Genomic DNA, 57,671 nt, shown 5'->3' on the forward strand with positions numbered 1-57,671 from the left:
GGCGCCGACTTCATCGAGGTTGGTGGTGAAGCGCAGTTTCCCGCCGGTGACGTGTTTGCGGATCAGCTCAGGCAGTCCGGGTTCGTGGAAGGGGAGGTCTCCTGCGGAGAGGGAGGTGATCTTCTCGGGGTCGATATCGACCCCGACCACGTTGAACCCTAGTTCGGCCATGCACGCGGCATGGGTCGCTCCGAGGTACCCGGTACCAATAACACTGATATTCTCCACAGTCGCACTCACAGTGGCCATCCTAAGCGGGATGCGTCACGAACAGTGCGGCCGGTCGTCGATGGTTCAGTGGTCGAGGTCTTTCAACCCATGATCAGCATCCGGATTCGCCCGCACCATTTCTGTCAGCTGGTGGGCAGCAGCCACGACGACACCGGCGAACTTTCTGCCCGGTTGTCGGGAGAGGCGTTCGATAGGCCCTGAGATGGAGACCGCGGCGATCACTCGGCCAGAGGGGCCGCGCACCGGCGCGGAGACGGAGGCGACACCGGGCTCACGCTCACCCAGAGACTCGCCCCATCCGCGGCGGCGTACACCCGCCAGCACGGTCGGAGTGAACCGAGCTCTCCGAAGGCCTTCGACCAAACGTTCATGGTCCTCCCAGGCCAGCAGTACCTGGGCGGCGGAGCCTGCCTTCATGGACAGCTGAGTGCCCACAGGAATGGAGTCGCGCAAACCGATCGGCCGTTCAGCCGAGGCCACGCACACCCGCGCGTCACCCTGGCGGCGAAAGATCTGGGTGGACTCACCGGTGACATCGCGCAGCTTCAGCAGGATCGGTCCCGCCGCAGACACCAGCTGGTCGTCTCCCGCGGCCGCCGCAAGCTCCGCCAACCGTGAGCCGATCACGTACCGGCCGCGCACGTCCCGGGAGAGGAACCGGTGGTGGACCAGTGCGGACGCCAGGCGGTGCACCGTCGGGCGAGCCAACCCCGTGCATTCCACCAACTGCGCCAACGTAGCTGGACCGGCCTCCAAGGCATCCATGATCATCACGGACTTATCGATCACGCCGATCCCCGAGGGTGCGTGCAGGGGTCGGGACGAGTTGGTGCTGGCGCCGGCGGAGGACGCAGATTTCTCGGCCATTGTCCCAGTCTAGCGCGGGTCTCACATATTGAGACCTGGTTTGGCCGCTCTAGAGGCTCCCAGGCAACAGTGGTTCCCTAGAAGAGCGAAGCCCTACCGGGCCGGCGTCGTCGTCCTTCACCACCCTGATACCCGACGACGGCGCCCACAGATTTCTGGAGGAACTCATGGTGGAGATTGCCAGCGACAAGCCGCTGACTCTGGCCGAGAAGGTCTGGCGCGACCACGTGGTGGTCCGAGGGAAGGACAATGACGGGCAGCGCGCACCTGACCTGCTCTACATTGACCTGCATCTGGTCCACGAAGTCACCAGCCCCCAGGCGTTTGAAGGTCTACGGCTGGCCGGTCGGCCAGTGCGTCGCCCCGACCTCACCATCGCCACCGAGGACCACAACACCCCAACACTGGAGATCGACAAACCGATCGCTGATCCGATCAGCCGTATACAGGTCGACACCCTGCGCGCCAACTGCGAAGAGTTCGGCATCCGGCTGCACTCACTCGGCGACGCCAACCAAGGAATCGTGCACGTGGTGGGCCCGCAACTGGGTCTGACTCAGCCAGGAATGACCGTGGTCTGCGGCGACTCCCACACCTCCACCCACGGAGCCTTCGGCTCCCTGGCCATGGGCATCGGCACCAGCGAGGTCGAACATGTCCTGGCCACGCAGACACTGTCGCTGAAGCCGTTCAAGACCATGGCCGTTACCGTCAATGGGACGCTGAAGCCGGGAGTCAGCTCAAAGGACATCATTCTGGCGGTGATCGCTGAGATCGGCACCGGCGGCGGCCAAGGATACGTTCTCGAATACCGCGGGACCGCGATCGAGCAGCTCTCCATGGAAGCGCGGATGACCATCTGCAACATGAGCATCGAAGCCGGAGCGCGCGCCGGGATGGTAGGACCCGATGAAACCACCTTCGACTACGTCCAGGGACGTCCGCACGCGCCCACCGGTGAGGAATGGGACACGGCGGTTGAGTACTGGCGTTCGCTGCGCACCGACGAGGGCGCCGAGTTCGACGCTGAAGTAGTGATCGACGCCGACCAGCTGGAACCGTTCGTGACCTGGGGCACCAACCCTGGTCACGGCGTCTCGCTGAACGATGCTGTGCCGCAGCCCACTGACTTCGACGATCCCGTAGACCGCGAATCCGCGGAGCGGGCCCTGGAGTACATGGATCTTGAGCCCGGCACCCGCATGAAAGATATCCGTGTGGACACGGTCTTCCTCGGGTCCTGCACCAACTCCCGGTTGGAGGATCTGCGCAAAGCCGCGGAGATCATACGGGGCAGGCACAAGGACCCCCAGGTGCGCATGATTGTGGTCCCCGGATCGGCGCAGGTTAGGTTGGAAGCCGAGGCCGAGGGCCTGGATCAGGTCTTCAAGGATTTCGGCGCCGAATGGCGGTTCGCGGGTTGCTCGATGTGTTTGGGCATGAATCCCGACCAACTGGCCCCGGGAGAACGTTGCGCCTCCACATCGAACCGCAATTTCGAGGGCCGTCAGGGCAAAGGTGGACGCACTCACCTGGTGTCCCCAGTTGTCGCCGCCGCCACCGCTATCCGCGGTACGCTCTCCGCACCATCCGATGTCCTACTGCCTGAACCGACACCTGCGTAGCTTGAACTAGCACAGGAGCATTCCTATGGAACCCATCACCACGCATACTGGCACCGGCGTCCCGCTGCGACAGTCCAATGTGGACACTGACCAGATCATTCCCGCGGTCTTTCTGAAGCGCATCACCAAGACCGGGTTCGAAGACGCACTGTTCTACGCCTGGCGGAAGAACCCTGACTTTGTGCTCAACCAGGAGGCCTATAAGAACGGCACCGTCCTGGTGGCCGGACCGGACTTCGGCACCGGGTCCTCCAGGGAGCACGCAGTCTGGGCGCTGCGGGACTACGGCTTCAAAGTCGTCATCTCTTCCCGCTTCGCCGACATCTTCTACAGCAACTCGGCCAAACAAGGGCTGCTCGCGGCAAAGGTTGCCCAGCCCGACGTCGAACTCATGTGGAAAGAGCTGGAGAAGGACCCTGCTACGGAGATCACCGTGGATCTGGAGTCCAGAACGTTGCGCTGCGGGACTGTGGACACCACCTTCGAGATCGACAACTACACTCGCTGGCGGCTCATGGAGGGCCTGGACGATATCTCCCTGACTCTGCGTCAGGACGCGGCCATCGGAGCATATGAATCTACCCGCCCCAGCTTGAAGCCCACCACCCTGCCCGTCAAGGTCTAGGAAACCCGGGTCTGCTCAGACTCTCGGGACTCCCAACCTTGATCGGGTACAGTGGCATGGCTGAGAATCCGTTGCCTGATCCGAAGGGACCCCTCGACTTTATGGCAAAGCTGCTCACCATCCAAGGTGGTAAGCCCCTCCAGGGCGAAGTGCACGTTAGGGGCGCTAAGAACCTGGTTCCAAAATCAATGGTCGCCTCCCTCCTGGGCAGTGAACCCTCCGAACTGCACAACGTCCCGGAGATCAAGGACGTGGACATCGTCACCAATCTGTTGACGATCCACGGCGTGAAGGTGGACCGGGACGCCGCGTCCGGGGTTATGACGCTGGACCCGCGGGAGACCTACTCGGCTGAACACTCCGCGATCGACACCCACGCCGGGGACTCCCGGATTCCCATCCTGTTCTGTGGACCTCTGATGCACAAGAACGGGGAAGCGTTCATACCCGATCTCGGGGGATGCCGCATCGGTGACCGGCCGATCAACTATCACCTGGAGGTGCTGCGGAACTTCGGGGCCGTGGTGGACAAGCGTGCCACCGGAATCCACATTTCGGCGCCCAAGGGTCTGCGCGGAGCGAAGCTGGAGCTTCCCTTCCCCTCCGTGGGCGCCACCGAGCAGGTGTTGCTGACCGCGGTGCTCGCTGAAGGCATCACCGAGCTGAAGAACTCAGCAGTCGAACCGGAGATCCACGATCTGATCGCCATCCTCCAGCAGATGGGCGCGATCATCACCGTCTACACTGACCGGACCATCCGCATCGAAGGCGTTTCCCGGCTCTCCGGGTTCAGGCATCGCTCCATTCCCGACCGCAACGAGACCGCATCCTGGGCTTCGGCGGCGCTGGTCACGGAGGGTGATATCTACGTTCGCGGCGCAGCCCAACGCGACCTCACCGCCTTCCTCAACACTTACCGCAAGATCGGCGGAGAGTTCGAGGTGGATGAGGAAGGCATGCGCTTCTGGCACGCCGGGGAGCCGCTGAAGCCCCTGGTGCTGGAGACTGACGTGCACCCCGGTTTCATGACGGACTGGCAGCAGCCCATGGTGGTCGCGCTGACTCAGGCCAACGGGGTCTCCATTGTGCACGAGACGGTCTATGAGAATCGGTTCGGCTTCACTCAGGCGCTGACCCGGATGGGAGCCTCCATCCAGCTGCACAGAGAGTGCCTGGGCTCCAACCCGTGCCGCTTCGGTCAGCGTAACTTCCTGCACTCGGCTGTCATTTCCGGGCCCTCCAAGCTCACTGGGGCCGATATCGACATTCCCGATCTGCGCGGTGGCTTCTCCCACCTGATTGCCGCCCTGGCCGCCAAGGGGACCTCGAACGTGACTGGCATTGAGATCATCTCTCGCGGTTACGAGTACTTCATCGACAAGATCGCAGGACTGGGCGCCGACATCTCGATCTCCGAACGCTGACCCCACCTGCCCGGTAGGGTCTAGAGATATGACACAACGACGCCGCATCCCGCTGGGGATCCGCGCCACAGCCAACCTGTTTCGACCAATGATGAGGGTGGCGATAAGCAAAGAGTGGCGGGGACTCGATACCCTGCCTGAGCGTGGATTCATTGCGGTGACCAACCACGTCAGCGAACTCGACCCCTTCGCCGTGGGTCTGGCCGTGGTCAGCTCCGGCACCACCCCGCACTTCCTGGCCAAGGACTCTCTGTTCCGCATACCGGTGGTGGGGGCAGCCCTGAGTCGGCTTCAGCAGGTGCCGGTAGCCAGGTCTGACCGACAAGCTGCCAACCAGTCACTTGAAGTGGCCCAGAGCGCCCTTGATCGGGGAGGGGCAATCCTGATCTACCCTGAAGGGACGCTCACCAGAGATCCTGAGCTGTGGCCCATGCGGGCCAAGACGGGAGCGGCCCGGCTGGCTCTTACCACCGGAGCGCCGCTGATCCCGTTCGTCCACTGGGGAGTCCAAGACGTGTTGGCCCCCTACGCCAAGTTGCCCAAACTGCTGCCGCGGAAGAAGTACATCCTCCAGGTGGGAGAACCCATAGATATCTCTGACCTGCGCAGCATGCCACTGACCAGAACTGTGCTCGCCGAGGCCACCCAACGTATTGAAGCAGCACTGACTGAAGGAGTGGCCCAGCTGCGCGGTGAGCAGCCTCCAGAGCACATTTGGGACCGTGCCCTGAATCAGCGGGTGCCTCGCAACCAAATTCGGGCCCGCGGCGGAGACGAGGTCTCACCATGATTGTGAATCCTCGCCAGACGAAGATCGCTGTACTTGGAGCCGGGTCCTGGGGGACTACTTTTGCCAAGGTGCTCGCTGATGCCACAACCGGTGAGGCTGAGGGCGGGCACGAGCACATCGTACTTTGGGCCCGACGCCGCGAGATTGCCGAGGAGATCACTCACCGCCACACGAACACCACCTACCTCGGCGAGATCTCCATACCTGAGCGAATCAGCGCTACTGACCAGCTCTCTGAGGCAGTCAGTGGGGCCGGCGTCGTCGTTCTGGCGCTGCCAGCTCAGAGTCTCCGCGACCATCTCGCCCAGGTCCGGCAGGCCCTCGTGCCAGACGCCGTGGTGGTTTCGCTGATCAAAGGGCTGGAGCGGGGGACTCACCTGCGTATGTCTGAGGTGATAGCCGCCGAACTGAATATCCCCGCTGACCGCATCGCGGTGGTCTCAGGGCCGAACTTGGCTATGGAGATCGCCCGCGAGGAGCCCACCGCTTCAGTGGTGGCCTGCTGTGATGAGGCGGTGGCCGAGCAGATCGCCACCTTGTGCAGCGCTCCATACTTCCGGCCCTACACCAACAGTGACGTCACCGGGGTGGAGATCGCCGGAATCGTCAAGAACGTGATTGCGCTGGCCGTGGGCATGTGTGACGGTCAGCAGCTTGGAGACAATTCCAAAGCTTCGGTCATCACCCGGGGTCTTGCCGAGACCACACGACTTGCCGCCGCACTGGGAGGCCGCCTTGAGACACTGTCCGGTTTGGCAGGGCTCGGCGATGTGGTGGCGACCTGTGCCTCGCCGCTCTCCCGAAACCGCAGCGCTGGCCGTCTCCTGGGTCAGGGATACAGCCCGGAGGAGACCGCGCAGCAGCTGACCCAGACTGCCGAGGGCATCAAATCTGCCGGGGCCGTCCTGGAGCTGGCCCACCAGCATCAGGTGGAGATGCCGATCGCAGAGGCTGTAGTAGCGGTCCTGACCGGCAAACTCGCCGTGGAGAACATCGCTACTCTGCTGCTGGCCAGAGAGCTGAAGGCCGAGCGGGAAGGACTGACTCATGACCACCGATAAACCGCGCATACTCTTCCTGTACGGAGGCCAGTCCTCCGAACACGCCGTCTCCTGCGTCACCGCAGCCGGGGTCCTCAACGCTATCGACACCACGAGGTTCGAGGTAGTCGAGGTGGGTATCACCGCGGAGGGCCAATGGACCAAACCTGTGGTCGATCCGCGAACTCACGCCTTCGGATTGGAGGAACTTCCCCGCGTGCTGCCCACTGAGTCAAGTGTGCAGCTGATCCCAGGAGCTTCCGGTTCCACAGCCCGCACCGCTGAGTTGGTGGAGGTCGGACCGGACCTGCAGGCGACTTCGCTGGGCTGGGTGGATGTGGTGATGCCGCTGCTCCACGGACCTTTCGGTGAGGACGGGACTCTGCAGGGGATGTTGGAGATGGCGGGAGTGCCCTATGTGGGCGCCGGCGTGCTCACCAGCGCGGTCGGTATGGACAAACATTTCATGAAGCTGGCCTTCCAGGCTGCCGGACTGAATGTCGGGCCGTGGGAGACTATCACCGCACGCCAGTGGGCCTTGGACGGCCAGGGCGCCCTGGACAGGGTGCGGCGGCTGCAGCTTCCCGTGTTCGTCAAACCGGCCCGTGCCGGGTCGTCCACCGGCATCACCAGGGTCGACAATTTCGATGAGCTCGACCAGGCGCTGCAGACGGCCCGTAAGTTCGACCCCAAAGTGATCGTTGAGCAGGGTATCGACGGGCGTGAGATCGAATGCGGCGTGCTGGGAAGCCGCATCGGCTCCCACGCGCGGACCTCACTATTGGGGGAGATCGTGGTCGGCGACGGCGCCGAGACCCACCAGTTCTACGACTTCAACGCTAAGTACACCGACGCCGCAGCGGCCCAACTGTCCTGCCCTGCCGAGCTTCCCCACGAGGTCAGTGATGAGATCCGACGGCAGGCGGCGGTCGCCTTCGACTCCATCGATGCTGAAGGTATCTCCCGGGTGGACTTCTTCTACGGCAGAGACGGCTCCATCATTATTAACGAGGTCAACACCATGCCGGGCTTCACTCCCATCAGCATGTACCCGCAGATGTGGAATGCCACTGGCATAGGTTACACCGAGCTCATCACCGAGCTGATTGAGCTGGCCCTGGAGAGGCCAGTTGGCCTCCGCTAAAATGGCCGCATGATGTCCTTCACCGACGACCAGACCCGGATGCACACCACCGATCCAGCTGCGACACCTGGCGGCGCTGCCACGATCGAGCGTGAACGCGTCGAGCAGCCCGCGGAACCGGGTGATCACGAGCGTTTCTCCCACTATGTGAAGAAAGACAAGATCATGGAGTCCGCTCTGGAGGGCGGCGCGGTGGTTGCCCTGTGCGGCAAAGTCTGGACTCCCTCGCGGGACCCCAAGAAGTTCCCAGTCTGCCCCGAATGCAAAGAGATCTATGAGGGAATAAGCGGCGGGGACGACCAAGGATCCGGAAAAGGTCGCGGGTTCTTCGGTTTCGGTAAGAACTGAGGCGTGACCGAACCTACACTGTTCGACGTCGGCACTGACGTCGGCTCACAGCTTCCACCTGCCTACCCGCACCGCGCTGCTCACGGCACCGCCGGAACGCTGCGTCAGTGGCAGCAAGAAGCACTCGACCTGTATATCCAGCGGCGGCCCAGGGATTTCATGGCCGTTGCCACCCCGGGTGCCGGAAAGACCACCTTCGCTCTGCGTGTGGCTAAACTTCTGGTGGAATCCGGAGAGGTCAACCGCATCTACTTGGTGGTGCCCACAGAGCACCTCAAACGGCAGTGGGCCGACGCCGCAGCACGGGTAGGCCTGGCCGTGGACCCGAACTTCAAGAACAGCGACGGCCGGCACGGTTCTCAGTTTCTGGGGGTGGCAGTGACCTATGCTCAGGTGGCCAATAAGCCTGCCCTGCACAGGAACAAGACGGAGGCCGCACGCACGCTGGTGATTTTCGATGAGATACACCACGCCGGTGATTCGCTGAGCTGGGGTGACGGTGTACGGGAGGCCTTCCACCCTGCCGTGCGCCGACTGGCGCTCACGGGCACACCCTTCCGCTCCGACACCTCACCGATTCCCTTCGTCACCTACGCTGAAGGACCCGACGGGGTGCCTCGGTCCCGGGCCGATTACTCCTACGGCTACGGCCCAGCGCTGAAGGATTTGGTGGTCCGGCCCGTGGTATTCATGGCGTACTCAGGGAACATGCGATGGCGCACCGCCTCAGGGGAGGAGATGGAAGCTCAGCTCGGCGGAGCCGCTACCAAAGACATCACCCATCACGCTTGGCGGACCGCGCTCAACCCAGAAGGGGAGTGGATCCCAGCGGTGCTGCGGGCGGCCCATCAGCGTCTGATGAAGGTGCGGGACCGCATCCACGACGCTGGCGGGCTGGTGATCGCCACCGACCATGAGTCGGCGCGCGCCTACGCCGCGCAGCTGGATCAACTCACGGGGCAGGTGACCACCGTGGTGCTCTCTGATGAGAAGGAAGCTTCCCGCAAGATCGAACAGTTCAGTGAGGATCCGTCCAAGTACTGGATGGTCGCGGTCCGTATGGTTTCTGAGGGTGTGGACGTGCCCCGACTCTGCGTGGGCGTCTATGCCACCTCCACCTCGACTCCGCTGTTCTTTGCCCAGGCGGTGGGTCGCTTTGTGCGGTTACGGAAGAAGGCAGAGGTAGCCAGTGTCTTCCTGCCCTCCGTTCCGGTGCTGACCGATCTGGCCAACGCCATGGAGGCCGAGCGTGACCACGCTTTGGCCGCCCCGGAGTCTGCGTACCCGGAGGACGGTGATATTCCGGAGGCCGACCTGTTGGAACAGGCAGAGAAGGAGGAGCGGGCCAGCGACGAACTCGCCAAGGGTGAGTTTGCCGCGTTGGGCTCCAGCGCCGCTTTCGACAGGGTGATGTTCGACGGCGAGGAGTACGGCCTCGGCGGGGCGATCGGCTCAGAGGATGAGATGGACTTTCTTGGCATCCCTGGACTGTTGGAGCCGGAGCAAGTATCCCAGCTGCTGCGTCGGCAACAGGCTGAACAGCTCAAACGCCGGCCGCAAAGCGCAGAGCCCGCTGGCGACGTCGTCGACCACCGGCAGCTCAAAGCACTGCGGAGTAAGCTCAACAAATCCGTCTCCGCATACTCCTCCAAGACAGGTATGCACCAGGGGAGCATCCACACCAAGCTCCGCGATAAGTGCGGGGGACCACCGGTGGGTCAGGCCACGCAGACTCAACTGGAAGCCCGGCTGAAGCAGCTCCAACTCTGGTTCGTCAGCAAGTAGCTTCAGCAGCGGAGGCACTCCAGGTGGCGGCGGGCGAACGCTCCCGAAGGGCCGAACCCTCAGACTGCCTGCAGCTCTTCGCGGGTGAGGAGCTCGATATCGGCGTCGCGGAACTCTTGGTAGGCCTCAGCGATCTTCTCCGGGCTCACACCGACGGTAAGATCGGTGAGGACGCGCACCGCGTAGTCATTCTCCGCGGCATCCAGCGCTGTGGCCCGCACACAGTGGTCTGTAGGGATGCCTACGATCACTACCGAATCGATCCCCCGCTCCTGCAGCCAGGAATCTAGGTCCGGGGCGTCCGGTGAAATCACATCCTCAGGCTCCACCTTGATGCCCTTTTCGCCCTCAAGGATGCCTACCCGTTCTGGGTCGCCCAGGCGGCTCTCGAAACCGGAGTAACCGTCGTCATAAAGGCCTTTGAGGAACCGAGCCTCCACGTAGTCAGTGTCCAAGTCCTCGTGCAGCTCCGCCCCCGGGGATCCGGCCAGGCAGTGCACCGGCCACGTGTGGTCGAAGTCGGGGTCCTTGGAGAAGTGCCCGCCTGGGTCCATGTGCCAGTCCTGTGTGGTCACCACAGCATCGAACTCAGCATGGTGGTCCTCGAGGAAGTCGCTGAGCTCAGCGGCGAGACGCGCACCGCCTTCGACCGCAAGTGCACCACCTTCGCAGAAATCGTGCTGAACATCCACGATGATCAGTGCTTGAGCCATGATCCTCTCCTCCGCAATGGGGCCGGCAGTGTAGTTGCTTCAACGGTACTACTCGTCCGGCCTCAGCGGTACAGCAGCGGGCATAGGATTGAGCCGTGACATTTTCCTCCGCACTACTGACCGACCAGTACGAGCTGACTATGCTGCAAGCTTCACTGCGTTCGGGAGCAGCTCATCGCACGTGCACCTTCGAGGTCTTCGCCCGCAGGCTGCCCCCCGGGCGCCGGTTCGGCGTGGTGGCCGGCACTGGGCGGCTCCTGGAGCGCCTGGAGGCATTTCGGTTCGGCCGCAACGAGTTGGACTTCCTTGCCCAGCGCGGAATAGGCGACGACGCCACACTCGACTTTCTCTCCCGCTACCGCTTCGGCGGCGACATCACCGGTTACGCCGAAGGTGAGGTGTATGTACCTAACTCACCGGTGCTTCAGGTGACCAGCACCTTCGCCGAAGCCTGCCTGTTGGAAACATTCGTATTGTCGGTGCTCAACCACGACTCAGCAATAGCCTCGGCAGGGGCCCGCATGGTGATGGCTGCCGGGGGAGACCCGGATGCGGGTGGCCGACCCTGCGTGGAGATGGGTTCTCGCCGGACTCACGAGTTCGCGGCCACCGCGGCTGCCCGTGCGGCCGCGGTGGTGGGCTTCGCCGCGACCTCCAATCTGGAGGCAGGCCGGAGCTGGGACGTTCCCACGTTGGGGACCGCTGCCCACGCGTTCACCCTCCTGCACGACACTGAAGAGGAAGCGTTCGCCGCCCAGGTCGACACTTTTGGGCCTGGCACCACGCTGCTGGTGGATACCTATGACGTGGAAGCGGCCGTCCGCAAGGCGGTCGAGATCGCCGGACCCGCACTGGGTGCGGTCCGTCTCGACTCCGGTGACCTGGTGGTCCAAGCACACGAGGTCAGGAAGCTGTTGGACTCATTGGGCAACACGTCCACTCGGATCATCGTCTCCTCAGACCTCGACGAGTACGCCATTGCCGGTCTCGCCGCTGCGCCGGTGGACGCCTACGGGGTCGGCACGCGTTTGGTCACCGGATCCGGTGCGCCCACAGCCTCCATGGTGTACAAGCTGGTCCAGCGCCAGGACGGTACCGGTGCGCCGGTGCCGGTGGAGAAGGCCTCGCAGAATAAGGCCAGCGCGGGCGGTCGAAAGCAGGCGGTACGAGGTCTCGACCATGACGGTCGCGCGGAGGCGGAGATCGTCGCTGCGGAGACCACCGTGGTTGAAGCAGGATACACGGGTCGCGAACTGCAGATCCCTCTGGTCATAGGCGGCAGCGTCCAACCAGGCACCACCGGTCCTGAGGGAGTGCAGCACGCCGCTCAGCGGCATCGAGCCTCGGTGGAGGAGCTGCCGCCAGCAGCGCACCGGCTCTCCGAGGGTGAGCCGGTCATTCCCACGGTCTTTGTCTGATGCACTCTGTTCTGGTTCGTAGAATAGGTCTATGATTTCTGCTGCAGGCTCGACGCTGACCCAGGCAGGCACTGACCTCGACCTGCACCGCAGCGTGCTGCACAGCCGTCCCTATCAGGTGGTGGTCTGGAATGATCCGGTCAATCTGATGTCATATGTGGCGTGGGTCTTCCGAAGCTACTTCGGCTACTCCCGGGAGAAGGCACATCGGCTCATGCTCCAGGTCCACCGTGAGGGCCGATCAGTCGTGGCAGCCGGACCGCGGGAGAAGGCTGAACGGGATGTGACCGCCATGCATGGGTACGGACTGCAGGCTACCCTCGAGGAAGCGGAGTAGGTCCGCATGGCCCGTGCTTTCCGCGCCACCACCCGCGGCTATAGAGCTGACATGGAAGCCCATGAGCGGCGGCTGCTGTCCCAACTCTGTGCCGATGTCATCTCCATGTTGGAGGCCCGTGGTGAGGCATGGAGCGACGACGCCGCAGCGCCGGATGACAGTTTCGCCCACTTCCGTCGAGAGCTGGCTGGACTGGGTGACGACCTGGAGGGAGAATCGGGGGGTGCTGGGCCGGAACCTCCGGAGGATGCGGCTCTGGCGCGTCTGCTGCCAGATGCCTCGGACGACCCGCAGGAGGCTGCGCAGTTCCGACGGCTCTCCGAGGCGTCGCTGCGTGAGTCGAAAATCGCTGACCTGCGGGCAGCGCGCATGGCACTTGAGTCTGACCCGGTGGCGCTGTCCGAGGCGCAGGCCCCGGTGTTCGGGCGTGCACTCAATGATGTGCGCCTGACCCTCGCGGCACGTCTTGAGATCGAGGATGAGGAGGACGCCGAGCGGGTCCATCGGATGGCCGGAGGGGGTAAAGCGTCCACCACAGATGAGTTCATGGCCGAGCTCTACGGGTTCACCACTTGGCTGCAGGAGACGCTGTTCACGGCGATGCTCGATGTGATGCCGGACGATCAGTGACGTTATGCTGAACGACATATGAAACTGACCATCATTGGGTGCAGCGGCTCCTTCCCGGGACCGCATTCCTCTGCCAGCTGTTACCTGGTCAGCCAGGAGTATCAGGGCCGCACCTGGCGCATTGCTCTCGACCTCGGCAGCGGGGCTCTGGGGCCGCTGCAGCGGCACATTGCCCTTGAGGACCTGGATGCGGTGTGCCTGAGCCACCTGCATCCGGACCACTACATGGATCTGACCGGTTTGCACATTGCGGTGAAGTGGCGCCCCGGCGGCTGGCCTGCAGCACGTATCCCGGTGCACGGCCCGGCCGGAACTGATGTGCGAATCGCAGCTGCGCATGGGATCGATCCCATCCCCGGGATGCACCCAGAGTTCGAATTCCATGACTGGACACCAGAGCGCCCGACGACAATCGGGCCCTTCACCGTCACCCCGATCACCGTTCGGCACCCGGTGGAGGAGCCGTACGCTCTGCGCATTGAAGCCCCAGCAGAGCAAGGTGGCACGCGCGTGCTGACCTACTCGGGAGACACCGACAGCTGCCCGGGCCTGGTGGAGGCCGCCCGAGGATCCGATGTCTTTCTCTGCGAAGCGGCCTACCAGGACGGCCGCGACGACGAGATCGAAGGCATCCACCTCAATGGGGACCGGGCAGGCGCCGCGGCAGCCGAAGCAGATGTAGGCCGGCTGCTGCTGACCCACCTGCCCGCGTGGACTGACGCCCAAGTGGTGCGGGAACACGCAGCCCGCCGCTACTCAGGAAACATTGCAGTGGCCGCCGACGGGGTCACCTATCAGATCTGAAACATGCCACAGGAGGGTATATGACGAAGACGTTTGCGCGTGCTGATGGCCGCGCTGTGGACCAGCTCCGCGAAGTGACCATCACTCGTGAATGGTCAGCGCATGCGGAGGGAAGCGCGCTCATCGAGTTCGGAGACACCAAGGTGCTGTGCACCGCGAGCGTAGAGTCAGACCTCCCGCGCTGGCTCCGCGGGAAGGGCCGAGGGTGGGTCACCGCCGAATACGCCATGCTTCCGCGCGCGACCAACACCCGCAGCGCACGCGAATCGATCAAGGGCAAGGTCGGTGGGCGCACCCACGAGATCTCCCGGCTCATCGGGCGATCTCTGCGCGCAGTGGTGGACCTGGAGTCTTTGGGCGAAAACATCATCACCCTCGACTGCGACGTTCTACAGGCTGATGGCGGGACCCGCACCGCCTCAGTCACCGGGGCTTTCGTGGCGCTGGCCGACGCCATCGAGTGGGCTCGCGGCGAAGGCAAGATCCGCAAACGCGCAGAGGTGCTGCGCGACTCGGTGGCAGCAGTATCCGTCGGAGTGCTGCCCGACGGCACCGCAGTCCTCGACCTGCCCTACGGGGAGGACTCCACCGCCGGCACCGATATGAACGTTGTGGTCACCGGCAGTGGCGAGTTCGTAGAAGTGCAGGGCACAGCCGAGGGCGCACCGTTCAACCGCGACCAGCTTAACGAACTGCTCGATCTGTCCCTGGCCGGCTGCGGGCGCCTGGCTGAACTTCAAAGGATGGCACTGGCCCAGTGAGCGCACGGATTGTTCTCGCCACAACAAACCAGGGCAAGCTCCGTGAATTCAGAGCTCTGTTGGCTGCACAGCCACAGCTGCAGCAGCTGGACCTGGACAGCGTGGTCGTCGACTCAGCCGCTGCCGGCACCGCGGAAATCCCCGAGACCGGCGTGACGTTCCTCCAGAATTCGCTTCTGAAGGCCCGCGCCGTCGCTGCTCAGACCGGTCTGCCGGCAGTGGCCGATGACTCCGGGCTTGCTGTCGAGGTGTTGGGCGGCGCACCGGGGATCTTATCCGCCCGGTGGGCAGGGGCCCGGTCCAGCGATGTCAACAACCGCAGGCTGCTTTTGGAGCAGCTGGCAGACATTCCTGCGCAGCACCGGGCCGCGGCGTTTGTGTGCGCAGCCTCGTTGGTCATCCCGGGAGAGCAGGCTGGCGCGCCGGTGGAGTTCACGGCAGAAGGGCGGCTCGAAGGAACCCTGCTGACCCAGGAGCGTGGGGAGGGAGGGTTCGGTTATGATCCGATCCTTCAGCCCATCGGCGAGACCCGCTCCTGTGCGGAGCTGACATTGCAGGAGAAGAACGCCATCTCTCACCGTGGTAAGGCGTTCTCAGCATTGGCGAGCCGTATTGTGGAGGTTCTGGGCTGAATGTCGCTGGCATCACTTGGTTCAATATCTGACTTGCGTCCACCACGTGTGAAGGGACTGAACTTCACAGCCGTGGACTTCGAGACAGCCAACGGTTTCCGCGGCTCGCCCTGCGCAATCGGAATGGTGCGCGTCCGGGACGGCAACGTGGACGAACTCTTCTTCAAACGCATGCGCCCGCCGGAAGGCTTCGACCGGTTCGATCCGCGGAATGTTCAGATCCACGGGATCACCGCTGAGCGGGTTGCTGAACAGCCGCGTTTCGGGGAGCTCTTTGAGAAAATCGTGGACTTCATCGGTTCCGATACCCTCATCGCTCATAACGCCGGTTTCGACATTGAAGTCTTCGAGTCGGCCCTGGAGGTCTCGGGCGTGGACTCGCCGGGGCTGCGCGCTCTGTGTTCGCTACGGCTGGCCCGGGCGGTCTACCGGCTGGACTCTCATGCACTGCCCCACTCGGCCGCCAAGGCCGGGTTCCATCTGAAGCACCATCACCACGCGCTGTGGGATGCCCGTGCGGCAGCGGCGATCGTCGTCGACATCGCCGAGCGGGAAAGGAAGAGACAGGTGCACCCGCTGTTCGCCGCCCATCAGATTGAACCCGAAGAGCTGGAGCCGTGGACGGGAGCGCGCGCTTATGAGTCTCGGGCCACCCGCCAAGTCCGCAGCTGCGCAGCGTTGCTTGATTCCCGCACGCCCGGGGTCACCGACGACATGCTCCCGGACTTGATGCGCTGGCAGGACGAAGGTCGGAACCTGACCCCTAACGCCGACGCCGATCCCTCTCACCTGCTGTTCGGTCAACACATTGTCTTTAGCGGGAACCTCGCTGTTCCGCGCGGAGACGCCAAGGCGCTCGCAGCCGAGCACGGGGCCGCCACATCCTCAAAGGTCACCAGCGCCACCACACTCCTGGTCGTCGGCGATGGTGTCAGCAGCGGGGATCTGGAGGCCGAAGACCGTGTGCCGCCCCTGCAGGCACGCAAGGTCAATGACGCGCTCAGCCGCCGCAGTAAGGGCCAGCAGATCAGCATCATTACGGAGGACAGCTACCGGCAGATGCTTGGTGATGCCTGGCCGCTGCCGCAGACCTTCGCGGTCAGCGCTTCGGCAGAGTAACCTCCCGCCAGCGTCTGTCGAGATCCTCCACCACCACCTCGAGCAGCTCATGCCTGGGTCCAAGCGGCACTGGAGTTGGCGGGTGCGCCGCGCGGTGCCGAGCTTCGCGGATCAGTGCCGAGCTCCCATGGGTGAGGCAGATGGCCGTTTCCGCCCAATCCTGCTTCATCGGTGTCTCCACGTAGGGCAGGCAGCTGATGGGCAGAATGCGCAGCAGGGCGGCGTCGTCATCAGCCTCAGGCTGGGGCGGCGCGCGGCGTGTGCCCATCTCTGCGGAACTCAGGCCGGAGAGCGACGTATGTGCGCTGCCGGGGATCAGTTCCACACCTGCCGTATCCACAATGAGGCGCAGGGCATGGGACGTGGGCCGCGGCGGCGGTTGCGGCGCCCCAGCCGGAAACGTTCCAGTGATGACGTGGTGCCAGCGAAGGGCGGCCAGCCACATGCTTGCCGCCGGATCGGCACCTGTTCCCTCGCGCGACCATTCGAGGACTTCCAACAGCCCGTCTCCCACACACAGAGCAAGCAGGGCCTCGGCGTGCACTGGTTCATCCGGTGGGGGAAGCAGGCTGAGCAGGCTCGGCCGGAAGGCGTCGATCAGGCGCAGGTCTGAAGAATGCGGTGGGGAGGTCACGAACGGCAAGAATACCGACATTCGCGCGTTCGGCAGAGTTGATGTACGTGCTCCACCGTAGGGTGATGAGAGTGACGACCGAAGCGAGTGAATCATGAAGCTGCTGCACACCTCGGACTGGCATCTGGGCCGCGGGTTCCATGGTGCAGACCTCCGAGAGACCCAGCTGGAGATGATGAGGACTGTCTGCTCTGCGGTGACCGAGCATCAAGTAGATCTCGTGCTGGTCTCCGGAGACGTTTTTGACCGAGCGCTGCCACCGGAATGGGCAGTTCGTGAGCTGGGCGCCTGCCTGCGCGAAATTCGTGAGGCAGGAGCGCTGGTGGTCATGACCAGTGGGAACCACGACTCTGCGGTGCGGTTGGGCTTCAACCGAGAACTGGTGGCACACTCCGGGGTGCACATCCGCTCCGGTCTGGAGGACGCGTGGACTCCGGTGGAGATCATGGCCAACGATGAACGGCTCCTGGTTTACGGGGTTCCCTATTTGGAGCCGCAGGTCTACGCCAAAGAGCTCGGGCTGGACCGTGCGCACCACTCGGCGGTGATGGCAGAAGTGGTCAGCAGAATCCACGCCGATGCCGCCGCGCGGACTGATCATCACGACGATGTCTCACCACGAGTGATCGTGATGGCCCACGTGTTTGCCGACCGAGGACAAGCCAGCGAATCCGAGCGCAGCATCGGTGCCCCTGCGGTGCCGGAGCACACGCTGGAGCATCACCAGGATAGCGCTGGCGGCCTGGCTGTGGTGCCACTGGAAGTCTTCGCAGGATTCGATTACGTGGCTCTTGGTCACCTCCATGGCCGTCAGCGACTGTCTGACCGCGTCCGCTACTCCGGCTCGCCGATTCGCTACTCGTTTTCGGAGGAGCAGCAGCACAAGGGTGCGTGGCTGGTGGACACGGCGGCGCTTCACGACGCTGCGGATGCGGTCACCGCTCTGGACTGGAGGCTGGGCCGTGATGTTGTCCGGCTCCAGGGAAGCATGGAAGAGATGCTGGCTCCGGAGCGAGTCCAAAGGTTGCAGGAGGCATTTGTGCAAGTCACCCTCACCGATGACGAACGCCCCGCACGGGCGTATCACCGCTTATGCCAGGCCTATCCCCATCTGATGCAGTACCGCTTCGCTGGGGCGGGGCTGACCCGGGCAGAGAACAGCTTCAGCCAGCAGATGCACAAGGCGCAGAGTGACCTCGAAGTCGTCACCGGGTTCCTCGAACACGTACGGGACCGCGCGGTGACTCAGGAGGAGTTGGCAGAGGTAGCCTCTGCCCTTGACGCAGTACGCGCAGCCGAGGCGGGGGAGCAGGCGTGAAATTCCACTCTCTGACTATCTGCGCATTCGGTCCCTTCGCGGGGACTCAGACCGTGGACTTCGACACACTCAGTGGCGATGGGTTGTTTCTGCTGCACGGAGAGACCGGAGCCGGTAAGACCTCAGTCCTGGACGCCATCACGTTCGCCCTCTATGGCAGAGTTCCGGGAGAGCGGCGCCCCGACGGTCTGAAGTCCCAACACGCTCCTATGGAGCGAAAGCCATACGTGGAATTGGAATTCTCCACCGGGCAGGATCGCATGTGGGTCCGCCGGGAAGCCACCTATTTCCGCCCCGCGAAGCGCCGCGGAGCCGCACCCCAGCGGGAAAGCTCCGCACTCTATATTCAGCGACTCCACCATGGAGAGTGGAAGTCGCTGCCGGTGCACAAGATTGATGAGGGAGGGGCTGAGCTGGCGAGCATTCTGGGGCTGAGCATGAGTGAGTTCACCAAAGTGATCATGCTCCCTCAGGGCTCTTTCGCTCAGCTGCTTCACGCCACGAACGACGAGCGGCGAAGAATACTCGAGCAGCTGTTCGACATCAGGGTCTACGACCAGTTGGAGAACTACCTCTGGGAGTGCAAGCGGCAGTCGGAAGGTCAGCTGAAAGAGCTGGACTCGCAGATCGCATTCCACACCCGCCAGTTGACCAGCTCAGCAGCAGCGCTGCTGGGGGACCAGATGCCCGACACTGCTGATCTTGCGCTCGAGCAGATCAGTGACCCGGTGCTCCGGCAGGTCCAAGAGGGTTACGAGTCGCTGCGCACCGCAGTAGCGGCAGCGGTGGAGGCAGCAGACCAGTCACATAGAGGGTTGAGAGAGATGACCGCCCGCCATCGGCAGCTCCAGTGCTGGGCGGAACATGCCGAGCTGCGTCGCGTACACGACCAGACCCGCGCAGCGACGGAGCGGACTCAGCAACTCATTGCCGATCACCAGATGGCGCAGTCCCTCCAACAGTGGCTCGTGCGTGCCGACCGTGACGCTGATGCCGCCCAGCAGGAACAGCAGCGCGCCGCAGCAGCCGAGGAAGCGGCACTGGCGCTGCTGCAGGATCAGTCTGAGCTCAGCGCTGAGTCGGTGGCCGCCGCAGTGGAGGAACTCGTGCAACTTCGAGCGCGACTCACCGCACCAGAGGTCAGCAGCCTCGAAGAACACTGGACTGAGCTGAGCAGAGCCGCACGAACCGCAGGCGACGCCGCCGCAGAGGCTCAGAAGCTGGCCGACGCACTCAGCTCCGATGTCGCCTCCGCCGAGGAGCAGCTTGCGCACCAGCACGCCCAGCTGGTGAGTGTTGAGGAGATCGACCATGAGATTGACTCCGCACAGGAAGCGGTTTCCCGGGCCCAGATTCGTGCGGAGAAGGTCGAACAGCGAGACGCTGCCGCTGAGCGGCTTGAGGAGCTCCAGACGAAAACAGCGGCGGCGCAGTCTGACCAGGAGAAAGCTGAACACACCTTTCGGGCATGCTCGGCGGCGTACCTCCAATTCCAGGCGCAGGAACTGGCAGCCAAACTCTCACCCGGGGAGCCGTGTCTCGTCTGCGGCTCTCGTGACCATCCTGAGCCGTATGAGCAGAGCGGGCAGGCCGTCACCCGGGAAGAGCTCGACGCAGCCGCAGAGCATATGCAGCAAGCCCGTCTAGAACGCGAAAAAGCAGCAGAGCGGTGTCGCAGCGCTGAGTCTGAAATTCACCAGATCCGCGCAACGCTTGCTGAGGATGCGACCCTCTCCACTGAGGAGGCCCACAAGCTGCACGACCTCGCCGAGAAGCGGTTCCGTCTCGCTCTGCAGTGGCGGCAGGATCAGCGCTCACTGATCGTTGAAGCGGACAAACTGGGCCACGCACTCGTGGCGCTGCGGGCGGAGCGCACAGCGGCCGAGGAGACGGTATTGCGTGAGTCGGCAGACGCTCACCGGCTAGACGCGGAGGTGCACACTGTGCAGCAGCGCCTGGAGTCCCTGCGCGGTCACCATTCGACGGTCTCTGACCGCGTGGCAGTCCTGGATGAGTGGCACAGGGTGCTGCAGGCCGCCCAGCACGCGAAGGAAGTGGCCGTGCAGTCAGCCGCTGCGGCGCGCCGCAGTGCCGCGGAGGCTGATGATCAGGTGGACGCCTCGCCGTTCGCCAATGCACAGGCTGTTCTCGACGCTCGGCTGACGGAGGAAACACTGAGCCGGTTCAATCAACAGGTGGCCGATTTCACGGACATGGACAAGAGACTCCGATTCGAATCTGAGCTGGAGGATGTAAGAGCCGGATCAGCGCGTTCTGAGCGGGGGGAGCAGCTGCCCAACCAGAATGAGCTTGAGCAGGCCGAACGCTCAGCGCGGGACTCTCAAGAGGCAGCCACGGCCGCTCAGCGCCACCTCGCCGAGTACTCCGCTGAGGCTAACGCTGTCGAGCGCGCGGAGGCGGAGCTGCGGAAGGCGCTCGCCAGCCGCGACGCCCATGCAGCCGAAGCGCAGCGTCGGGCCGAGCTCGCTGACGCCGTGCGGGCCCACGGAGGCGATAATGACAAAGGGATGCGGCTGACCACCTACGTGCTGGCAGCCCGGTTCGAACGGGTCACCGAAGCCGCCACTAGGCATCTGAGCGTCATGACTGAGGGGCGATATCAGCTGCTGCTTGACCCGGAGCGCACCGGCTCCGGCCAGCGCCTGCGCGGTCTGGACCTGAAGGTATACGACGAACACGCTGAACAGGAGAGACCCGCCGAATCCCTTTCCGGAGGTGAGACTTTTATGGCCTCTCTTGCCCTGGCGCTTGGTCTTGCAGAAGTCGTGCAGTCCGAAGCCGGTGGAGTGGGGCTGGACAGCTTGTTCATCGACGAGGGTTTCGGATCTTTGGACGACCACACGCTGGAAGCGGTGATGTCCGCTTTGCACACACTGCAAGGGGAGGGCCGGAGAATCGGCGTTGTGAGCCATGTCACGGAGATGCATCAGCAGATACCGGTCCAACTCAGAGTCACCAAGACAAACAGCGGTTCCACACTTGAGCTCGTCGGTGTCCGGTGATGCGCGTACTCGAGCTGCTTGCTCGCATCCCCGGAACACTGCTCCCATTTGCGGTGGGTCTGAGCCTGGTCAGCCTTGCCGGAGTGAGCTGGTGGACGGCCTTGGCCGGGGGAGTGTGGGCCTTCGTCGGATATCTTCTTTCACCGGTTCTCGGACAGCTCGCAGTGAAGTGGTGGGGCAGCTGGAGGAATCTCTTACTGGGACAGGCCGTGGCCTACGTGGTGCTGGTTGTGCTCCTGCTCGCGGCAGCTGAGCAGCAGCGACCCTGGCTTGTGCTGCCGCTGAGCCTGCTGGGCGGCGCAGTTGCGCCTGCTGAGCGGGCCTGTGCGCCGAATAGTCGCCTGGATCGCTCGGCGCTGGGCCTCAGTGTGCTTGTCGCGACCGTCAGCGGTTTTTCCGGAGCGTGGTCGGTTCCGCTCGCAGCTTGCGGGGTAGCTGCGGCTGCGGCCGTTCCGGCGCTGGTGATGCGCCGGTACCGGGTGAGTTCCGATGAACCGGAATAGGAGCTGTCAGGGCTCCAGCTGGAGGGTTTCAGCCGTGGCGGCGCTGACCTCTTCTAGCAGCTTGGGGTCATCGTTGAGCAGACGTCCGTAGGAGGGCACCATATTCTCCAGCCGGGACTTCCAGGACTCCATCTGACCCGGGAAGCAGCGCTCCAGTAACTTGAACATGATGCTCGGTGCGGTTGACGCGCCAGGCGAAGCGCCCAAGAGACCGGCGATCGAACCATCGGCTGCCGCGATGAGTTCGGTGCCGAACTGCAGCACTCCCTTACCGTCCTCATTCTTCTTCATCACCTGCACCCGCTGCCCCGCGGTGATCAGCTCCCACTGACCCTGGTGAGCCTGAGGGTAGAAGTCACGCAAAGCTTCCACCTTCTTCTTGTGGGTCTTCGCAACCTCCTTCATCAGGTAAGTCACCAGGGAGGTGTTGGCAGCCCCCACTTGGAGCATGGGGACCAAGTTGTGCGGACGGACCGAGAGGGGAAGATCGAAGTAGGAGCCGGCCTTTAGGAAATTGGTAGAGAAACCGGCGAAAGGACCGAACATCAGCGACCTACGACCGTCCACGAATCGGGTGTCCAGGTGCGGCACAGACATCGGCGGAGCACCCACGGAGGCCAAGCCGTAGACTTTCGCATGGTGCTCTTCGGTGATGGCGGATTCGGTGGTGCGGAGGAACTGCCCGGAGACAGGGAACCCGCCGAAGCCCTTGATCTCTTCGATTCCGCTGGACTGCAGCAGGCTCAGTGCCCCGCCGCCGGCGCCAACGAAGACGAATCGGGCACTGGCTGAGAACTTCTCACCGGAAGCGGTGTTCTTCACCTTCATGTCCCAGCGGCCGTCAGCGCCGCGCGTCAACCCGGAGACTTCGTGGCTGTAGCGCAAATCCACACCCTGAGCGTCCAAGTGCCCGGCCAGCTGGCGGGAGACGGAGCCGAAGTCCACGTCGGTTCCGTCTTGGAACCGTGAGGCAGCCACCGGCGTGGAGTTGTCCCGGCCACGCGCCAGCAGCGGAGCCCAGCGCCCTACCGTGTCGGGATCCTCAGTGTGCTCTATGTGGGCAAAGAGCGGCTCGGCGCGCATGGCCTGGTAACGGTCTCGCAGATACTTGGAGTTCTTCTCACCCCAAACAAAGCTGATATGCGGCAGGGCGTTGATGAAGGTGCGGGGCGAGCCCAGGACACCCTCATTGACCCAGTGTGACCACAGCTGTCGTGAGACATGGAACTGATCGGCGATGCCGCACGCTTTGGCGGTCGAGATCGAACCGTCAGTACCGCGCGGAGTGTAGTTCAGCTCGCAGTAGGCCGTGTGGCCGGTGCCGGCATTGTTCCAGGGGTCTGAGGACTCCTGCCCTGCACCGTCAAGCTTCTCGAACAGGGCGATGTTCCAGTCGGGCTGGAGCTCCTTCAGGATGGCTCCGAGCGTGGTGGACATGATGCCACCGCCGATGAGAATCACATCGAAACGCTGGGTGGAGTGGGTCGACGGTGACTCGCTCACGGCAAGGCTCCTCTAGTGGCAGATGGTGCGACTGATCGCATATGACTTTACCTTCGGCTCTGCACGGCAAGAAATTGAGTCCCCCCACGTCACATGTCGTTGAGCCGGATTTCCTGGAAGCGTTCATTGAGCACCGGGGACATGGGGTAGTCGGTCACTCGCGAGTTCAGGGCCAGACCTGAGATCGGATAGGCCAGGGGCAAGGCGGGAAGCCGTTCCTGAATGAGGTCTGCGGTCTCACGATAGAGTTCTGCGCGCGCTTCCTCTTCGGATTCGCCGCGAGCTTCGTTGAGCAGATCGACCAGGTCCGCGTCGTCGAAGTTGAACTCTCGAGTGGCTTGGCCGAACAGCGGGGACAGGAACGCGTGTGGTGATCGGAAGCCGCCATTGCGGCCCAGCAGATGCAAAGCACGGGAGGAGTCGCCCATGACCTGGTCAACATATCCATCGTCCCACCGCACGGGTTTGGGTCGAATCGTGAATCCGGCTGCGGTGAGGTCCGCGGCAATGGCGGCGAAGACCGCCTCGGGCCGGGGAAGGTAGCTGCGTGTGGTGCTGATCGGATAGTAGAAGTCCAGCGGTTCGCCGTCATACTCCGACTCAGCCAACAGGTCCGCGGCCTCGGTGGGGCTGTAGCTGTACTGCTGCGCAGTGTCGGAGTGGACTGAGAGCGCAGCCGGTGTGAACTGGTATGCCGGCCGGGAACCTTCCAGGAAGATTTCCTGGACCAGCTGCGGACGATTCACAGCACGGGCGGCCGCCTCGCGAACCGTGATGTCTGACATGACCGGGTGGTCAAGATTGAAGCCCATGTACAAAATGGAGAACGGATCGCGCTGGAGGATCATGCGTCCCGACTGGACGAGTGAACGAAGGTTGTCCACGGTGATGAGGTCATAGATGTCCACCTGGCCCCGCTGCAGCTCCCGCAGGCGGTCAAAGCTGCGAGGCAGGGGATGGACGATGACCTCCTCGGGACCCTCTGCTCCATCCCAGTACTGGGGGAATGCTCGGAGCCGTAACTGCGAATTGTCCTCTGTGTCAGTCTCTATGAGCTCATAGGGCCCAGTCCCGACCGGTGAGCGTGAGGCGAGGCCTGGGTCACTGTCCACCAGCACCTGCGCTGAGGCGATGCCGAACGCCGGAAGAGTCAGCGCCTGCAGAAGATAGACCACCGGCTCCCGAAGGGTCAGCACCACAGTGCGGTCATCCGCAGCTTCGACTGACTCCAGCACACATTCCTCGGCGTCCATGAAGCCGCCGAAAACGGTAGGGAATGCCAATGGCACCGATTGGCTGATATTGCCGAAGCCGTAGAGAAAGTCGAGGCGTCCCCACCGTTGGAAGTTCTCCACCACTGTCTCCGCGGTCAACTCCGACCCGTCATGAAACAACACGTTCCGGCGCACAGTGAAGGTGTAGGTCAGCTCATCGTCGCTGACCTCCCACTCCTGCGCCAGCAAAGGCTCGAAAGAACCGGTGTTTTGGTCTATTCCGATCAGCGGTTCGAAGATCTGCCTGATGATCCGTTCAGTCTCAGAGTCGGTCGCCAGCCCCGGATCGAGGGACTGAGGACGGTGAATGCCCGCGATGGTAATCCTGTCAGCCCTGGGTTCGGCTGTGCCGTCGTCCGGGTACTCAGGAAATTCCGGTGCTGGATCGGAGGTTGCAGTGGTGAGAGCGGCCACTGCTCCCGCCGCCGACGAGGCGTCCAAAAACCTACGTCGGGAAATCTTCTTCACGTGCGCGAGGGGGGACTTGAACCCCCACGTCGTAAGACACTGGAACCTAAATCCAGCGCGTCTACCAATTCCGCCACTCGCGCGAGGTGCTGGTCGGCGCGCTCAGCGCACGCCGCAGCAGCACACTAGTGTACCGCCCCGGTTGCAGAGTGCGACCAGAGGGCCTGATTAGGCCCCGAGCTCCTTGCGCAGGCGGGCCACATGACCGGTCGCCTTGACGTTGTACTGGGCAAGCTTCACTGTGCCTTCGGCATCGACTACCACCGTTGACCGGATGAGGCCCTCATAGACCTTGCCGTAGTTCTTCTTCTCACCCCAGGCGCCATATGCCTCGGCAACCGCATGGTCCTCATCGGACAGCAGCGGAAAGCTCAGCTGCTCCTTTTCACCAAACTTCTTCAGTGCCGACACCGGATCCGGAGAGATTCCGAGCACCTGGTATCCGGCTGCGTTCAACGCCGACAGCGAGTCCCTGAAGTCGCATGCTTGGGTCGTGCAGCCGGGTGTAGCAGCCTTCGGGTAGAAGTAGACCACCACGTGCTGTCCGGGGAAGTCATTCAGGGACACGGTGCTGCCATCGCTTGAGGTCAGGGTGAATGCGGGCGCCGGGTCACCGGGGGAGAGGCGGTCAGCCATGGGGTCTTCTCCTCATTTTGGGGGGCATTTTTGTGCTCCCCCGTAGACTACCGGCATGGTAATTCGCACAGAGCGCAATCCTCGGGAGGAGCAGCTGGTAGCAGCGCTGCGCGCCGTCTTTGACGCCTCTGTGATGAATTACGGTTCTTACAATCTGATCTACGCAGAGAACATCTTCGGCAGGGAGGAACATCCGGAGCTCCTGGTGGCCAAATCCGGGGGCCCCTCCGCGGAACTCTCCGCTCAGGAGGCCGTGGAGTCGGCCAGGCACCTGCTGGTCGGGTACCGGCGGGAGCCTGCTGAACTGGTCCTGTGCCCCATCGACCCGGCCGCTTTGTTGCCCCTGGCCGATGCGGATGGGGCAATCTCGCCGCGCGTGCCAGTGCTGGTGAACCTCACCAATCTGGCGGGAATGGCCTCCGAGGACACTACGGTGGAAATCGCCCTCTCCACAGGACGTCGGGTCAAGTTGGACATCCAGGTCTTCGTCACCTTCAGTCAGATTCCAGGCGTGCCGCTGCATCAGGACCTCGATGTGGAGGACTTCTACACGTTCCTCGACCACTTCATGGACGTCGTCGAACGTAAGAGCGCCTGAGACCAAGATCACCGCGAGTATGATTAGCGCGAACCTGCCAGTGGTGCTAATGTAGTGTGTCGTTGCCCACCGGCTGGGCGACTTTCTTTGTGTCTTTGTTCTGCTGAGTCAGGGCCTCTAGCTCAACTGGCAGAGCATCAGACTCTTAATCTGCAGGTTGCGGGTTCAAGTCCCGCGGGGCCCACGGAACAAGGAGCACAAAGAGGAAAGCCGCTGGTCCTGACGATCGGCGGCTTTTCTGTTTGAAGGGCTGAGTCCCGCCGATCTGGCGTGGATTCGCGACTAAGGGCAAAGACACGGTACTGTTGTCCGGTCCGTGTGCCGGCGCAGAAGTCAACTGCCCGGGAGTGCATGGTCGTCACGGGATGTAGTTCAGTTTGGTAGAGCGCTCGCTTTGGGAGCGAGAGGTCGCAGGTTCAAATCCTGTCATCCCGACAGTGTCTGGAGCCGGTCGCGCGCAGCGGCCGGGAGTTCCGGCCTAAAGCGTCAGGCACCTGTTGTATTCCGACAGGCAGCTCTGGCCTTCGTACAACGTCAAGTTTTGCAATCGCAGCAACAGGAGCCCATACGTGGTCAAGAGCACCGTCGAAGAACTGAACCCGACTCGAGTCAAGCTCACCGTAGAGGTGTCCGGCGAGGAGCTCGAGCCCAAGATTAAAGCGGCTTACAAGAGCATCGCCAATCAGGTTCAGATTCCAGGCTTCCGCAAGGGCAAGGTTCCTGCCCCCATCATCGACCAGCGTTTCGGCCGCGAAGCTGTGATCCAGCAGGCCATCAACGATGGACTCCAGGAGTTCTACCAGCAGGGCCTGGCCGAAGCGGAGATCACCCCGCTCTCTCGGCCTGAGGTTGAGGTGGAGGAGATCCCGGATGTCGAGACCAACGAAGGAACGCTGAAGTTTTCCGGGGAGCTCGACGTCAAACCCAGCGTGGAGTTGCCTGACTACTCGGGCCTCGAGGTAGAGGTTGAAGCGGTCGAGGCTGATGACGAGGCGGTCCAGGAGGAGCTCGACGCCCTCCGCTCACGCTTCGGAACACTCAAGGACGTGGAACGCCCCGCCACTACTGATGACTTCGTCACGATCGACCTCACCGCCACGATCGGTGATGAGGAAGTCGACAACGCCACCGGCCTGAGCTATCAGGTGGGTGCCGGCACCATGCTGGAGGGGCTCGACGAGGCGCTCGAAGGTCTGTCCGCTGGCGAAGACGCCACCTTCAACACCACCCTGGCAGGTGGCGAGCACTCCGGTGAAGAGGCCACCGCGAAGGTGACACTTACTGCGGTGAAGGAGCGCGAACTTCCAGAAGCCGACGATGACTTCGCCCAGATGGCCTCCGAGTTCGACACTATCGACGAGCTCAAAGACGATCTGCGCAGCAAGGCGGCTTCGACAGTCCTGGAGAAGCAGGGCGTCGAAGCTCGAGACAAAGTCCTCGAGAAGCTGATGAGCCTGGTCGAGGTCCCGGTTCCGGAGTCTGTGATCGAGGAGCAGATCAGCCAGCACTTCAGCTCCCAGGGTCACAGTGAAGGCGACTCACACGACACCGACGACCACCGCTCAGAGATCCGCGAACAGACCGAAGAGGCCTTCCGCAACGAGATCGTCCTCGATCTTATTGCGGAAAAGGAAGAGATCGGTGTGGAGCAGGGCGAGATCATTGAGTACATCGTGGCCACGGCCCAGCAGTACGGCATGGAGCCCAACCAGTTCGCTCAGATGCTGGACCAGGCTGGCCAGGTGCCGATGATCATGGGCGAGGTCCGCCGTCGCAAAGCCCTGGCCAAGGTTCTGGAACTGGCCAAAGTCACCGATTCCGCCGGAGAGACGGTGGATCTCACGGAGTTCGTCACCCCCGCCGAAGAACAAGAGGCTGAGGAGGCAGCGGCGGAGGAGACCGGCTCCGCCGACCCGGCCGAGGCTGAGTCAGCAGAGACCGCTGAGGATGACACCGAGTCCAAGTAGGCTCGCACTTGTGCAAAGCGCCCCGTCCCACAGCTGGACCGGGGCGCTTTGCATGTCTGCCGCCGGGACCGGTGGTGAGCCATTGGCGAACAGTGGAGCGGGAGCGGTGGCGTCGTCGCCGCTCTCCAGTAATGTCGTAGCCGAACCAGTCATAGACGTATGGAGGAACTTGATGTCTGAGCAGCTGCCCACCGCCTCGAGCGTGGATCCGGCATCGCAGGAGAACTACATCTATAACCGGCTCCTGAAGGAGCGGATCATCTGGCTGGGGTCGGAGGTGCGCGATGACAACGCCAACACCTTGTGTTCCCAAATGCTGCTCCTCTCGGCCGAGGACCCTGAGCGGGACATCTACCTCTATATCAACTCCCCAGGCGGATCAGTCACCGCTGGGATGGCCATCTATGACACGATGCAGTTCATCCCTAACGATGTGGTGACCGTTGCTACCGGATTGGCCGCTTCCATGGGCCAGTTCCTGCTCTCCTCTGGAACACCGGGCAAACGCTTTGCGACCCCTAACGCCCGAATCCTGATGCATCAGCCCTCCGGAGGCATCGGTGGCACGGAGTCCGACGTGCGCATCCAGGCGGAATTGATCAAGCACATGAAGCAGGTCATGGCCGAGCTGACCGCTGAACAGACCGGGCAGACGGTGGAGACGATTCTCAATGACAATGCTCGCGACAAGTGGTTCACCTCAGAACAGGGCCTGGAGTACGGGTTCTTCGACAAGATTGCCCAGCGCTCCTCGACCGTCTCCGGCGGCGGGGGAGTCTGAGCAGCAACGACGCGGCGGAACACCAGGACTTCACAGGAGACTTTGATATGAATTTTGAAGCACGCTACATTCTTCCCTCGTTCGAGGAGCGGACCCCCTACGGTTTCAAGCGTCAAGACCCGTACGCCAAGCTCTTTGAGGACCGGATCGTCTTCTTGGGCGCCCAGGTGGACGACGCCAGCGCCGACGACATTATGGCCCAGCTCCTGGTCTTGGAGTCGATGGACTCAGAGCGGGACATCACGCTGTACATCAACTCCCCGGGTGGCTCATTCACCGCCATGACAGCCATCTACGACACCATGCAGTTCATTAGGCCTCATGTGCAGACGGTCTGCCTCGGGCAGGCCGCCTCAGCGGCAGCTGTGCTGCTGGCAGCCGGAACTCCCGGCAAGCGGTTGGCGCTGCCCAACGCGCGCGTGCTGATTCACCAGCCGGCCATGGGCGGAGCCAGGGGCACGGCCACAGACCTCGCCATTCAGGCTGACGAGATTCGCCGCATCAGGACGTGGATGGAAGACGTCCTGGCCCAGCACACGAATAAGACCCCGGAGCAGATCAAGGAAGACATTGATCGCGACAAGTTCCTTTCCGCTGAGGGCGCCAAGGAATACGGTCTCGTGGACGAAGTGCTGAGTTCGCGCAAGCTCCCCGTCTGAGCGTCTCCAGAGCGGCAGGGCCCTGCGGTCTCGTGGCGGTTTCGGGGCAGGTCCGTGTTCTGAAGTACCCTTGAGGGAGTCCCACAATGAACTGTACGGTGAGAGGTTTGCCCACACATGGCCCGAATAGGTGAGAGCTCGGACTTGTTGAAGTGCTCTTTCTGCGGCAAGTCCCAGAAGCAGGTGCGGTACAAGCTGATCGCGGGCCCTGGAGTCTACATCTGTGACGAGTGCATCGAGCTGTGCAACGAGATCATTGATGAGTACCTGAATGAGGTGCAGGAGACCTCTGAGGTGGAGTTGCCGACTCCCAAAGAGATCAAGGACTTCCTCGACGAGTACGTGGTTGGCCAGGACAAGGCCAAACGATCGCTGGCCGTGGCCGTGCACAACCATTACAAACGCATCCAGGCCACCGGATCGGCCTCGAAGACAGCGTCCTTAGAAAAGGGGCCGTTCGATGAGGTGGAGATCGGCAAGTCCAACATCCTCATGGTGGGCCCTACCGGATCAGGCAAGACCTACTTGGCACAGTCCCTGGCCAGGAAGCTGCAGGTGCCGTTCATCGTTGCCGATGCCACCAGCCTCACTGAGGCGGGATATGTGGGCGAGGACGTCGAGAATATTCTGCTCAAGCTGATTCAGGCCGCCGACGGGGACGTCAAGAAAGCCGAACAGGGCATCGTCTACATTGATGAGATTGACAAGATCTCCCGCAAGTCGGAGAATCCCTCGATCACCCGTGACGTCTCCGGGGAGGGCGTGCAGCAGGCGCTGCTGAAGATCCTAGAGGGCACCACCGCGTCGGTGGCACCACAGGGAGGGCGTAAGCACCCGCAGCAGGAGTTCATACAAATCGACACCTCAAATGTTCTGTTCATCGTCGCGGGTGCATTTGCTGGGCTGGAGGACATCATCGAGTCACGCGCCGGCCGGAAGGGAATCGGATTTGGGGCACCACTGTCCACCATCATGCCTGGTGAGGCCAGTTATGCGGATGTGGAACCGGAGGACCTGCACAAGTTCGGGCTGATTCCTGAGTTCATCGGCCGCCTGCCGGTGGTAGCCACTGTGGAGGAACTCGATGAGGCGGCGCTGCGGGACATACTCAGCAAACCCAGAAACGCGCTGCTGAAGCAGTACCAGAAGATGTTCGCCATCGACGATGTGGAACTGGAATTCGACGATGACGCCATCAAAGCCGTCGTCGAGCTCGCTCAGCTGCGGGGCACCGGCGCTCGTGGTCTGCGCTCGATTCTGGAGAATGTACTCAACCCGATGATGTTCGACCTGCCCGGTCGGGATGACATCGCTGCCGTCACCATCACCGGAGCAGTCGTACGAGAGGGCGCCGAGCCCCTATTGACAACACGCGACGAGGCCAAGAAACTGCGCAAGAAATCCGCATAGCCTTTCCTCTGGGAGTTCACAGCAATTCCTGAGCCACTGTTTCGGAAGTGTAATAGAAATGTACTTCCGTTTATCTGCAACTGGTACTACTGTTCACTCCAAGGGACGTGACGCGTGTCACCCAAACAGGGGGTGTGGTACTGGTGAAAGCACGATCAGCAGGGGCGGCTGCGGCCGCAGCAGTTCTGCTCTTGTCAGGGTGCGGAGGTGAGGACGAAGTCCCCACACTCACCTGGTACATCAACCCCGACGACGGCGGCCAAGAGGCGTTGGCCCAACAGTGCACGGAAGAGGCCGACGGGGCCTACCAAATTCAAACGTCCCTCTTGCCCATGGACGCTCCCGCCCAACGCGAGCAGCTCGCCCGCAGACTCGCCGCGGGTGATTCCTCCCTGGACATCATGAGCATCGATCCACCCTTCATCCCAGAGCTCGCCACACCAGGTTTCCTCGCTCCGGTGCCCGATGATGTGGCTGAGCGCACGACTGAGGACACGCTGGAGGGGGCACTGGCAGGTGCCATGTGGGAGGACGAGCTGGTGACGGTGCCGTTCTGGGCTAACACGCAGATCCTCTGGTATCGCGAATCAGTGGTTGAGGAGGCCGGACTTGATATGGACGAGCCGGTGACCTGGGAACAGATTATTGATGTGGCTGCCGAGGAAGAGAAATACCTAGGGATCCAAGGCGTCCGTGAGGAATCCATGACGGTTTGGGTCAACGCCCTCGTGGAGTCTCAGGATGAATCCATCCTCGTCGACCCCTCAGCCACAGCTGAGGAACTGGAAACCAACCTCGATTCTGAAGCCGGGGCGAACGCCGCAAGAATCATCTCCCGCATTGGTGAGGAAGGCCTCGGGGGACCCGGCGTCGCATCCATGGATGAGAACCAGTCCATGCTGCTGTTCCAGCGTGACGACGGCTCCTTCATGGTCAACTGGCCCTTCGTCTGGGCTGCCATCAATGCCGCAGCAGAAGAAGGCAACATTGACGCTGATATCCCCGACGACATCGGATGGGCGCTCTACCCTCGTGTGGACGCCGACACTCCAGCCGCGCCTCCGCTGGGAGGCATCAACCTCGGCGTCGGGGCCGAATCGGAGCATCCGGAGTTGGCCTACGAGGCGATTGAATGCATTGTCACACCAGACAATCAGGCCGAGTATTTTGTGACAAACGGCAACCCTCCCTCCGCGGAATCAGCTTTCGACGACTCTCGAGTGGAGGAGGAGTTCCCAATGGCCGATGTGATCCGTGACGCACTCGACAGCGCGGCGCCCCGCCCGCAGACCCCCTACTACAACGAAATATCCGAGTCCATTCAGGGCCAGTTCACTCCGCTCTCGGGTGTCGATGAGGACACCACACCGGCACTGACTGACACCTACATTGTGGAAGTCCTGCGAGGGGAGCGACTGCTGTGACCGCCATCCCAAGAAGCACCAAGGACCAAGGGCGTTCGTCCAAGAAACCGCGCAAATCCGACCGCACCAAAGCGGAGATCAGGCTTGGCTGGCTCCTGGCAGGTCCGGCGTTCTTCGTGATGATGGCGGTCACCGCTTACCCGATAGCTCAGGCCACCTTCGACTCGCTCTTCTCCTTCCGCCTCACCGCCCCGGATGAGCGCTCGTTCGTCTTCCTGGACAACTACCTGCTGCTGTTCACTGACGGAGTGTTTTGGCGGATCTTCGGGGTCACCCTACTGATCACTGTCGTGACGGTTGCCGTGGAGCTGGTGCTGGGGTTCGCCCTGGCGCTGGTGATGCACCGGGCGCTGAAGTCTCTGCGCGGCATTCTCCGAACCGCGATCCTGGTGCCCTACGGCATCATCACGGTAGTTTCCGCGTTCGCCTGGTTCTACATGTTCGACATCAACTCCGGCTTCGTCAACAGTTGGTTCAGCTGGGTCCCTGGCATTGATGCCGACCTCGATTGGTTCTCCAACTTCGGCACTGCGGTGACCGTCATTATGGCATCGGAGATCTGGAAGACCACCCCGTTCATCGCCCTGCTGCTGCTGGCCGGTCTCGCCCAAGTCCCCGACGAGCTGGTCGAGGCAGCCCGGGTCGACGGTGCCACCAAAGTTCAGCAGTTCACCCGTGTCATCATTCCTAATATGAAGGCCGCGATTATGGTCGCCGTGCTGTTCCGCGCGCTGGACGCCTTCCGCATCTTCGACAACGTCTTCATCATGACTGCTGGTGATGCCAATACAGAAGTGCTGGCCCTGCTGGCCTACCGCCAGTCGATCTCCCGCCTCGAGATAGGACTCGGCTCCGCGGTCTCTGTGGTCCTGTTCATCTGTGTGCTGCTGATGTGCGTGTTGGCTGTGAAGGGATTCCGAGTGGATCTCGCCAGTGGGACTGACACATCCGGCAAGAAAGAAGGGGGGAAGTGATGGCCGGGTCAAAGGGCCTCACCGGCCGGCAGAAGCTTGGATGGGCAGTGGTTTCAGTCTTGGTCCTGGTCTACGCTCTCTTTCCGGTGACTGCCATCTTCGCCAACAGTTTCAAGACACAGGCCGATCTGGGGAACCCGACCTTCTGGCCCGCCAACTGGACCTTCACGCACTACGAGATGATTTTCGTAGGCAGTGCCCAGGAACTGTTCCTGACCTCATTGCGCAACAGCATCGGCATCACCCTGATCGCCACGTTCATCGCAGTGGTGCTGGCGACCCTGTGTGCTTACGCCATAGCCCGGCTGAATTTCCCAGGCAAACGCGTCATCCTCGGGGCAGCCCTAGCGGTGTCCATCTTCCCAGTCATCTCGGTAGTGACCCCACTGTTCAACCTGTGGCGCACCATCGGGCTCTACGACACTTGGTTGGGTCTCATCATCCCCTACCTGTCACTGACCCTCCCGATCTCCATCTGGACCCTCTCGGCATTCTTCCGACAAATTCCCTGGGAGCTGGAGCAGGCAGCTCAAGTGGACGGAGCCACCCAGTGGCAAGCCTTCCGCAAGGCGATCATCCCACTGGCAGCACCAGGTGTGTTCACCACTGCTATCCTCGCCTTCTTCATCGCCTGGAACGACTTCGTGTACGGAATATCGCTGACCTCTACCGAGGCTGCGCGGCCAGTGCCGGCTGCGCTGGCGTTCTTCCAAGGCGCGAGCCAGTTCGAGGAACCCACCGGCGCAATCTCGGCCGCGGCGATCGTGGTGACCATCCCCGTCGTCATACTCGTGCTGCTGTTCCAGCGGCGTATCGTCTCCGGCCTGACCCAGGGCGCGGTCAAGGGCTAGGGCTGTCAACGGCCAAGGAAAGGAAACCACTCATGGCATCGATCACGATGAAGAATATCGTCAAGGAGTACGACGACGGCTTCCCAGCGGTCAACGACATCTCCATAGATATAGAGGACGGGGAGTTCGTCATCCTTGTGGGCCCCTCAGGCTGTGGAAAGTCCACCCTGCTGCGTATGATCGTGGGGTTGGAGGACATCACCGCAGGGGACATGCTCATCGACGGTGAGCGAGTCAATGAGAAGCCTCCGCGCGAACGGAACCTGGCGATGGTTTTTCAGAACTATGCGCTCTACCCGCATCTGACGGTCTATGAGAACATCGCCTTTCCCATGCGGTTGGCGAAAGGACAGTTCAGCGAAGCCGATGTGGAGGAGAAGGTCCAGAAGGCGGCCGGAATGTTGGAGCTCACAGAGCATCTGGACCGCAAGCCCGCGAACCTCTCCGGTGGTCAGCGTCAACGCGTTGCGATGGGTCGAGCCATCGTTCGCGAGGCCAATGCTTTCCTCTTCGACGAACCGCTGAGTAACCTAGACGCCAAGCTTCGCGGTCAGATGCGAGCCGAAATTTCGCAGCTGCAGCGCACGCTCAACACCACCAGCGTGTACGTCACTCACGATCAGACCGAGGCGATGACGCTCGGCGACCGTGTCGCGGTGCTTAAGAAAGGACTTCTTCAGCAGATCGCTTCGCCTAGAGAACTCTATGAGCAGCCAGCCAACCTCTTCGTGGCGGGCTTCATCGGCGCGCCTTCCATGAACTTCCTTCCCGGTACGGTCGAGACCAGTTCCACCGGATCAATGAGCCTGAACACCCCGTTGGGACAGATCGAGCTGCCCGAACATATTGCGGCCGCAGGTAAAGGCAGAGACATCGTGCTGGCCGGCATCCGTCCAGAGTTCTTCGCGGAGGCTTCCACAGTGGATGAGAGCAAGCGCGGTCGCGGATCTGTGTTTACAGCGGAATTGACCCACGTGGAGTGGCTGGGCAACGAGCAGTACGGGTACATCAGCTACGAAAACGACCCAAGGGTCGTCGATACGCTGCAGGACCTGGCACACGATATGGACGCCGACGACCTGCGCACCCAGCTGGTGGTAGCTCTGGAGGCCATGTCGCGGGTCCGCGGAGGAGATTCCACGGATCTGTGGGTCGACACCCGACGAATCCATCTGTTCGACCCCGCCACGGGGGAGAACCTCACCCGCGACGAAGAGGCCGGCGCAGAGCTTACCCGCCTAGCTGCGGAGGATCGTAAGCGTGAGCGGGAAAGGTCCGCCGCCGGAGCCTAGTGACTGCGTAGCCCCACCGCCGCACAGATGCGGTTCTACCCGCCGTCTGTGAAAGTGCATTGAGCCGAACCGGGGGCGCGCAGCCTTCAATGGGGTGCTAAGTTGGCCTCGGCACCCGTTTCTCCCCTCATGTGAAGGAGTCCCGCAATGAGCAACATTCCCGGAGACCTGAAATACAGCGCCGAGCACGAGTGGATCGCCGCAGCTGAAGCTGACGGCGTGGTCCGCATCGGCATCACGGATTTCGCGCAGGATGCGCTGGGTGAAGTGGTGTATGTGGAACATCCGGAAGTGGGTAGCACTGTCGCAGCCGGAGACGTTGTGGGTGAGGTGGAGTCGACTAAGTCGGTGTCTGACATCTATGCCCCGGTAGCTGGTGAGATCACTGCCGTGAATGAGGCTCTTGATGAGGAGCCGCAGGCCATCAATTCCGATCCCTACGGCGCTGGTTGGCTCTTCGAAGTCAAACTCGCAGCGGGTTCCGAGACCGACAACCTGCTCAGCGCAGAGGACTATACGCAGCAGGTGGGCTGAACCCGCATACTGTTATATAGTTGTTATCCTCACTTCGGTCCTGGCCCTACGGGAGTACCGTTGGCATTCAAGGGTGCAACCGCACCGCCCCATGCACAGAAAGGAGGGCCCGGTGACTGAGCAGCACGACGAGCAGCAGCCCCTCCCGGAAAGCGCTTCGGAGACGACCTCCGTCGCTTTGCCGCCGGCCCAGTCAGGCCCGCTGGAGGCCAACCTCTCTGAGCAGGACATCGCGGCTATCAGCGCGCTGCCGAAGAGTTCGGCTCTGCTGATTGCACACACTGGAGCGAACCAGGGCGCGCGTTTTCTGCTGGACAAGGATGAGATTACTGTCGGGCGCCACCCGGAAGCAGACATCTTTCTCGATGATGTGACGGTCTCCCGGCGACATGTGAGGATCCTCCGGCGTGAGGCTGGTTTCGAAGTCGTGGATCTCGGCAGCCTCAACGGCACCTACGTCAACCATGACCGTGTAGACCGCTATAAGCTCACCACTAGTGACGAAGTTCAGGTCGGCAAGTTCCGCCTCACTTTTTACTCCGGAGGCAGCTGAACCCTCCGGGGAGTGCCAAATGACCGATCTTCAGTGCGACCCACGTTATTCTGAGGCTGACTTCTTTCCTTCCCCTGAACCTGAAAGAGGATGCGCCCGTGAGTGCAACACCTGCTCGACAGCCTAAACCGGCTGCGAAGGCCGGGCCAGCAGACACCCATGTCTTCACCATCTCGGAAGTGCTGCGCGAACTGCAGCTCGAGTTTCCGGACCTTTCGGCCTCTAAACTGAGGTTCCTCGAGGAACGAGACCTGGTGGAACCGGCGAGGACCCAATCCGGCTACCGCAAGTACTCAGCATCAGACGTGGAGCGCCTGCGCTTCATCCTTGCCCTGCAGCGCGACCGCTACATGCCCCTGGACGTCATCAAACAGACGATGGACGCCATTGATGTCGGGGAAAAGCCGGAGGCGCTCCCAGAGTCAGCGCCTGTGGGCCCTCGAGAGGTCACGGGGGAGATGGCCGCCCAGATCACTGGGCGCAGCCGTCCGATGAGCCGAAAGGAACTGCGGGCGCTCTCCGGTGCCACGCGAGGCATGCTGGACACTCTCGAGAAGTTCCGCATCATCTCCGCGGATGCTCAAGGCAACTACAGCCATCACGACCTCAAAGCCGTCAAGGCCGTCCGTGTGCTCGCCCGCTACGGCCTGGAGCCTAAACACCTGGTGACACTGCGCCGCTCCGCAGACACTGAGCTGGACCTGATCGGCCGCGCTATGGCACCACAGGCTGCCCGCAAGGATGCGGCTGCCCGTGCCAGAGTGGCTGAGTCCTCTAAGGAGATGCTGCAGTGTCTCAAAGAGCTGCGCGCCTCCATCATGGACGCTGCCGTGGAAAGAATCGATCGCCGATAGGAAATTGAGGGTCCACCCGCCGGCCCTTCCGGCATACACTGGAACTATGGATGACCCGCAGGTGGAGCTAGAGGTGGTGGGCGTTCGGGTGGAACTGCCCAACAACCAGCCTGTCCTCATACTGCGCGGTGTCGAGCCCGGCACCGAGAACTTTCATGTGGCTGTGGTGGTCGGTCCGGCCGAGGCTGCCGCCGTGGCCAGGGCACTGCAGGGGGAGGTGCCACCACGTCCTATGACGCACGACCTGCTCACCAGCGTTCTGGAGAGTTTCGGCCGCGGCATAGCAGGTGTTGAGATCAGACTTCTGGATATGAGCACTTACGCCGGTTACGTGAGGCTCAACAGCGGCAATACCGTCGACGCGCGCGCCTCCGACGCCATCGCCGTGGCTGTGCGGGCCCAGTGCCCAGTCACCATGGCCCGCACCACGCTGGAGGCGGTCTCGGTGACTCCCCGTTACAAGTCCTCGTCGAACGATCCTCAGCCGGGAGGAAGCTCTGAGGCCCAACAGCTTGCTGATCGCGGCCCCATCTCAGAGGATGAGATCCGCGAGTTTGAGAAATTCCTCTCAGAGGCTGACCCCGAAGACTTCGACAGGTCATGAGACACGCCGAGACTGAGCGCTCCTGTCCCCACATCCCGACGTGGCGCGGATAGACTGGTCATAATCATCCGATTCTACGTGACGCACATCACCAGAGAGGTGCCTGAGTGAAGGACCAACGCGCTGAACTGCCGCGCACCCGCCACCACTCCCGCCCCGCGGCTCAGGACACCCTGTTCGACGACGGTCTGCCTGCGCTGGAGGAGGACATGGGGTACCGGGGACCGGTGGCGTGCTCGGCCGCTGGCATCACCTACCGCCAACTTGACTACTGGGCACGGACCAAACTTGTTGAGCCCTCCCTGCGCAACGCCTCCGGCTCCGGTTCGGCGCGGCTCTACTCATTCCGTGACGTTCTGGTGCTGAAGGTGGTCAAGCGCCTGTTGGACACCGGGGTATCCCTGCAGCAGATTCGTGCGGCTATTGAGCACTTGCGTGAGCGCGGAGTTGAGGACCTGGCAGAAATCACCCTGATGTCAGACGGCGCCAGCGTCTACGAGTGCACTTCCACCGAGGAGGTCATTGACCTGGTCCAGGGTGGACAGGGAGTATTTGGAATCGCAGTGGGTCGGGTGTGGCGCGAGGTGGAAGGAAGTCTTGCGGAACTGCCTCGGGAGCGCAGCGAAACCCCCGATGGTGATGACAAAGCATCGGTCCCGGCCGCCCAGGGCCACGCAGTGGACGAGCTCTCCCAATTAAGAGCCAAGCGTCAGCAGGCTTCCTAACCCTCAGGACCGTTAGGCTGAATTCACTGCACTGTCATCACTACTGGGAAGGTCTGCGTCGGTGATTCTGATAGTCGTAAAGTTCCCCGTGAAGCCCTCGCACGCCGAGCACTGGCCGGAGATCGTCCGGGACTTCACTGAAGCCACCAGAGCTGAGCCGGGCAACAAGTTTTTCGAGTGGTCTCGCAGCCTGGACGACCCCCACGAGTACGTGCTGGTAGAGGGATTCGATGACGACGCCGCCGAGGCCCACGTCACCTCCGCACACTTCCAGGCGGCGATCTCGCCCCACGGCCCTATGCATAATGCCCTCGCCGCCACCCCGCGCATCATCTCCCACACGATTGACGCCGAGGGATGGGACGAGATGGGCGAGATGAAAGTCTCCTGACCGTCAAGCAGTCTCCCAACCGTGGCACAGGGTCTCCTGTGCCCCACTCTTGAGCATTAGGATGGAACCGTGCAGATTCTCAGTGTGTCCAGTCTGAAAGGCGGGGTCGGCAAGACCTCGGTCACCATGGGTTTGGCGTCAGCGGCCCTCCACCGCGGAGTCAAGACTCTCGTCATTGACCTCGACCCGCACGCAGACGCCACCACAGGACTAAACGTGTCGCGGGGTGTCGGACGCGAGGCAGGTCAGCTGCTTAAAGAGTCCCGCAAGGCCAAAGTATCCGACCATGTCGTCCGCTCCGGGTGGGTGGACCTGATGGACGCCGAGCAGCAGAAAGATGCTGTGCTCGACGTCGTCGTCGGCTCGGCGCTCTCGGCCACCTTCGACCGCCCCGATATTCGCCCACGGGACATGAAGCGGCTGAAGAGTCTGCTCGACGGGGTCAGTGAGTACGACTTGGTGCTTGTAGACTGCCCGCCCTCGCTCTCCGGGCTGACCAGGATTGCCTGGGCAGCCTCCCATCAAGTGCTGCTCGTCGCCGAACCCTCCTTGTTCTCCGTCGCCGGCACCGAACGCACCATGCGCGCCATCCGCTTGTTCGCCAATGAGTTTGCGCCCCAGCTGACCCAGGCAGGGGTCGTCGTGAACCGCGCCCGAGCCGATTCCCCCGAGCATGAGTACCGCCTGCTGGAGATGGAGCGGCTCTACTCAGATAAGCTCCTGCTTCCGGTGCTGGAGGAGAACCCGCACTGGCAACAGATCCAAGGAGCCGCGTACCCGGTTCACCAATGGCCCGGTGACCAAGTGCGGGACATGGCAAAGAGCTTCGATGAGATTCTCAAACAGCTGCTTCCGGCCAAGAGCCGCACCTCGTGAGCCCTATGGCCCCTTATGACCTCGCCATCATCGGTTCAGGCTCCGGGAACTCACTCATCACTCCCTTTTGGGATGACAAGCGGGTGGTACTGGCTGATCAAGGGATCCCGTCCACCGGAGCCTTCGGTGGGACATGCCTCAACGTCGGGTGTATCCCGACCAAGATGTACGTCCGTCCCGCGGCACTGGCACGCGTGCCCGAGGAGGCCTCACGTCTTGGTGTCAAACTCTCCGAGGCACGTGCCGATTGGCCCGGCATCCGGGACCGCATTTTTGGTCGAATCGATGCGATCTCCGAAGCAGGACGCGACTACCGTGAGCTGCTGGAGCATGTCGACTTGCTGTCGGAACGGGTCAGACTAACCGGCCCCCGATCATTTCGCACCGCCTCCGGCGTCGAAGTCTCGGCACAGCAGATGGTCATCGCGGCAGGCTCGCGGCCGGTGATTCCTGAAGTCCCCGGGGTTGAGCTGCCCCAGGTCCACACCTCTGACACCGTTATGCGGATGGAGGAGCTGCCCGAGAAGATCCTCATCATTGGTGGAGGTTATATCGCCTGCGAGTTCGCGGGCATCTTCTCCGGGCTCGGCTCGGAGGTCATCCAGGTCAACCGCAGCATCGGCCTCATGAACCAGTTAGATGCGGAGATCGCCGCCGCATACTCCGCGCAGGCGCAAACAAACTGGACGGTCCACTACCAGAGGACTCTGGCCGGCGTGGTTGAGGATGCCGAAGGGAAAGCGGTCGCCCAGCTGGTCACTTCAGACGGCAGGACGGAGGAGGTCCGTGCCGACGCCGTGCTGCTGGCCATCGGCAGGGTGCCAAACAGCGACACCTTAGGTGCTGCGGAGGTGGGCCTGGACCTCCACCCGGACGGTCGGATCGCCGTGGATGAGAAGCTGCGCGTTCAGATGGACGGGGTGCCGGTCGAAGGTGTCTACGCCGTAGGGGACGTCTCCTCGCCCCCCATGCTCAAACATGTCGCGAATCATGAAGCTCGGGTCGTTGCGCACAACCTGGAGCACCCGCAGCAGCTGAGGCGGGCCCGGCACGAGGCAATCCCCGCAGCCGTCTTCTCCCACCCGGAGATCGCCCATGTGGGGCTCACCGAGGACCAAGCGGCGGAGCAGATCGGTGCGGAGAATCTGACTGTCAAGACTCAGCGCTACGGTGACACAGCCTACGGGTGGGCCATGGAAGACGACTACGGCATTATGAAGGTGATTGCAGACGCCCGCGATGGTCAGATCCTGGGCGCACACGCCATGGGATACCAATCCTCAAACCTTATTCAGCCCATCGTCCACGCCATGAGTTTCGGGCAGGACGCCTACACGGCGGCTCGCGGGCAGTACTGGATCCACCCGGCCCTGATGGAGGTCACGGAGAACGCTCTGCTGGGTCTAGATGTGCCGATTCCTCCGGAGGCACCGCTGTAGCGGAATGACTGGGAGCACCTGCGGGTTGGCATGGGAGGAACCACCGTACGCTGACTGAAAGGACCCCATTATGGCCGAGCGCGTCGACTTCTGGTTCGATCCCATCTGCCCCTTTGCCTACGCGACATCCCGCTGGATACTCGAGGTGGAGAAGGTCCGTGACATTGAGGTGAAGTGGAATGTCATGAGCCTGGGAGTACTGAACGAGGACAAGAATCCCGCCCCCACCGAGGACGACGACATTCTGGCACGCTGGATCCCCGCCCGCACCTCTACTGCTGTGGCGCAGACCGCGCCGGAGAAGGTCGGCGACTTCTATTCCGCCATAGGATACGACATCCACGTCAATGGGCACCGCGACTTCGAGGCAGCCTCGCGACGGGCCCTGGCAGAGATCGGTCTGGACGGGTCCCTCGTCGATGAGGCGAAGACCAATACCTACGACGACGCCATGCGCACCTCCCATGAATCGGGCATTTCGCAGGTGGGACAGGACGTCGGTACGCCGATCGTCGCCTTCGCCGGAACTGCCTTCTTCGGTCCGGTGATCACACGTGTGCCAACCGGCGAGGACGCAGGCAAAATCTTTGACGGTGCGGTGGCAATGGCGGAGTACCCCTACTTCTTCGAGCTCAAGCGCTCACGCACCGAAAGCCCTCAGCTCCGCTAGCTCGCCGTCTTGGGCGCATGAGACGTCAGTCGGTGCGAATTACTTTGTGCTGAGCGGCCTGAGCGACCGGCCTGACGACAATCTGGTCAAGGTTCACATGGTGCGGGAGAGTCACCGCGTGGGTGATCACTTCGGCAATGTCCTCGGCAACCAGAGGTTTTTTCACCCCCGCGTAGACTTTCTCCGCAGCCGCAGCGTCGCCCCTCAGTCGTTTGGCGGCGAACTCATCAGTGCGCACCATACCGGGCTGAACCTCGATGACTCTGATGTTGTGCTCAGCCTCTTCCAAACGCAGGACGCCGGTGAGCGAATGCTGACCGAATTTGGCTGCGTTATAGCCTGCGCCGCCCTCATAGGCCACAACCCCGGCTGTAGAGGTCAGGTTCAGGACGGTTCCTTCACCGTGAGCGCGCAGCATAGGCAGGAAAGCCTGCGTAACGTGCAACGTACCCAGCACATTGACCTCGTACATCCACCGCCAGTCCTCCGCCCGGCTCTCAGCAACCGAATCAACGCCCAATGCACCGCCAGCATTGTTGATCAGGGTGTCGATTCCGCCGTCTTCGGTGACCGTCTCTAACAGTGAGGCGACCTGGTTGGGGTCGGTGACATCGCAGACCACCGGGATGATGCCCTCCTGCTCGGCAAGATGCTCCAGCTTCTCGACCCGGCGAGCGACCGCGAAGACCTGCCATCCCTCAGAAGTCAGGCGAAGTGCAGTGGCGGCCCCGATCCCGGAGGAGGCTCCAGTGACGAGGGCGCGGCGGGGTGTTGATTCCATGTCCATGGGAACAGCCTAGTCAGTGGCTGCGTCCCGGCGGGTGGCGTTTCCGACATGTGAGACGGGCCGATGCTCGGATCATGCGTGGCAGAATGGGTCCATGGCCGAAAACATAAAGGGCACGGACGCGCCCGCATACAAGACCCCTGAAGTCCCCGATAAACCAGCTCTGGAAGGTTTGGAGAGCAAGCTCAGTGCGGCATGGTCGCAGGAGCAGATCTTCCACTTCGATGACAACGCTACTCGCGACGAGGTGTACTCCATCGACACCCCGCCGCCGACAGCATCGGGGTCGCTGCACGTTGGCCACATGTTCTCCTACACCCAGACTGATGTAGTGGCCCGCTATAAGCGCATGCGGGGCAAGGAGGTCTTCTACCCTCTGGGGTGGGATGACAACGGCCTTCCCACCGAACGGCGCGTTCAGAATTACTACGGGGTGCGCTGCGACCCCGCCAAACCTTATGACCCGCACTACGCGCCGCCGGAGAAGCCGGCCAAGAACCAGCGCGACTGGGACATGATCTCTCGCCGCAACTTCATCGAACTTTGCGAGACGCTGACGGTGAAGGATGAGAAGGTCTTCGAAGACCTTTTCACCACTCTGGGACTCTCCGTCGACTGGCGCCAAACCTACCGCACGATTGACGATCACTCCCGCACAGTCTCCCAGCGCGCGTTCGTGCGCGATGTACGCTCCGGCAACGCATACACCGCTGAGGCTCCCACCCTGTGGGACGTCACCTTCCGCACCGCAGTGGCTCAGGCGGAGCTGGAGGCCAAGGAGCGCCCCAGCGCCTACTACCGGTACCCCTTCAAAGACAGTGCCGGCAAAGAGGTCATCATTGCCACCACTCGCCCCGAGCTGCTTCCCTCCTGCGTGGCGCTGGTTGCCCACCCTGAGGACGAGCGCTATCAGCAGCTCGTCGGCAGCACGGTGACCTCTCCGCTGTTTGATGTGGAGGTGCCAGTGCTGGCTCATCCGTTGGCTGATCCGGAGAAGGGCTCCGGGATCGCTATGATCTGCACTTTCGGCGACATGACTGACGTGACGTGGTGGCGGGAGCTGAACCTGCCCACCCGCGCGGTGATTGGGCGCGACGGCCGCCTGTCCGGGGACACCCCGCAGTGGATCACCACCCCACAGGGCCGAGACCACTATCAGCAGCTGGCGGGCAAGACGGTCCACTCGGCCAAAGAAGCCGTCATCGACCTGCTGCAGACAAGCGGGCTGATGCGCGCCGAGCCGGAGAAGATCACTCACGCGGTCCATTTCTACGAGAAGGGTGACAAGCCCCTAGAAGTGGTCACGTCGCGACAGTGGTACATCCGCAATGGTGGACGGGATGCTGAGCGTCGCGAACAGCTGGTCGAACGCGGACGCAAGATCACCTGGAACCCAAGTTTCATGCGCTCGCGCTACGAAAACTGGGTGGAGGGCCTCAACGGAGATTGGCTGATATCGCGCCAGCGGTTCTTCGGCGTGCCGATCCCTGTGTGGTACCCGCTCAACAGCGCAGCTGAGCCGGACTACGACCACCCGATCCTGCCGGCAGAGGACCAGCTTCCGGTGGACCCGGCTTCCGAGCCGGCACCGGGCTTCGCGGAGTCCCAGCGCGGCGAGTCTGGCGGATTCATGGGCGAACCGGATGTCTTCGATACCTGGGCGACGTCGTCCCTGACTCCTCAGATTGCTGGCCAATGGGAGCGCGACTCCGACCGGTTTCAGCGAGTCTTCCCCTTCGACCTGCGTCCCCAAGGGCATGACATCATCCGCACGTGGTTGTTCTCCAGCGTGGTGCGCGCGAACTCGCTGCACGACACCGTGCCGTGGACCAACACGGCCATATCCGGCTGGATCCTGGACCCGGACCGGAAGAAGATGTCTAAGTCCAAGGGCAATGTGGTCATTCCCAATGAGCCCTTGGAGCAGTTCGGCGCGGATGCTGTGCGGTACTGGGCCGCATCGGCCAAACTCGGGGCGGACACCGCCTACGAGATCAGCCAGATGAAGATCGGTCGCCGACTAGCTATCAAGCTGCTCAATGCCTCGAAATTCGCGTTCGGAATGGGTGTGACCGAGGAGCACGTCATCGCCCCCGGCAGTGACCCTACAATCATCACCGAGCCATTGGACCAGGCGCTTCTGGCGAAGCTGCGGAGTGTGATTGAGCAGGCCACCGAGCATTTCGACAACTACGACTACGCCCGGGCGCTGAGCGTCTCGGAAAGCTTCTTCTGGTCCTTCACCGATGACTATGTGGAGTTGGTCAAGGACCGCGCGTACGGCGCGCAGGGAGAACCGGCACAGGCCTCCGTGCGGGCCACTCTTGCCACGGCGCTGGACAAGCTGCTGCGTTTATTTGCCCCGGTGCTGCCGTTTGCCACGGATGAGGTGTGGCGCTGGTGGCGGCACGGTTCGGTCCACGCCGCCAGCTGGCCGGAGCCATCAGAGCTGGATGCTGTGGCCGGTTCGCCGGCTGTGCTGGATGCGGTCGCTGCCGGGTTGACCAGCCTGCGTCGGGCGAAGGCAGAAGCCAACGTCAAACAGCGCACAGAAATCCTCTCGGCACGGATCTCCGGTCCGCAGCAGGAGATGGACTCTGTTCGCTCGGCGCTGCAGGACCTGCAGGCGGCGACCAAATCCCAGGTGCTGGAGCTGGAGAGCACAGAAGGCGCTCCCCAAGAGATTGTGGTCTCTGAGCTCGCGCTGGCTGAGGCGGCTACTGCCTGAGTTCGGGACGCGTCACTCGTTCTCGGCTTCCACGGAGCGTACTTCCAGAACCCCATCCAATTCGCTGAGCCGCCGGTGCAGGTGATCGGGGGAGAGGTACTGTGAGCGGGAGAAGCTCAGCAGGGCGTCCACCACAGCACCTTCGTCCGTCTCCTTGCGCCGGGTATGGTTCAGGCCAACCTCGTAGCCAAGGCCGGACGCGGTGGTGAGGACATCACGCAAAATGCCGTGACCATCCCGATAGCGGACCTCGAAGCGGTGGGTGCGGCCGCGCTTGGGTATTCGGCGTGCCAGCCGGGTGACTATTGTGACCGCCAGCAGGTAGAACACCACTGTGAGTGCGGCGATCAGTGGCATTCCCGCTCCGCAAGCCATGCCGACTGCAGCGGTGACCCAGATGGAGCCGGCGGTGGTGAGTCCGGAGACGATGTTCTGGCGCACGAAGATCACACCGGCGCCGATAAACCCGATGCCGGAGACGATCTGGGCCGCGATGCGGGAGGGGTCCAAGATGACGTCATCGCCCAGCAGGTGTGAAAAGCCGTAGGCAGAAACCAGTGTGAAAAGGGCAGAACCGAGGCCCACCAGAATATGAGTGCGCGCCCCGGCTGACTTCTGCCCCAGTTCGCGCTCCAATCCCACCACAGCGGAGAGAACGAAAGCGCAGGCCAGCAGAACGGCCTCGGTCCCAAGGGTGTCAGGTATCAGGTCAATGTTCATTCCTCTCACGGTAGGCTCCCAGGCTTGAGCCAGCCTGGAGGTCGTCCCTTCTGCGTCAGCGGTCGACTGTGCCCGTCAAAGGGCTGCCGGAGGAGGGCTGGGCAGGCACTATCGGCCACGGAGAGTGATTGGGCTGGTCCTGTGGTTTCGCGTAGAATTCCATGAAGCAGCTTCGACCCGGCCATCACCGGTGAGCTTCCGGAAGAACCGGAGGATGCCTCGTCATCTTCTCCGCAGTAGACCCGGACGGGTAAGCCCGTCACAGCAGTCATGAAGCGGCGTGTATGCCCGATACCAGCATCGGGGATCCAGCAAGCAAGGTGGTACCGCGCAGGCGGTCGGGAGCCCCCTCCCGCCCCAGGCGTCCTTGCAGAACTAGCCACAGCTATGCACCAGGATGACCTTCATGACTGAGAACGCTTCTCCCACGTATCCGCGCACCACCGCTGACGCCCACCGCAAGGTGCAGAACTCGGTGCGTTTCCCGGAGATTGAGCAACGCATCCTGAAGTACTGGGAAGCTGATGGCACTTTTCAAGCCTCGGTGGACGCGCGCCCGGAGGACAACGAGTTCGTCTTCTACGATGGTCCTCCGTTCGCCAACGGCCTCCCGCACTACGGTCACCTGCTGACGGGTTATGTGAAGGATCTGGTGCCGCGTTACCAGACCATGCGCGGCAAACGCGTGGAGCGCCGCTTCGGTTGGGACACCCACGGGCTTCCCGCTGAGCTGTCGGCTATGAAGGACCTCGGTATGACCGATAAGGCCGAGATCGAGGCCATGGGCATCGAACATTTCAACGACGCTTGCCGCTCCAATGTCCTGAAGTTCACGAAGGAATGGTCGGCATATGTGAACCGACAGGCCCGCTGGGTGGACTTCGAGAATGACTACAAGACGCTCAATGTGGAGTTCATGGAGTCGGTCATCTGGGCGTTCAAGCAGCTCCATGAAAAGGGCCTGACCTATCAGGGGTTCCGAGTGCTGCCCTACTGCTGGAAGGACGAGACCCCGCTGTCCAACCACGAGCTGCGTATGGACGATGAAGTCTATAAAGACCGGCAGGACCCCTCGGTTACGGTCACGTTCCCCATCACCGGTGGCGGGACGTTGGGTGAGCAGCTGCGCGGAGTGAATCTTCTCGCGTGGACCACCACCCCGTGGACCCTGCCCACCAACTTCTCCGTGGCGGTGGGCCCGGAGGTTGAATACGCGGTGGTGGAGGCACCTGCTGATGGTCCGCTGCCGGGCAAGCATATGATCGCTGCCGATCTGGTGGGCGCCTACGCGCAGGACCTGGGCTTCGCAGACCACGAGGGTGTCTCCGCGGCTGATGCAGCTCAGGCCGCCGTAGTAAGCCGGTACTCGGGCAAGGACCTGGCCCAGCTGGAGTACGAGCCGCTGTGGCACTACTACTCCGATACTGACTCTTGGGGCACCCAGAAGGCCTGGCGGGTGCTGGTGGAGGATTACATCACCACCACCGACGGCACCGGCCTGGTCCATCAGGCTTCCGCTTACGGTGAGGAGGACCAGAGGTCCTCCGAGGCGGCTGGCATCCCGGTGATCCTGTCCATCGATGCCGCCGCGCAGTTCCTGCCGATGTTCGCCGAGCCGACCCCACGGGGGGACACCCCCCTGGCGGAAATCGCCGGCGTGCAGGCTTTTGAGGCCAACCGTGCCATCATCAACCGGCTCAAGACCGACCGGCGGTTGGTGCGGGAGCAGTCCTATGTGCACTCCTATCCGCATTGTTGGCGCTGCCGCACGCCCCTGATCTACAAAGCGGTCACCTCCTGGTACGTGGCAGTCACGGAAATCAAGGACCGCATGCTGGAGCTCAATGAGCAGATCACTTGGATCCCGGAGAACGTGAAGCACGGCCAGTTCGGCCGGTGGTTGGAGAACGCCCGGGACTGGTCAATCTCCCGCAATCGGTACTGGGGCAGCCCCATCCCAGTGTGGGTCTCTGATGATCCCGACTATCCGCGCACCGAGGTCTACGGCTCACTCGATGAGCTGAAGGAGGCTTTCGGAGACTACCCCCGCAACGCCGCGGGCGAACCGGATCTGCACCGGCCCTGGATCGACCAGCTGACGCGGCCCAACCCTGACGACCCCACCGGGAATTCGACCATGCGCCGGGTGGAGGACGTCCTGGACGTGTGGTTCGACTCGGGTTCCATGCCCTTCGCGCAGGTGCACTACCCGTTTGAGAACGCTGCCTGGTTCGACGGACACAACCCGGCAGACTTCATCGTGGAGTACATCGGTCAGACCCGCGGCTGGTTCTACACCATGCACATCCTGGCCACGGCACTCTTTGACCGACCCGGTTTCAGCAACGTCATCAGTCATGGGGTCGTGTTGGGCTCTGACGGACAGAAGATGTCCAAGTCGCTGCAGAACTACCCGGATGTGAATGAGGTGTTTGACCGCGACGGATCAGATGCCATGCGCTGGTTCCTCATGAGCTCTCCCATTCTCCGCGGGGGCAATCTGGTGGTCACCGAAGGTGGCATCCGGGAAGGCGTCCGTCAAGTGCTGCTTCCAATGTGGAACGCCTGGCACTTCTTCGCCCTCTACGCCAACTCGGCCAAGCAGGGGGCCGGATATCAGGCCCAAGAAGTTGAGAACGACGATGCCCGACTCACTCCGCTGGATCACTACATCCTGGCCGCCACCGGAGACCTGGTCCGGGACGCGACCGACGCGCTGGACAATTTCGACGTCTCAGGAGCCTGTGATGCGCTGCGTCGATTCGCCGAGCTGCTCACCAACTGGTATATCCGCCGGTCCCGGCAGCGGTTCTACGATGAAGACTTCACCGCCTACGACGTGCTCTACACGGTCCTGGAGACCTTCACCCGGGTTGCAGCGCCGCTGCTTCCTCTGGTTTCTGAGGAAGTGTGGCGCGGGCTGACCGGGGGCCGCAGCGTGCATCTGGCCGACTGGCCGGACCCCGCGCGCTATGTGCGCGACGAGCGGGCCGTGGAACTGATGGATCTCACCCGGGTCGTGACCTCCGCAGGCTCAGCACTGCGCAAGCAGGCTCAGCGTCGAGTGCGGCAGCCACTGGCCAGCTTGACTGTAGTGGCTCCCGGCGCTGAATCGCTGGCGGGAACCTACGAGCAGATCATTGCCGATGAATTGAACATTAAGAAGGTGGAGCTGCTGGATTCAGAGCAGGCTCCGGCGGAGCGGTTCGGCATCGGTCAGCAGCTCGTCGTCAACGCCAGGGTCGCAGGGCCGCGGCTGGGCAAAGAGGTTCAGCACGCCATCCGTGGGGCGAAGTCGGGGGACTGGTCTGTCTCCAATGGAGTCGTGACCGCAGGAGGGCTCGCACTGCAGGAGGGGGAGTACACACTGACCACCACCGTGTCGGAGGAACTCGGCGATCAAGCAGTGTCTGTCTTGGAAAAGGCCTCCGGAGCAGGAGAGGGGTTCTTAGTGTTGGACACTCGGCTCACCGACGAGCTGGTCGCCGAAGGCACAGCCCGTGATGTCATCCGCACCGTCCAGGCCGCCCGCAAGAGCGAGGACCTGCAGGTCTCAGACCGTATCGCCACTACGCTGACCGCCTCGCCTGAGGTCATTGACGCCGTGGAGGCTCACGCGGAGCTGGTCAAGGCCGAGACGCTGACAGTGCAGCTGAACCTCGTGGCCGGAGAGCAGACGGAGAGCACCCGCGCCAGCGTCGTTGTTATCGAGAAGTCCCATGCCTGAGTCAGTGCAGCCAGTCGACGAGTTCTCGGTGGAGAGCATCTACGCCGAGATGCTGTCCCGTGCGCCGGAGTCCGACATGCGCCCCCGCCTGGAGCCCATGCAGCAAGTGATGGATGTGTTGGGCCAACCGCAGCGCACCGCGCCGGTGATCCACGTCGGCGGCACCAACGGTAAAACCTCAATCGCTCGGATGATCGAGGCGGGCCTCCTAGCCCATGACCTCCGGGTGGGTCGCTACAGCTCCCCGCACATGGGCAAGGTCACCGAGCGCATAGCAGTCGACGGCAAGCCGGTAGCAGATGAGACATTCGTGCGGATCTGGGATGAGATCAGACCCCACATAGGGCTGGTCGATCAGCAGCTGGGCCAGCAGGGTGAGGTGCCACTGACCCTGTTTGAGCTGCTGACGGTGCTGGCGTTCGCGATCTTCGCCGACGAACCGGTCGACGTCATGGTCATAGAAGTTGGCCTGGGCGGCTCCTGGGACGCCACAAATGTAGCCGATGCAGCCGTGCAGGTCATCGGGCCGATCAGCCTGGACCACACAGATCTGTTGGGCGATTCTGTGGAGGAGATCGCTGAAGAGAAGGCTGGCATCATCAAACCCGGCGGCTTTCTCATCTCCGCAGCCCAAGAGCGCGACGCCGCCGATGTCCTATTGGAAGCTGCGCAGCGCGCTGGGATACCTTTCCGCTTCGAGGGCGTTGAGTTCGGCGTGGAATCCAGGCTCCCCGGTGTGGGAGGCCAGCAGGTCACCGTCCAAGGGCTTGCCGGGCGCTACCCTGATCTGATGCTGCCACTGTTGGGAGCCCACCAGGCGGAGAACTTCGCTCTGGCGGTGGCCGCGTTGGAGGCGTTCATCGGAGGCGGTGAGCAGGAGCTCGCAGCGGAGAACCTCCGCACAGCATGTGAGCACATCACCTCACCAGGCAGGTTGGAGACGTTGCGCTCGGCCCCGGCCATCATCGTCGACGCCGCACACAACCCCGCCGGCATCGAAGCCAGCGCCCAGGCGCTGAAAGAGAGCTTCGGACTCACAGGCCTGGTCCTCATTGTGGGCATCCTTCGGGAGAAGGATGTCCGGGCTATGCTGCGGGAACTGTTCGAGCAGTACAGCGACCTCGCCGACGCTATCTGCTTCACAGCATCCACCTCACCGCGGGCGATACCGGCGCATGAGCTCGCTGAGCTTGCATTGGATGCGGGCTTCCCTGAGTCGAGTATCCACGCCACTGAACGGCTGGACGAGGCGCTCAGTTGGGCGGTGGCCCGCACCGATGAGACAGGTGCCACCGGGACCGGCGGGATATTGGTCACCGGATCGATCACAGCAGTTGCTGAGACACGTGCTCTCTTCGGTGCGGTGGACTCGGGCATCCCTGACACCGACGCCGCCGAAGGCGGATCCTGATGGCTTGGCGTTCGCGTGCTCAGCGAGAATGGGAGCCGGGTCAGGTCCGGCCCCCTCGGTCGGTGAAGGCGCTGTTCGCCTCAACTGTCCTGTGCTTGGAAGCGGCTCTGATGGTCTTCTTCGGTCTGGCTGCCTGGGGACTGAATCAGAACGAGTGGTATGCGTGGTGGATCTTCGCGGCGGCCTGCCTGGTTGCCGTGGTGTGCGTGGCCCTGTGTGCTGTGTTGCACCGACCCATCGGGTACCCCGCCGGATGGGTGATGCAGGGGATCATTGTCGCCACTTTCGTTGGGGTGGCGCTGATCACCTCCGCGGGGCTGATCGTGCCGTTGGCGCTATTGCCCGGATTAGGGTTCGCGGCATGCTGGTGGTACGCGGTCTCCCGGGGTGCTCAGATTGATGCTGAAAAGATGGAAAGATACCGAGCGGAAGAAGAACTTGCCGCGGAAGCGGACAGTGAGGAGAACACAACATGACCGAACGCACCCTGGTGCTCATCAAGCCCGACGGCGTGGAGCGGGGCCTAACCGGTGAGATCCTGCGCAGGATCGAAGCTAAAGGCTACATAATCACTGAGCTGGCCAAACGGCAGGCGAGCCCGGACCAGTTGGCCGCACACTACGCCGAGCATGAGGGCAAGCCTTTTTACCAGCCGCTGGTCGATTTCATGCTCTCCGGCCCCATTGTGGCTGCCGTTGTGGAAGGTGACGAGGTCATCAAGGGTTTCCGCTCATTGGCGGGAGCGACCGACCCCAGCACCGCAGCCCCGGGAACGATTCGGGGTGACTTGGGCCGTGACTGGGGCGAGAAGGTGCAGAAGAACCTTGTCCACGGGTCCGATTCGGTGGACAGTGCCGAAAGGGAAATCGGGATCTGGTTCAGCTGAACTATCCGGCTTTGGTCGGGCGGGTGCCGTCGGTGAACTCCACCTGAATGGGGGACAGCTTCAGCTGGGTGCGGTCGTAGACGATCTGCGCGGCGCGCATCCGCCCATTTGACTTGTGGTCGGTGTACTCCTGGTACTGAGCGCAGACCCATTCGGGGTCCCCGTCGGCGAGCATCCGGCCCTGCTCAATCCAGATCACACGGGTACACATCTGCTTGATGGTGCCCAGCGAGTGAGACACCAGAAACACGCAGCCGGCCTGAGCGCGCACCTCGTCCAGGCGCTTCTTGGTGCGGGCCCGGAACTGGGCGTCGCCGGTATTCAGTGCCTCATCGATGAGCAGGATGTCCGGGTCCACGCTGGTGGCGATCGCGAACTGCAGCCGTGAGGCCATCCCGGAGGAGTACGCCTTCAGCGGCATATCAAGGGCGTTGTGAAGCCCGGAGATCTCTACGATCATGTCGAATCTCTGCTTGGCCTCCTTCGGGGAGAGGCCCATCGCCAGGCACCCGAGTTTGATGTTCTCTCGTCCTGAAATCTGCCTCACCAGGGCCGCATTGACGCCGAGCATCACCGGAGTGGAGGTGGCGTAGACCTCCCCGGAGCTGGGGCGGATCTTACCGGTCAGCAGCTTCATCAACGTGGACTTCCCAGAACCGTTGGTGCCGATGACTCCCACGGTCTCTCCCCGGTTGACCACGAAGCTGAGTTCGTCCAACGCAGGGATCTCTGACCAGCCGGAGCCGAGGGCCCGCTGCAGGTGACGACCGATGCGTTTGGTGGAGTTCTTGTGTTCGCTGCCGGAGCGGATGCGGTAGATCTTCGAGGCGCAGTCGACAGCCACAGAAACACGCGCTGGATCGGCAGTCTCAATCTGCGGCGCACTCTGCGTCAGCGGCTGGTCATCCCAAGCGATCTCCTCGATCGCCTCGAACCCGAAACCGTCGTCGAAGGCCTCCGGGTCCAGGTCCAGGCCTTCGCCGGTGGCATCGTGGCGGGCAGGTCCGTTGGCCCGGCGGGGGTTGTAGGGGGAGGTAGGTGTGCTCATATAGGGCAGCTCAGCGTTCCCGTCCGTAGGTCTCTTCGCCTCGCCAGAAGATGATCATTCCGATGCTCAAGGCTCCTACGGCCCATCCGCCGAGCACGATCCACCGGAAGGGTTCCCCGAGGCCGTCGTAGAGCCAGGCATCGCGGATGATGTCCAGGATGCAGAAGGCGGGGTTGTAGTGCATGACGGTGATGATCCAGTCATGGCCGCGGTCAGCGAAGCGGTCCACGCTGAAGATGACTGCAGAGGCGTAGAACCACAGCCTGACACCGATGCTGATCAGGTGCTTGACGTCGTTGTAGTTGGCCACCACACGCGCCAGAATCAGGCTGAGTCCGGTCATCACCAACAGCCCCAGAAAAATGGCCGGGAAGAACATCAGCCATTTCCAGTCCAAGGTGATGTCAGCGCGCTGCATATCAGCAATCTGATAGTCGCCGATGAAGTAGACCAGAACCGCCATCACCACGAACGTGGGGACCGTTGCGAAGAGTTCGCGCACTGTGGAGGAGATGGGCAGGCAGGCGCGTGGGAAGTTGAACGCTTGGACTACCTGCTGGTTGCCGGCGATCGAATTGGAACCGCTGACCACAGCACCCTGAATGAAACGGAAGGTCAGAACCCCAATGATCAGGTACCCGATGAAGTTCACAATCCCACGGTGTGTCTCCAGGATGTAGCCGAAGATGAAGAAGTACACCGCCGCCTGCAGCAGGGGATTCATCACCATCCAGAAGCGTCCCAAGGAGTCCAAGTTGTTCTGGGACGAGGTGCGCGCGTGGGCGTCGTATTGGAGGAAGTGCCTGAAGGCCCAGATGTTGCGGATGTAGCGCAGCAGCCCGGGCCGGGCACCAACGCGGACCAGCTGGTCTCCGTCCATCTGGACGACCCGCTGCGGACCCAACTGAAAACTGGGCGTGCGCCTTTCAGCGGCGGGTGCTGCCATGAGAGTCCTCCCGGTGTGAAGTGCGAGCCTCGCACACGGCGGGGCAAAGCGGGGCCCAGTCTACCAGCGGGCTCCACAGGGCCCGCGAAGGTCAGCAGGGCAGGTGATCTGCGGCTCCTTCATTGCGTCACGTGTCATGAGTCTCGGCCCCGGCAGCGCTGGGTCTCTAGAATCACTTCATGCCCTCCTCCTCCGGCGCGCCCACGGATACCACCTGGGACCCCACTCGCTACTTGGCCTTCGCCTCAGAACGTACCCGTCCGTTCGTGGACCTGCTGGGGCGGGTTAACCTTCCCAATGCGCGCACCGTGGTGGATCTGGGCTGCGGCCCAGGAAACGGGATGCCCGTTCTGCGGCATCACTGGCCAGCCGCCCACATCACCGGGGTGGATACCAGTCAGGAAATGCTGGACAAAGCCCGGGAATCAACGCGCGACGACGCCAAGATCAAGTATGAGCAGGCAGATATCCGCGCCTTCGCCACGGAGAAACCGGTGGACCTCATCGTGTCCAATGCTGCACTGCAGTGGCTGCCCGACCACCGAGACTTGTTGCCCAGCATCCAAGACTCCGTAGCGCCCGGGGGAGTCTTGGCCGTGCAGGTCCCGGGAAACTATGCCGCGCCGAGTCACCGCATCCTCTACGACCTAGCCGGAAGCGCTCCCTACGCGGAGCACATTGATCCCTCCACGCTTCTGACGCCGACAGCCGCAGTGGTCGACTACATGCTTGACGTCAGCAGAGACGGGTGGGATGTGGAGGCCTGGGAGACCACCTACCAGCACGTCCTGCAGGGTAAGGACCCGGTGTTCGACTGGATTTCAGCGGCGGCTGCGCGCCCGGTGCTCTCCGCTCTGCCACCAGAGCTGTTGGCGAAGTTCACCGCTGAGTACAAGGCGGCGCTGAAAGAGGCCTACCCAGAGACCCGCATTGGGACCATCTTGCCGTTCCGCCGGATCTTCTTCATCGCGCGCCGCAGAAGCTGAGAACCAGCTCAGTCCGCGTCCTCCACCGAAGACGAGATCAGAGGCAGACGCGGGCTGTCCCAATACTGGGCGCGCAGACTCAGCATCTGCGTCAATTCCCACATCACCCGACGGCGTCGGCCGAATGCAGGAAAGCGGTGGATCAACACACTGGCCCAGGCATCAGCGTCCACAATGACGGCCCCATCGGCGGAGTTCAACGCAGGTGTGATGAGGTCGATGGCCGCGGCCCCGAGCCCAGGGATCGACTGTGCGGCACGTTCGGCCAGTGAACGGAGCGCGGGAGACACCATATCGGTGACATCGAATGGCAAACCCCCTGCGGTGAGTCGCCCGTCCTCCTGCAGCATCCGCAGGTCTCCGCGCTCCAGCACAGTCTCACCAGTCAACGGATCAGGCAGTTCTGAGAGCACAGATCCGAGGCTGGGCAACGTGGACTTGAGCAGCGCGTGCACTGAACGATGCTCAAAGCTGGCGCGCACCAGGTCCGCCACAGTGCTGGAGCCGTCTCCGATTACGAACAGCGGGACTCGTACAGCGGCCGCATAAGACGTCCCACCGACTACGAAGAACCTGACCAACAGTCCGTCGTGGAAGGGTTCGACCACCACCTCCTGTGAAGATCGCGCACCCCGGGGCCGCAGCCGCACTGCGCGCTTCCAGGCATCAGGAAATCCGCTCTCGGTCACCTGCAGGCTCACACCGCGGCCTCTCCGAGCCGCATCAGGTTTGACGACCCATGAGCCTCCGGCGGCGAGGAGCTGGTGGGCGGCTGCCTCTGCATCAGCGGCGAATGCCTTTCCGCCAGCCACCGGCAGGTCGGCAGCAGCGGCATAAGTTTGAGTGAGCGTCTTACTCGCACAGGCCTCGGCCGCCTGGTCGCTGACCAATGTCGTCATGCGCCCATACCTGCCGCCCACAATGTTCCCGTTATAAAGGAATGCCGCGTACCACCCCTGGAACTGATGTACTGGCATCCTGCGCTGCCGCAGACCATAGTTCATCGTCTGGATGTGTCGGGTCAGTCGTGGGTACTCGTTGAGCTGATCCCAGGCCGGATGGACGTGCGCGTTGATGAATGTGCCGATAGGTCTCTCGGCGTCAGGGAGCGAGGTATGAACTGGCACGATGCAAAGCCTAATAGGCATTGGCGCTAAAGTGGCGGTGATGACCCGTTCCATTCCGTTGCGGCGCCACCTCGGCCGCATTCGCCAGCGCGTGACCGGTGCTGACCTTGAGGCGCTGCGCACCCAGGTTGCAGAACTCTCCGGTGAGCTGAGCACGGTCTCAGCCCAACTGATCCAGGCCGGGACCACTGAGGTGCCTGAGGTGGATGTGGCCATCATCTCGGACTTCAGGCTGCCCGGGGGCACCACAGCCTCGATAGCGGAAGAGACGCGCGCCCAGTCTGCTGCTGGTCTCTCCACAGCGCTGGTGCATGCCCAGTCCGCTGTCACTACCACCGCGACGGGATTCAGCCGCCACATCATGGGGGTTGTGGGGCTGCCGGAGGTCCACGTTGTTTCACCGCGTGCAGCGCTGCACGCCCGACTGGTGATCATCCGTCACCCCTTCGTCATGGAGACCAGTGCCACGGAGCTCCCCCGGCTGAGGGCCGACCGGGTGGTCCTGGTCGCAAACCACCCGGCCGTAGACGCCGATGGGGCATGGCAGTATGACGTTGCCCGCGCCGATGCCGCGGCGCGGAACATCTTCGGCAAGCCTGCTGAATGGGCGCCGATCAGCCCGGTGGTCCGGGCCAGCATTGCTGAACAGAGCGCCGCTGCCATCCGCATGGCAGAGCAGGATTGGGTCAACGTCTTCGGTCAGGAACTGGTCACGACCCCGCGGGCCGGATTCGTCGCCGATCGGCCCGTCATCGGCCGTCACTCCAGGCCGCAGCGGGAGAAATGGCCGGACACCCCAGAGGCCATCCTCAGCGCGTACCCGGATGATCCCCAGTACAAGGTAGAGATTCTGGGCGGGGCCGATATTCCGGACCAGATTCTGGGCAGGATTCCGCAGGCCTGGTCCGTCACTCCATTCGGCGCTGAAGCTCCCGAGCACTTCCTCCAACGGATCGACTTCTGGGTCTACGCACACCATCCCAAGTGGAGAGAAGCATTCGGGCGGGCGATCATGGAAGCGCTTGCCGCAGGTTGCCTGGTAGTTCTGCCC

General features: G+C 62.6%; 55 protein-coding genes and 3 tRNA genes (1 of these 58 running past the window's edge). 45 read left to right on the forward strand and 13 right to left on the reverse strand.

Features of this window, described 5'->3' with window-relative positions; translation table 11 throughout:
* Positions 1-240, reverse strand: a 240-nt coding sequence (locus D3250_RS09020; RefSeq protein WP_264080529.1) for a 3-hydroxyacyl-CoA dehydrogenase NAD-binding domain-containing protein, incomplete at its 3' end; no start/stop codon positions are given.
* Between the two features lie 54 nt (positions 241-294).
* Positions 295-1,098, reverse strand: a complete 804-nt coding sequence (locus tag D3250_RS09025) for an IclR family transcriptional regulator (RefSeq protein ID WP_438830143.1) — start codon at positions 1,096-1,098, stop codon at positions 295-297.
* A gap of 167 nt (positions 1,099-1,265) precedes the next feature.
* Between D3250_RS09025 and leuC the strand changes: the two genes are divergently transcribed.
* The 8 genes from leuC to D3250_RS09065 all read left to right on the forward strand — a co-directional run bounded on the left by leuC (position 1,266) and on the right by D3250_RS09065 (position 9,879).
* Positions 1,266-2,723 carry a 3-isopropylmalate dehydratase large subunit gene (gene leuC / locus D3250_RS09030; protein WP_192892594.1) on the forward strand — a complete coding sequence of 486 codons (1,458 nt, stop codon included), beginning with the start codon at positions 1,266-1,268 and terminating at the stop codon, positions 2,721-2,723.
* 25 nt (positions 2,724-2,748) lie between these two features.
* Positions 2,749-3,348, forward strand: coding sequence for a 3-isopropylmalate dehydratase small subunit (leuD, locus tag D3250_RS09035; protein WP_119903081.1), 600 nt, complete (start codon positions 2,749-2,751; stop codon positions 3,346-3,348).
* Positions 3,349-3,449: 101 nt separating this feature from the next.
* Entirely contained in the window at positions 3,450-4,772 is a 1,323-nt protein-coding gene (gene murA, locus D3250_RS09040; protein ID WP_119903538.1) for a UDP-N-acetylglucosamine 1-carboxyvinyltransferase, read from the forward strand.
* A 28-nt stretch (positions 4,773-4,800) separates the two neighbouring features.
* On the forward strand, positions 4,801-5,562 hold the full coding sequence (locus D3250_RS09045) for a lysophospholipid acyltransferase family protein (RefSeq protein ID WP_119903082.1): 762 nt from the start codon (positions 4,801-4,803) through the stop codon (positions 5,560-5,562).
* Positions 5,559-6,623, forward strand: coding sequence for an NAD(P)H-dependent glycerol-3-phosphate dehydrogenase (locus tag D3250_RS09050; protein ID WP_119903083.1), 1,065 nt, complete (start codon positions 5,559-5,561; stop codon positions 6,621-6,623). Before D3250_RS09045 ends, D3250_RS09050 begins: the two co-directional genes overlap by 4 nt.
* Positions 6,610-7,746 carry a D-alanine--D-alanine ligase family protein gene (locus D3250_RS09055; RefSeq protein WP_119903084.1) on the forward strand — a complete coding sequence of 379 codons (1,137 nt, stop codon included), beginning with the start codon at positions 6,610-6,612 and terminating at the stop codon, positions 7,744-7,746. The genes D3250_RS09050 and D3250_RS09055 overlap by 14 nt, the downstream gene beginning before the upstream one ends.
* A gap of 9 nt (positions 7,747-7,755) precedes the next feature.
* Positions 7,756-8,094: a DUF3039 domain-containing protein gene (locus D3250_RS09060; RefSeq protein ID WP_119903085.1), complete on the forward strand. Its 339-nt coding sequence runs from the start codon at positions 7,756-7,758 to the stop codon at positions 8,092-8,094.
* Between the two features lie 3 nt (positions 8,095-8,097).
* Entirely contained in the window at positions 8,098-9,879 is a 1,782-nt protein-coding gene (locus D3250_RS09065; protein WP_225973253.1) for a DEAD/DEAH box helicase, read from the forward strand.
* 59 nt (positions 9,880-9,938) lie between these two features.
* Here the strand turns inward: D3250_RS09065 and D3250_RS09070 are convergent, their stop codons facing one another.
* A complete protein-coding gene (locus tag D3250_RS09070) occupies positions 9,939-10,592 on the reverse strand; it encodes an isochorismatase family protein (protein ID WP_119903086.1) in 654 nt (217 codons plus the stop codon).
* Positions 10,593-10,732: 140 nt separating this feature from the next.
* On the opposite strand from D3250_RS09070, the gene D3250_RS09075 reads away from it, so the two are divergent.
* The 7 genes from D3250_RS09075 to D3250_RS09105 all read left to right on the forward strand — a co-directional run bounded on the left by D3250_RS09075 (position 10,733) and on the right by D3250_RS09105 (position 16,293).
* A complete protein-coding gene (locus D3250_RS09075) occupies positions 10,733-12,010 on the forward strand; it encodes a nicotinate phosphoribosyltransferase (RefSeq protein WP_119903540.1) in 1,278 nt (425 codons plus the stop codon).
* A gap of 31 nt (positions 12,011-12,041) precedes the next feature.
* On the forward strand, positions 12,042-12,347 hold the full coding sequence (gene clpS / locus D3250_RS09080) for an ATP-dependent Clp protease adapter ClpS (RefSeq protein ID WP_119903087.1): 306 nt from the start codon (positions 12,042-12,044) through the stop codon (positions 12,345-12,347).
* A 6-nt stretch (positions 12,348-12,353) separates the two neighbouring features.
* The gene (locus D3250_RS09085; RefSeq protein WP_119903088.1) at positions 12,354-12,977 is read left to right on the forward strand and encodes a DUF2017 domain-containing protein; all 624 of its coding nucleotides are present in this window, start codon (positions 12,354-12,356) and stop codon (positions 12,975-12,977) included.
* 18 nt (positions 12,978-12,995) lie between these two features.
* Entirely contained in the window at positions 12,996-13,781 is a 786-nt protein-coding gene (locus tag D3250_RS09090) for an MBL fold metallo-hydrolase (RefSeq protein WP_119903089.1), read from the forward strand.
* 20 nt (positions 13,782-13,801) lie between these two features.
* Positions 13,802-14,542, forward strand: a complete 741-nt coding sequence (gene rph, locus D3250_RS09095) for a ribonuclease PH (protein ID WP_119903090.1) — start codon at positions 13,802-13,804, stop codon at positions 14,540-14,542.
* Entirely contained in the window at positions 14,539-15,174 is a 636-nt protein-coding gene (rdgB, locus tag D3250_RS09100) for an RdgB/HAM1 family non-canonical purine NTP pyrophosphatase (RefSeq protein ID WP_119903091.1), read from the forward strand. Before rph ends, rdgB begins: the two co-directional genes overlap by 4 nt.
* A 72-nt stretch (positions 15,175-15,246) precedes the next feature.
* Positions 15,247-16,293: an exonuclease domain-containing protein gene (locus tag D3250_RS09105; protein WP_264080530.1), complete on the forward strand. Its 1,047-nt coding sequence runs from the start codon at positions 15,247-15,249 to the stop codon at positions 16,291-16,293.
* Here D3250_RS09105 and D3250_RS09110 read toward each other — a convergent pair.
* Positions 16,274-16,927 (reverse strand): hypothetical protein, encoded by a 654-nt coding sequence (locus D3250_RS09110; RefSeq protein WP_147383515.1) that lies wholly within the window; start codon positions 16,925-16,927, stop codon positions 16,274-16,276. The genes D3250_RS09105 and D3250_RS09110 overlap by 20 nt on opposite strands.
* Before the next feature lie 94 nt (positions 16,928-17,021).
* On the opposite strand from D3250_RS09110, the gene D3250_RS09115 reads away from it, so the two are divergent.
* The 3 genes from D3250_RS09115 to D3250_RS09125 are packed head-to-tail and all read left to right on the forward strand — an operon-like array spanning position 17,022 to position 21,771.
* Complete coding sequence (locus D3250_RS09115; RefSeq protein ID WP_119903093.1) at positions 17,022-18,245, forward strand: exonuclease SbcCD subunit D; 1,224 nt, start codon at positions 17,022-17,024, stop codon at positions 18,243-18,245.
* Positions 18,242-21,268, forward strand: a complete 3,027-nt coding sequence (locus tag D3250_RS09120; RefSeq protein ID WP_119903094.1) for an AAA family ATPase — start codon at positions 18,242-18,244, stop codon at positions 21,266-21,268. Before D3250_RS09115 ends, D3250_RS09120 begins: the two co-directional genes overlap by 4 nt.
* Positions 21,268-21,771, forward strand: a complete 504-nt coding sequence (locus D3250_RS09125; RefSeq protein WP_119903095.1) for a hypothetical protein — start codon at positions 21,268-21,270, stop codon at positions 21,769-21,771. The genes D3250_RS09120 and D3250_RS09125 overlap by 1 nt, the downstream gene beginning before the upstream one ends.
* A gap of 6 nt (positions 21,772-21,777) precedes the next feature.
* Here the strand turns inward: D3250_RS09125 and D3250_RS09130 are convergent, their stop codons facing one another.
* From D3250_RS09130 to bcp, 4 genes are all read right to left on the reverse strand, one after another.
* Positions 21,778-23,274: a malate:quinone oxidoreductase gene (locus D3250_RS09130; RefSeq protein WP_119903096.1), complete on the reverse strand. Its 1,497-nt coding sequence runs from the start codon at positions 23,272-23,274 to the stop codon at positions 21,778-21,780.
* A gap of 89 nt (positions 23,275-23,363) precedes the next feature.
* Positions 23,364-25,016 carry an ABC transporter substrate-binding protein gene (locus D3250_RS09135; RefSeq protein WP_119903097.1) on the reverse strand — a complete coding sequence of 551 codons (1,653 nt, stop codon included), beginning with the start codon at positions 25,014-25,016 and terminating at the stop codon, positions 23,364-23,366.
* 1 nt (position 25,017) lies between these two features.
* Positions 25,018-25,099: transfer RNA gene (locus D3250_RS09140), tRNA-Leu, on the reverse strand.
* 85 nt (positions 25,100-25,184) lie between these two features.
* Positions 25,185-25,652, reverse strand: a complete 468-nt coding sequence (gene bcp / locus D3250_RS09145; protein ID WP_119903098.1) for a thioredoxin-dependent thiol peroxidase — start codon at positions 25,650-25,652, stop codon at positions 25,185-25,187.
* A 55-nt stretch (positions 25,653-25,707) separates the two neighbouring features.
* On the opposite strand from bcp, the gene D3250_RS09150 reads away from it, so the two are divergent.
* From D3250_RS09150 to D3250_RS09245, 20 genes are all read left to right on the forward strand, one after another.
* Entirely contained in the window at positions 25,708-26,250 is a 543-nt protein-coding gene (locus D3250_RS09150) for a hypothetical protein (RefSeq protein WP_119903099.1), read from the forward strand.
* A 111-nt stretch (positions 26,251-26,361) separates the two neighbouring features.
* A tRNA-Lys gene (locus tag D3250_RS09155) sits at positions 26,362-26,434 on the forward strand.
* Positions 26,435-26,611: 177 nt separating this feature from the next.
* Positions 26,612-26,685, forward strand: a tRNA-Pro gene (locus D3250_RS09160).
* Positions 26,686-26,819: 134 nt separating this feature from the next.
* Entirely contained in the window at positions 26,820-28,217 is a 1,398-nt protein-coding gene (gene tig, locus D3250_RS09165) for a trigger factor (protein WP_119903100.1), read from the forward strand.
* Positions 28,218-28,389: 172 nt separating this feature from the next.
* Positions 28,390-28,998, forward strand: a complete 609-nt coding sequence (locus tag D3250_RS09170; protein WP_119903101.1) for an ATP-dependent Clp protease proteolytic subunit — start codon at positions 28,390-28,392, stop codon at positions 28,996-28,998.
* Positions 28,999-29,045: 47 nt separating this feature from the next.
* Positions 29,046-29,657, forward strand: coding sequence for an ATP-dependent Clp protease proteolytic subunit (locus D3250_RS09175; protein ID WP_119903102.1), 612 nt, complete (start codon positions 29,046-29,048; stop codon positions 29,655-29,657).
* Positions 29,658-29,774: 117 nt separating this feature from the next.
* The gene (gene clpX, locus D3250_RS09180) at positions 29,775-31,067 is read left to right on the forward strand and encodes an ATP-dependent Clp protease ATP-binding subunit ClpX (protein ID WP_119903103.1); all 1,293 of its coding nucleotides are present in this window, start codon (positions 29,775-29,777) and stop codon (positions 31,065-31,067) included.
* Positions 31,068-31,210: 143 nt separating this feature from the next.
* A complete protein-coding gene (locus D3250_RS09185; protein WP_192892595.1) occupies positions 31,211-32,491 on the forward strand; it encodes an extracellular solute-binding protein in 1,281 nt (426 codons plus the stop codon).
* Positions 32,492-32,496: 5 nt separating this feature from the next.
* Positions 32,497-33,465: a carbohydrate ABC transporter permease gene (locus D3250_RS09190; RefSeq protein WP_192892602.1), complete on the forward strand. Its 969-nt coding sequence runs from the start codon at positions 32,497-32,499 to the stop codon at positions 33,463-33,465.
* The gene (locus D3250_RS09195) at positions 33,465-34,316 is read left to right on the forward strand and encodes a carbohydrate ABC transporter permease (RefSeq protein ID WP_119903106.1); all 852 of its coding nucleotides are present in this window, start codon (positions 33,465-33,467) and stop codon (positions 34,314-34,316) included. Before D3250_RS09190 ends, D3250_RS09195 begins: the two co-directional genes overlap by 1 nt.
* Before the next feature lie 32 nt (positions 34,317-34,348).
* Entirely contained in the window at positions 34,349-35,608 is a 1,260-nt protein-coding gene (locus D3250_RS09200; protein ID WP_119903107.1) for an ABC transporter ATP-binding protein, read from the forward strand.
* A gap of 147 nt (positions 35,609-35,755) precedes the next feature.
* Positions 35,756-36,142 (forward strand): glycine cleavage system protein GcvH, encoded by a 387-nt coding sequence (gene gcvH, locus D3250_RS09205; protein ID WP_119903108.1) that lies wholly within the window; start codon positions 35,756-35,758, stop codon positions 36,140-36,142.
* A gap of 91 nt (positions 36,143-36,233) precedes the next feature.
* Positions 36,234-36,695, forward strand: coding sequence for an FHA domain-containing protein (locus D3250_RS09210; protein WP_119903109.1), 462 nt, complete (start codon positions 36,234-36,236; stop codon positions 36,693-36,695).
* A gap of 98 nt (positions 36,696-36,793) precedes the next feature.
* Positions 36,794-37,549, forward strand: a complete 756-nt coding sequence (gene ftsR, locus D3250_RS09215; protein ID WP_119903110.1) for a transcriptional regulator FtsR — start codon at positions 36,794-36,796, stop codon at positions 37,547-37,549.
* Between the two features lie 46 nt (positions 37,550-37,595).
* The gene (locus tag D3250_RS09220; protein WP_158583117.1) at positions 37,596-38,153 is read left to right on the forward strand and encodes a bifunctional nuclease family protein; all 558 of its coding nucleotides are present in this window, start codon (positions 37,596-37,598) and stop codon (positions 38,151-38,153) included.
* Between the two features lie 107 nt (positions 38,154-38,260).
* Positions 38,261-38,878: a MerR family transcriptional regulator gene (locus tag D3250_RS09225; RefSeq protein ID WP_438830144.1), complete on the forward strand. Its 618-nt coding sequence runs from the start codon at positions 38,261-38,263 to the stop codon at positions 38,876-38,878.
* A 61-nt stretch (positions 38,879-38,939) separates the two neighbouring features.
* Positions 38,940-39,269, forward strand: coding sequence for a putative quinol monooxygenase (locus D3250_RS09230; RefSeq protein WP_119903112.1), 330 nt, complete (start codon positions 38,940-38,942; stop codon positions 39,267-39,269).
* A 69-nt stretch (positions 39,270-39,338) separates the two neighbouring features.
* Positions 39,339-40,145 (forward strand): ParA family protein, encoded by an 807-nt coding sequence (locus D3250_RS09235; RefSeq protein ID WP_119903113.1) that lies wholly within the window; start codon positions 39,339-39,341, stop codon positions 40,143-40,145.
* 5 nt (positions 40,146-40,150) lie between these two features.
* Complete coding sequence (locus D3250_RS09240; protein WP_119903114.1) at positions 40,151-41,584, forward strand: mycothione reductase; 1,434 nt, start codon at positions 40,151-40,153, stop codon at positions 41,582-41,584.
* Between the two features lie 70 nt (positions 41,585-41,654).
* Complete coding sequence (locus D3250_RS09245; protein WP_119903115.1) at positions 41,655-42,254, forward strand: mycothiol-dependent nitroreductase Rv2466c family protein; 600 nt, start codon at positions 41,655-41,657, stop codon at positions 42,252-42,254.
* Between the two features lie 25 nt (positions 42,255-42,279).
* Here D3250_RS09245 and D3250_RS09250 read toward each other — a convergent pair whose 3' ends face one another.
* Positions 42,280-43,041: an SDR family oxidoreductase gene (locus tag D3250_RS09250; protein WP_438830145.1), complete on the reverse strand. Its 762-nt coding sequence runs from the start codon at positions 43,039-43,041 to the stop codon at positions 42,280-42,282.
* Positions 43,042-43,135: 94 nt separating this feature from the next.
* On the opposite strand from D3250_RS09250, the gene valS reads away from it, so the two are divergent.
* Positions 43,136-45,769 (forward strand): valine--tRNA ligase, encoded by a 2,634-nt coding sequence (gene valS, locus D3250_RS09255; RefSeq protein WP_119903116.1) that lies wholly within the window; start codon positions 43,136-43,138, stop codon positions 45,767-45,769.
* A gap of 12 nt (positions 45,770-45,781) precedes the next feature.
* Here the strand turns inward: valS and D3250_RS09260 are convergent, their stop codons facing one another.
* On the reverse strand, positions 45,782-46,489 hold the full coding sequence (locus D3250_RS09260) for an MgtC/SapB family protein (RefSeq protein WP_119903117.1): 708 nt from the start codon (positions 46,487-46,489) through the stop codon (positions 45,782-45,784).
* Between the two features lie 406 nt (positions 46,490-46,895).
* Between D3250_RS09260 and ileS the strand changes: the two genes are divergently transcribed.
* From ileS to ndk, 4 genes are read left to right on the forward strand one after another with little or no spacing between them, the layout of a single operon-like run.
* Positions 46,896-50,216 (forward strand): isoleucine--tRNA ligase, encoded by a 3,321-nt coding sequence (ileS, locus tag D3250_RS09265; RefSeq protein WP_119903544.1) that lies wholly within the window; start codon positions 46,896-46,898, stop codon positions 50,214-50,216.
* Positions 50,209-51,627 carry a bifunctional folylpolyglutamate synthase/dihydrofolate synthase gene (locus tag D3250_RS09270; protein ID WP_119903118.1) on the forward strand — a complete coding sequence of 473 codons (1,419 nt, stop codon included), beginning with the start codon at positions 50,209-50,211 and terminating at the stop codon, positions 51,625-51,627. Before ileS ends, D3250_RS09270 begins: the two co-directional genes overlap by 8 nt.
* A complete protein-coding gene (locus D3250_RS09275; protein WP_119903119.1) occupies positions 51,627-52,103 on the forward strand; it encodes a DUF4233 domain-containing protein in 477 nt (158 codons plus the stop codon). Before D3250_RS09270 ends, D3250_RS09275 begins: the two co-directional genes overlap by 1 nt.
* Entirely contained in the window at positions 52,100-52,513 is a 414-nt protein-coding gene (gene ndk, locus D3250_RS09280) for a nucleoside-diphosphate kinase (protein ID WP_119903120.1), read from the forward strand. The genes D3250_RS09275 and ndk overlap by 4 nt, the downstream gene beginning before the upstream one ends.
* A 1-nt stretch (position 52,514) precedes the next feature.
* Here ndk and D3250_RS09285 read toward each other — a convergent pair whose 3' ends face one another.
* Positions 52,515-53,561, reverse strand: a complete 1,047-nt coding sequence (locus D3250_RS09285; RefSeq protein ID WP_119903121.1) for an ABC transporter ATP-binding protein — start codon at positions 53,559-53,561, stop codon at positions 52,515-52,517.
* Between the two features lie 10 nt (positions 53,562-53,571).
* Positions 53,572-54,507 carry an ABC transporter permease gene (locus D3250_RS09290; protein WP_119903122.1) on the reverse strand — a complete coding sequence of 312 codons (936 nt, stop codon included), beginning with the start codon at positions 54,505-54,507 and terminating at the stop codon, positions 53,572-53,574.
* A 179-nt stretch (positions 54,508-54,686) separates the two neighbouring features.
* On the opposite strand from D3250_RS09290, the gene D3250_RS09295 reads away from it, so the two are divergent.
* Positions 54,687-55,493 carry a methyltransferase domain-containing protein gene (locus D3250_RS09295; protein WP_119903123.1) on the forward strand — a complete coding sequence of 269 codons (807 nt, stop codon included), beginning with the start codon at positions 54,687-54,689 and terminating at the stop codon, positions 55,491-55,493.
* 8 nt (positions 55,494-55,501) lie between these two features.
* On the opposite strand, the gene D3250_RS09300 is transcribed toward D3250_RS09295, so the two are convergent.
* The gene (locus D3250_RS09300; RefSeq protein WP_147383516.1) at positions 55,502-56,620 is read right to left on the reverse strand and encodes a hypothetical protein; all 1,119 of its coding nucleotides are present in this window, start codon (positions 56,618-56,620) and stop codon (positions 55,502-55,504) included.
* A gap of 40 nt (positions 56,621-56,660) precedes the next feature.
* Between D3250_RS09300 and D3250_RS09305 the strand changes: the two genes are divergently transcribed.
* A protein-coding gene (locus D3250_RS09305) for a glycosyltransferase (protein ID WP_119903125.1) crosses the window boundary here: on the forward strand, positions 56,661-57,671 show its 5' portion. 192 nt of this gene lie beyond the right edge of the window; 1,011 of the gene's 1,203 nt are visible here — the first part of the coding sequence; its start codon is at positions 56,661-56,663; its stop codon lies beyond the right edge, outside the window.

The sequence above is a fragment of the Nesterenkonia natronophila genome (genome assembly GCF_003595215.1).
Lineage (GTDB): Bacteria > Actinomycetota > Actinomycetes > Actinomycetales > Micrococcaceae > Nesterenkonia > Nesterenkonia natronophila.

Bases quoted from the DNA above. Each gene is read 5' to 3' on its own strand.
- D3250_RS09025 (WP_438830143.1), bottom strand. From the start codon at position 1,098: ATGGCCGAGAAATCTGCGTCCTCCGCCGGCGCCAGCACCAACTCGTCC.
- leuC (WP_192892594.1), top strand. From the start codon at position 1,266: ATGGTGGAGATTGCCAGCGACAAGCCGCTGACTCTGGCCGAGAAGGTC.
- leuD (WP_119903081.1), top strand. From the start codon at position 2,749: ATGGAACCCATCACCACGCATACTGGCACCGGCGTCCCGCTGCGACAG.
- murA (WP_119903538.1), top strand. From the start codon at position 3,450: ATGGCAAAGCTGCTCACCATCCAAGGTGGTAAGCCCCTCCAGGGCGAA.
- D3250_RS09045 (WP_119903082.1), top strand. From the start codon at position 4,801: ATGACACAACGACGCCGCATCCCGCTGGGGATCCGCGCCACAGCCAAC.
- D3250_RS09050 (WP_119903083.1), top strand. From the start codon at position 5,559: ATGATTGTGAATCCTCGCCAGACGAAGATCGCTGTACTTGGAGCCGGG.
- D3250_RS09055 (WP_119903084.1), top strand. From the start codon at position 6,610: ATGACCACCGATAAACCGCGCATACTCTTCCTGTACGGAGGCCAGTCC.
- D3250_RS09060 (WP_119903085.1), top strand. From the start codon at position 7,756: ATGATGTCCTTCACCGACGACCAGACCCGGATGCACACCACCGATCCA.
- D3250_RS09070 (WP_119903086.1), bottom strand. From the start codon at position 10,592: ATGGCTCAAGCACTGATCATCGTGGATGTTCAGCACGATTTCTGCGAA.
- D3250_RS09075 (WP_119903540.1), top strand. From the start codon at position 10,733: ATGCTGCAAGCTTCACTGCGTTCGGGAGCAGCTCATCGCACGTGCACC.
- clpS (WP_119903087.1), top strand. From the start codon at position 12,042: ATGATTTCTGCTGCAGGCTCGACGCTGACCCAGGCAGGCACTGACCTC.
- D3250_RS09085 (WP_119903088.1), top strand. From the start codon at position 12,354: ATGGCCCGTGCTTTCCGCGCCACCACCCGCGGCTATAGAGCTGACATG.
- D3250_RS09090 (WP_119903089.1), top strand. From the start codon at position 12,996: ATGAAACTGACCATCATTGGGTGCAGCGGCTCCTTCCCGGGACCGCAT.
- rph (WP_119903090.1), top strand. From the start codon at position 13,802: ATGACGAAGACGTTTGCGCGTGCTGATGGCCGCGCTGTGGACCAGCTC.
- D3250_RS09115 (WP_119903093.1), top strand. From the start codon at position 17,022: ATGAAGCTGCTGCACACCTCGGACTGGCATCTGGGCCGCGGGTTCCAT.
- D3250_RS09125 (WP_119903095.1), top strand. From the start codon at position 21,268: ATGCGCGTACTCGAGCTGCTTGCTCGCATCCCCGGAACACTGCTCCCA.
- bcp (WP_119903098.1), bottom strand. From the start codon at position 25,652: ATGGCTGACCGCCTCTCCCCCGGTGACCCGGCGCCCGCATTCACCCTG.
- D3250_RS09150 (WP_119903099.1), top strand. From the start codon at position 25,708: ATGGTAATTCGCACAGAGCGCAATCCTCGGGAGGAGCAGCTGGTAGCA.
- D3250_RS09170 (WP_119903101.1), top strand. From the start codon at position 28,390: ATGTCTGAGCAGCTGCCCACCGCCTCGAGCGTGGATCCGGCATCGCAG.
- D3250_RS09175 (WP_119903102.1), top strand. From the start codon at position 29,046: ATGAATTTTGAAGCACGCTACATTCTTCCCTCGTTCGAGGAGCGGACC.
- clpX (WP_119903103.1), top strand. From the start codon at position 29,775: ATGGCCCGAATAGGTGAGAGCTCGGACTTGTTGAAGTGCTCTTTCTGC.
- D3250_RS09195 (WP_119903106.1), top strand. From the start codon at position 33,465: ATGGCCGGGTCAAAGGGCCTCACCGGCCGGCAGAAGCTTGGATGGGCA.
- D3250_RS09200 (WP_119903107.1), top strand. From the start codon at position 34,349: ATGGCATCGATCACGATGAAGAATATCGTCAAGGAGTACGACGACGGC.
- gcvH (WP_119903108.1), top strand. From the start codon at position 35,756: ATGAGCAACATTCCCGGAGACCTGAAATACAGCGCCGAGCACGAGTGG.
- D3250_RS09210 (WP_119903109.1), top strand. From the start codon at position 36,234: ATGCACAGAAAGGAGGGCCCGGTGACTGAGCAGCACGACGAGCAGCAG.
- D3250_RS09220 (WP_158583117.1), top strand. From the start codon at position 37,596: ATGGATGACCCGCAGGTGGAGCTAGAGGTGGTGGGCGTTCGGGTGGAA.
- D3250_RS09240 (WP_119903114.1), top strand. From the start codon at position 40,151: ATGGCCCCTTATGACCTCGCCATCATCGGTTCAGGCTCCGGGAACTCA.
- D3250_RS09245 (WP_119903115.1), top strand. From the start codon at position 41,655: ATGGCCGAGCGCGTCGACTTCTGGTTCGATCCCATCTGCCCCTTTGCC.
- D3250_RS09250 (WP_438830145.1), bottom strand. From the start codon at position 43,041: ATGGACATGGAATCAACACCCCGCCGCGCCCTCGTCACTGGAGCCTCC.
- valS (WP_119903116.1), top strand. From the start codon at position 43,136: ATGGCCGAAAACATAAAGGGCACGGACGCGCCCGCATACAAGACCCCT.
- D3250_RS09260 (WP_119903117.1), bottom strand. From the start codon at position 46,489: ATGAACATTGACCTGATACCTGACACCCTTGGGACCGAGGCCGTTCTG.
- ileS (WP_119903544.1), top strand. From the start codon at position 46,896: ATGACTGAGAACGCTTCTCCCACGTATCCGCGCACCACCGCTGACGCC.
- D3250_RS09270 (WP_119903118.1), top strand. From the start codon at position 50,209: ATGCCTGAGTCAGTGCAGCCAGTCGACGAGTTCTCGGTGGAGAGCATC.
- D3250_RS09275 (WP_119903119.1), top strand. From the start codon at position 51,627: ATGGCTTGGCGTTCGCGTGCTCAGCGAGAATGGGAGCCGGGTCAGGTC.
- ndk (WP_119903120.1), top strand. From the start codon at position 52,100: ATGACCGAACGCACCCTGGTGCTCATCAAGCCCGACGGCGTGGAGCGG.
- D3250_RS09285 (WP_119903121.1), bottom strand. From the start codon at position 53,561: ATGAGCACACCTACCTCCCCCTACAACCCCCGCCGGGCCAACGGACCT.
- D3250_RS09290 (WP_119903122.1), bottom strand. From the start codon at position 54,507: ATGGCAGCACCCGCCGCTGAAAGGCGCACGCCCAGTTTTCAGTTGGGT.
- D3250_RS09295 (WP_119903123.1), top strand. From the start codon at position 54,687: ATGCCCTCCTCCTCCGGCGCGCCCACGGATACCACCTGGGACCCCACT.